The following is a 56,202-nucleotide window of genomic DNA, read 5'->3' on the forward strand; positions in this document are numbered from 1 at the left end:
CTAGAGTTCGGCACATAGATTTTGCTGTGTTTTCTGGGAGAAGCGTTTGACGGATGCGAGGATTTCGTCGGCAGATTTGACCCATCGATAGGGCTTGGGGTTTTCGTTGTGCGCGTCTATGAAGGCGGCGATATCGGCCTCCAGGTCTGCGGTGGAGCGGTGGACACCCCGTTGCAGTTGCTTGCGCGTCAGTTCCGCGAACCAGCGCTCCACCTGGTTGATCCAACTCGCCGAGGTGGGTGTGAAATGCACATGCCAATGCGGGCGCCGGGCGAGCCAGGCCTTGATTTTGGATGTCTTGTGGGTGGCGTAGTTGTCCATCACCAGATGCACATCCTGTCCTTGCGGCAAGGTTGCATCGATCCGCTTCAGGAAGTCTCGGAACTCGGTCGCCCGGTGCCGCTTGTAGCATTTGCCGATCACCGCCCCTGTGGCGATATCGAGTGCTGCAAGCAGCGAGGTCGTGCCGTGGCGGATATAGATAGCTATGGGTTCTCCGCTCGGCGACACCCGGCGCCATCGGCAACACCGGCTGTTCCCGATCCAGCGCCTGAATCTGGGATTTTTCGTCCACGCACAGCACGATGGCCCGGTTCGGCGGGGCCATGTAAAGGGCGACGATATCCTGCACCTTGTCGACGAACAGCGGATCGGTGGAAAGCTTGAAGGTCTCACTGCAATGTGGCTGCAGGCCGAAGGCGGCCCAGATCCGGCGGATCGTGGTGTGCGACAGGCCCGTCACCGCGGCCATCGAGCGGATCGACCACTGGGTGGCGTCCTTCGGCGTGGTGTTCAGCGTCCGTTCGATGATCTCGGCCACCTGGTCGTCCGATACCGTGCGGGGCCGGCCGGACGATATTCGTCGGTCAATCCCTCGATCCGGTCCCTGACGAACCGTCTGCGCCACTTGCCGACGGTATGCTCATGCACTCCGGGCCGCGCGCCGACCTCCTTGCTTTGCAGCCCTTCCGCGCAGAGCAGAACCATCCGGCACCGGGCCGACAGCGACCGCGTGGCCTGGTGACGCCGGACATGCGCCTCGAGAAAGTCGCGTTCATCGGCACTCAGAACCACCTCGCCCGCCACTCGGCCAACCATATCATCCCTCCGAAATCGGAGGGGTCAATGATATGAACTACAGTTCCAGATGACTAGGAGTTGCTTACCTTGTCGGGCTTGCTGCTTGCCCCGGCTGCAGAGCCGGGGGGGTATGTGCCGACCGAGAAAGCCGCGTACTGAAAGTACATTCAGCTGCGGATCAAATAACACCAAACAGGTACCTCCCGGCACGGCACAGACTACACCGCACCGGGAGTACAATTTAACCGGCGGTCGCCGTTTCCTTCTTGGAATCGGTATGGATCAGCAAAGGTTTGGCTGCCGAGTTTTCCACCGCCTCTTCATTGACCACGACCTCTTCCACGCTGTTCATGCCCGGCAGATCGAACATGGTATCAAGCAGGATATCTTCCATGATCGAACGCAGGCCGCGTGCCCCCGTCTTGCGCTTGATGGCGCGGCGGGCGATGGCGACAAGGGCATCATCGGTGAAGGTCAGCTTCACGCCCTCAAGCTCAAAGAGCCGCTGATACTGCTTGACCAGCGCGTTCTTGGGCTGGGTCAGGATGGTGATCAGCGCCTGTTCGTCCAGATCGCCCAGGGTAGCGATGACCGGAAGGCGACCGACAAATTCCGGGATCAGGCCGAATTTCAGCAGGTCCTCGGGCTCAAGCTGCTTGAAAAGCTCGCCCACACCCTTATCGTCATTTTCCTTGACAGAGGCGCCAAAGCCCATCGCAGTGCCTTTGTTACGCTGTGCGATGATCCGGTCCAGCCCGGCAAAAGCACCGCCGCAGATGAACAGGATGTTTGTCGTATCCACCTGCAGGAACTCTTGCTGCGGATGCTTGCGACCGCCTTGTGGAGGCACGCTGGCGACCGTACCTTCCATGATTTTCAGCAGCGCCTGCTGCACCCCCTCACCCGAAACATCGCGGGTGATCGAGGGGTTGTCAGATTTGCGGGTGATCTTGTCGACCTCGTCAATGTAGACGATGCCGCGCTGCGCCCGCTCGACGTTGTATTCGCTGGCCTGCAGAAGCTTCAGAATGATGTTTTCCACATCCTCGCCAACATAGCCTGCCTCGGTCAACGTGGTCGCATCAGCCATGGTGAATGGCACGTCCAGAATGCGGGCCAGGGTTTGCGCAAGCAGCGTCTTGCCACAGCCCGTGGGGCCAATCAGCAGGATGTTCGACTTTGCCAGCTCAATATCATTCTTTGAGCTGTGGTTCAGCCGCTTGTAATGGTTGTGCACCGCGACCGAGAGCACGCGCTTGGCATGTTCCTGGCCAATCACATAATCATCCAGAACATTACAGATCTCGCGCGGGGTCGGCACGCCGTCCCCGGATTTCAACGCCGAGCTCTTGGTTTCTTCGCGGATGATGTCCATGCAAAGTTCGACGCATTCATCACAGATGAATACGGTCGGACCGGCAATCAGCTTGCGCACCTCATGCTGGCTCTTGCCGCAGAAGCTGCAGTAGAGCGTATTCTTGCTGTCGCCACCGGTCGGATTGGCCATCAGTTGATCCTCGTATTGCACCGGAGGCCCGGCAAAAGCACCGGACGACCGCCTGTTTTGCACGTGGCCAGGCCACGCCATGCGTTGCCCATCATGTTACGAGCCACCCAAGCCCGTCACAATCCCCAAAACGCTCGTCCGACAGCTTCTCGCGGCCGGGATCACTTGCTGGGGTCGGCCTTGCCGCGCGGTTCCAGGATCTCATCAATGAGACCCCATTCCTTTGCTTCCTCGGGCGACATGAAGCGGTCACGCTCCAACGCCTCTTCGACTTCGCTCAGCTCGCGGCCCGTGTGTTTAACATAGATCTCGTTCAGGCGGCGCTTGAGTTTTTCGGTTTCACGCGCATGGATCAGGATATCAGTCGCCTGTCCCTGGAATCCTCCCGAAGGCTGGTGGACCATGACGCGGCTGTTGGGCAGCGAGAAGCGCATCCCCGGCTGGCCCGCACAGAGCAGAAGCGACCCCATCGAGGCCGCCTGCCCGACCACCAGGGTCGAAACGCGCGGCTTGATATATTGCATTGTATCATAAATCGACAGGCCCGCAGTCACCACACCTCCGGGGCTGTTGATATACATGCTGATGTCCTTGGTCGGGTTTTCCGCCTCAAGGAACAGCAACTGCGCTGAGATCAGCGTCGCCATGCCGTCATGCACCTGGCCCGAGAGAAAGATGATCCTTTCCTTCAGCAGGCGCGAGAAGATGTCATAGGCACGTTCGCCGCGGCTGGTCTGCTCTACGACCATCGGGACGAGCGTGTTCATGTAGAATTCTGCCGGATTTTGCATGTCTTTCCTTGCCTTGTGTCCCTGCCTGGCCTGCCCATCTTGCGACTCGTCGCGGGACCGTCCCGCCGTCCGGTCGTTCCTAGTCGCAAAAGGTTGACAGAGTCTTAGTAACGACAGCCCGAAAGGACAAGAGAGCGATAAAATTTGCTCCCCTCCGCCAGCGCCGGTAATCTGGCGTCCGAGCGACGGAGAAACGCATGAAACTGATCGTTGGCCTGGGCAATCCGGGCACGAAATATGCCGCGAACCGGCACAATGTGGGCTTCATGGCGGTCGATCGCATCGCCGCAGATCACGGTTTTTCGCCCTGGCGCGACCGTTTTCAGGGCCAGATCTCTGAAGGCCGGCTGGGAGGATTGCGTATCACCCTGCTCAAACCCGCGACATTTATGAATCTGTCCGGCCAGTCGGTCGGAGAGACAATGCGCTATCTGAAAATCGCCCCCGAAGACGTCATCGTGCTGCATGATGAGCTGGATCTCGCACCCGGCAAGGTACGGCTAAAGACCGGCGGAGGCCACGCCGGACATAACGGGCTGCGATCGCTTCACCAGCATATCGGCGAGGCTTATCGCCGGCTGCGCATCGGAATCGGTCACCCCGGCCACAAGGACCGCGTCGCGGGCTATGTCCTGTCGGATTTTGCCAAGGCCGAAGAGGCGGGGCTTGAGGATCTGTTGCGCGGCATTTCAGACGGGGCAGATGCACTGGCCAAGGGCGATGACGCGCGGTTCATGAACGCAGTTGCGGCAAGGGTCGCACCACCCCGGAACAGTGGCAGCAAGCCCGTGCGGGGTCCTGAACCGGGAAAGTCTGCGCGAAAGGCTGCGGATGATCCACCTGCCAATGACCCACCCAGCCTGGCAGATCGGCTGCGCGCGCTTACTGAACGGTTTCGTTGAATGGCGTGGCGTGACGCTTTTGCTGAACAGGCGCGGGCTTGCCGTTCTCTCGGCTCCCCCCTGACCGCGCAGGTTTGCGAAGCACTGGCCGAAATTCTTGCGCATGATCATGGCGCGTTAGCGGAACGGATACGGAATTGGCCGGGGGATCCCAGCTATCGTTCTGATTCCGTGCCGCTGCGGCTGTGCGGGGCGCTGCATGCGCTTGTGCTGACCGGACAGACCCAAGGTCTGGCCGGTGCCTATAAACGTTCTGACGAAAGCGTCTTGCGCAAAGAGATATCAAAGGTAATTCAACGCCATGAACAGCATATTCTAGAATGGATCGAGCATGCGCCGCAAACAAATGAGGTTGCCCGCTCGGCGGTATTGATCGCGGGTAGCTGGTTTCTGGCTGCGCTGCTGCCGGATTGCCGCTTTGATCTGCTGGAACTTGGCGCCAGTGCTGGAATCAACCTGAACTTTCCATTTTATAGTATTGAAATAAAAAATAATAATTTTCTTTATGAATATTCCGATACTGTCTGCCTCTCACCTGAGTGGCGCGGCAAACAGCCTTTGCGCGCAAAGCTGCTGATCGGATCGGCGCGTGGCGTGGATCTGCATCCGCTTGATCCCACTCGCGACGGGTTGCGGCTGCTTGCCTATATCTGGGCCGACCAGCACGAACGGCTTCAGCGCATGCGGGCAGCCCTGGCCGTGGCCAAGCGGCATCCCGTGCGCGTTGACCGCGACGATGCCGGTCACTGGCTTTCCAGGCAGTTGGCTGAACCCTGCCCCCATGGACGGCTTGTGTATCATACCGTGGCAGCGCAGTATTTCCCAACCTCGACCCGCGATCAGGTTGAGGCAGCGCTTGATATTGCTGGCGCCGATACCAGCGCCGATCGCCCATTGGCGCATCTGTCGATGGAATCTGACGGAGGCGAAGGCGCAGCCCTGACCCTGCGGTTGTGGACAGGCGGTGAGATGCGCAGATGGAGCCTTGGGCGGGCCGATTTCCATGCCCGCTGGATCGACTGGCAGCCTGAGGAGATATGACAATGGACGCGCCGATTAACATCCTGGGCACACCGCTTGAGTCCTGCTCGACCGCGCCATTGACCGGCTTTTTCCGCGATGGCTGTTGCAATACAGGTCCCGAGGATGTTGGCCGCCATACGGTCTGCGTCATCGTCACTGCCGAATTCCTTGCCCTTTCAAAATACCTTGGCAATGACCTTAGCACCCCGCGACCCGAATTCCGATTTCCCGGACTAAAGCCCGGTGACCGCTGGTGCCTGTGTGCCGCACGCTTTTTGCAGGCGGCCGAAGAGTTTGCCGCACCCAAAGTGGTGCTTGAGGCAACCCATTCTCGCACGCTGGAGATTGTGCCGCTGGCGCTATTGCAGGCTCACGCCTGGGACCCCGGGGACAGACCCGGGACCTAGCGCCCGATCCCGGCCAGGTAGTGCCGCACTGCCGCGACCACATGGCGGAAGCGGTCGCCGCCGAGATGCTTGCCACCATACCAGCGCGTCACAATCACCACATGGTCGGTCAGATCGGCGCGTTCCAGCATTTGCAGGATGATCTGGCTGGCCCCTGCCTCACCGTCATCGTCCCGTACCGCCTCGCCCGACAAAATCGCCGCCCAGGTGTTGTGGGTGGCCTTGGCAAAACGCTTGTTGCGGCGCAGCTCGGCAAGCAGTTCCCCGGCCTCATCACGGCTGCGCGCCGGACCACCCGATACCGCGTAGCGGGATCCGCGGTCCGAGATGATCTTGTCAAACACCCTTAACGTCATCTGCGGCGCCGGACGTAAAGCTCCAGCCGGTGCCGGACGATCTCATAGCCCATCTCGGCGGCGATCTCGGCCTGCAGGCGTTCGATACGCTCGTTGACGAACTCCATGACCTCGCCGGTTTCGACATCAATCATGTGGTCGTGGTGATTGCCGTCGGCAGGCTCGAACCGGGCGGGCTCACCCTCGAATTCAAGCTTCTGGATCACCCCCTGGGTCTCGAGTGCCGCAAGCGTGCGATAGACCGTCGCAAGCGACACCCCTGCCCCCGCAGCCATGGCGCGCTGATGCAGTTGGGTCGCGTCGGGGTGATCCTCGGCATCAGCCAACACCCGCAACAGTGCGGCCCGCTGGCGGGTAATGCGCACGCCGACCCGGCGCAGCGCGTCCTCAAAGGCTTGGGCGCGGCTCTCGATCTCCATGCCGCTTTCTGGCGCAGATGCGAATAAATTGCAACTGGCTTGACAGTTGAGAATCGTTCGCAGATAAGGGCATCAGCACAGGATTGAGATCATCATGAATCGCAGAAGCTTTCTGACAACGAGTCTGGCGGGGCTGGCGGCCCCGGCCATCATCCCGCACGCAGCCTGGGCGCAGAACGGCAAGCTCAAGGTGGCGACCACTTTCACCATCATTGCCGATATGGCGCGCAATGTGGCTGGTGACCGGGCCAAGGTGGTGTCAATCACCAAGCCAGGGGCCGAGATCCACAATTATGAACCGACGCCCAGCGATCTGATCGGCGTACGTGACGCCGGGCTGATCCTGCGCAATGGCATGAACCTTGAGCTGTGGTTTGAACAGTTCCTGAGAAACCTTGGCGACCTGCCCTCGGCTACCGTGACCGAGGGGATCGAGCCGATGCCGATTTCGGGCGGGCATTATGACGGCAAGCCCAACCCACATGCCTGGATGGCCCTGGATACTGCACTGACCTATATCGATAATATCGCCGCTGCACTGTCCAAGGCCGATCCCGGGGGCGAGGCGACCTACCGCGCCAATGCCGAAAACTATAAGGCTGAGATCGCCCGCACCATTGGCCCGCTGCGCGACGCCGTCCGTGCTTTGCCTGCTGAAAAGCGCTGGCTGGTCACATCTGAGGGGGCGTTCTCATATCTCGCCCGCGATTTCCACCTTAACGAACTGTTCCTGTGGCCGATCAACGCCGACGCGCAGGGCACACCCCAACAGGTGCGCCGGGTCGTGGATGCCATTCGCGAGCATGATATTCCGGTGGTATTCTCGGAAAGCACCGTCTCGGATCGTCCGGCGCGGCAGATCGCCTCTGAAACCGGGGCGCGCTATGGCGGCGTCCTTTACGTCGACAGCCTCTCTGACCCCGACGGACCGGTCCCGACCTATCTGGACTTGCTGCAGGTTACGTCAGAGACCATTCTCAAGGGGCTTTCGGATGAGTGACACCCCCGGCATCGAGGTCGCCGGCCTGACTGTGACCTATCGCAACGGGTTTACCGCTTTGCGTGATGCAAACTTTACCGTCCCGCAAGCCTCGGTCACCGCGTTGGTTGGCGTGAATGGCGCGGGAAAATCCACCCTCTTCAAGGCATTGATGGGGTTTGTTCCAGCGGCGGCCGGCAAGGTGCGCGTCCTTGGCATGGCCGTGCCGCAGGCGCTGCGCCAGAACCTGATCGCCTATGTTCCGCAAGCGGAAGAGGTTGACTGGACCTTTCCGGTTCTGGTCGAGGATGTGGTGATGATGGGCCGCTACGGCCATATGGGGTTTCTGCGTCGCGCGCGCCCCGAGGACCGCCGCGCCGTCGATGAGGCGCTGTCGCGCGTGAACATGCAGGATTTCCGCCATCGCCAGATCGGAGAGCTGTCGGGTGGGCAGAAAAAGCGTGTATTTCTGGCCCGAGCGCTGGCACAGGGCGCGCGGGTTATCCTGCTTGATGAACCCTTTACCGGCGTGGATGTAAAAACCGAATCCGCGATCATCGAGCTGTTGCAACAGATGCGGGATGAGGGCCGGGTCATGCTGGTTTCGACCCATGACCTGGGCTCGGTCCCCGAATATTGCGACCGTGTGGTGCTGGTGAAAAACACCGTTCTGGCCCATGGTCCAACGGACGAGGTTTTCACCCCCGAGAACCTGCGCCTGACCTTTGGCGGTGTGCTGCGGCACTTTGTTCTGGGGGCAAGGCATCTGCATGACGACGACGACCCGCGCGGCCTGACGGTTCTGTCCGATGATGAGCGGCCGCTGGTCTTTTACGACGACAAACAGCGCAGCACCCGCGAGGAGGCCGCGCCGAAATGATCCGCACATTACTGGTGCCCTTTGAATACAGCTATATGACCGATGCGATCTGGGTGTCGGCTCTGGTCGGTGGGGTTTGCGCCTTTCTTTCGGCCTATCTGATGCTCAAGGGCTGGTCGCTGATCGGCGACGCGCTGAGCCATTCGATCGTGCCGGGTGTTGCGGGGGCCTATATGCTGGGCCTGCCCTTTGCACTGGGGGCTTTTCTGTCCGGGGGGCTTGCCGCGCTGACCATGTTATTTCTGAATAAGCGCAGCGGCTTGCGCGAGGATGCAATCATCGGACTGATCTTTACCAGCTTCTTTGGGCTGGGCCTGTTCATGGTGTCGCTGAACCCGATGTCCGTCAGCGTACAAACCATCACCATGGGCAATATCCTTGCGATCACGCCCGAAGATACGCTGCAGCTGGCGCTGATCGGCGGCATCTCTCTGATCATTCTCGCGGCGAAATGGCGGGATCTGATGGTGGTCTTTTTCGACGAAAGCCATGCCCGGACCATTGGGCTGAACCCACAGGCGTTGAAGGTACTGTTCTTTACCCTTCTGTCGGCCTGCACGGTTGCGGCCATGCAGACGGTCGGAGCGTTTCTGGTCGTCGCGCTGGTCGTGACGCCCGGGGCTACCGCCTATCTGCTGACCGACCGTTTTCCCAGGCTGATCCTGACCTCGGTGGCAATCGGCTCTCTGACTTCGGCCATTGGTGCCTATGTGTCGTTCTTTCTGGACGGCGCGACCGGAGGGGTGATCGTCTGTCTGCAAACCCTCATCTTTCTGATCGCCTTCCTGTTTGCGCCGAAGCACGGCTATTTCGCCGCCCGCCGCCGTGCGCGAGAGGCGCTTGAGCCGACGCCGGAGGGCGCATGATGGATTGGCTGACTTTGCCCTTTACCTTTCCCTTCATGCGCGATGCGGCACTGATCGGGTTGATGATCGCCCTGCCCGCCGGTCTTTTATCCTGTTTTCTGGTGCTCAAAGGCTGGTCGCTGATGGGCGATGCGGTCAGTCATGCGGTGCTGCCGGGTGTAGTGCTGGCCTATATCGCGGGCCTGCCGCTGATCCTTGGCGCATTCGTTGCCGGGCTTGGCTGCGCCATGCTGTCGGGCTGGTTGCAGGGCAACAGCCGGGTCAAAGCCGACACGGTACTGGGCGTCGTCATGTCGGGCATGTTCGGGCTGGGGGTGGTGCTTTTCACCGCGATCCAGACCGATCTGCATCTGGATCACATCCTGTTTGGCAACATGCTGGGCGTTGGTCCCGAGGATCTGAGGCTGGCCGGGATCATCTCGGCCATGGTCGGGCTGGGGCTGATCCTGAAATGGCGCGACCTTGCGCTGCTGGCTTTTGACCCGGTGCAGGCGCGGGTTTCAGGACTGGCGCTTAACCTGCTGAACTATGGGCTGCTTGCCATGATTTCGGCCACGGTGGTTGCGATGCTCAGCTCGGTCGGGATCATTCTGGCCGTGGCGCTGTTGATCGCCCCCGGGGCGATTGCCTTTCTGGTCACGCGACGGCTTGCCGCCATGCTGGTTACCTCGGTTGGGGTCGCCGCATTCGGGGCGGTCGCCGGGGTCTGGATCAGCTTCTGGCTGAACAGCGCCCCGGCCCCGACCATCGTTCTGGTGCTGACGGTGCTTTTCGTGCTGGCCTTTGCGTGGCGCAACCTTGCCACACGCCGGGCGCAGGCGGCCGGTTAGACCGTCCGCCCGCCATCGACCTCAAGGATGACGCCGGTGATGAAATCGGCCTCATCCGAAGAGAGGTAAAGCGCGGCATTCGCGATATCGCGCGGCTGCGACAGCCGACCAAGCGGAATGGTCGACAGAAAGCGCGCCCGGTTCTCGGGCGTGTCTTCGCAGCCCATGAAAAGCTCAAGCATCCCCGTCTCGCCCATCACCGGGGCAATGGCGTTCACGCGGATACCTTCGGGCGCCAGTTCCACCGCCATGCTGCGGGTCAGCGTGTTCACCGCCCCTTTTGACGAATTGTACCAGGTCAGACCCGGACGCGGCCGGATGCCAGCGGTGGAACTGACATTGATCATCACGCCCTGCCCGCGCTTGCGCCAATGCGGCAACACCGCATGGGTCATATGAAAAATCGACAGCACATTGATGTCATAAATCTTGCGGAAAGCCGCCTCGTCCGTGTCCAGCAACGCGCCGTTCGGCGTCGTCCAGCCCGCATTGTTCACCACGATATCAAGGCTGCCGAACTCATCCAGGGTCTTGTCCACCGCTGCCTTGACCTGATCGCCCCGGCTGACGTCACAGGTAAGCGCAAGCCCGCTGATGGCCGAGGCGACCGCGCTTGCCGTCTGCGCGTTGACGTCCAGAATCGCGACCCGCGCCCCTTCTCGGGCAAATGTCTCGGCAATACCCTTGCCAAAACCCGAGCCTGCGCCCGTCACCAATGCCGTCTTGCCTGCAAGCCTCATGTCCCTTCCTCCCTCACTATGTAAAACGATGGACTACGGTTTTCAGGCGCGAGAATTCGTACAGGGCAGCAAAGCCCTTTTCGCGCCCGTGACCGGATTTGCGCACGCCGCCAAAGGGCAGTTCGATCCCGCCCCCGGCCCCGTAGCTGTTGATGAACACCTGCCCGCAGCGCATTGCCCGGGCCATGCGGGCCTGCCGGTCGCCGTCTTTTGTCCAGATACCGGCGACAAGCCCGTATTCGGTGCCATTGGCGATGGCGATGGCCTCTGCCTCGCTGTCAAAGGGGATGGCGGCCAGAACCGGGCCAAATATCTCTTCCTGCGCGATCGGGCTGGTCGGATCGACCGGGCCGAACAGCGCCGGAGCAACATAGAACCCCGCCGCCGGCGCGTCCTGTGCGATCCGCCCCCTTGCGATCAAAGGTGCGTCGGCCTCGTCAATATAACGCTCGACCCGCGCCTTTTGCCGGGCCGAGATCAGGGGGCCAAGCAGCGCCCCCTCGGCCGGGCTGGCCTCGACCGTCGCGAAGCGTTCGGCAAGCATGGTGGTCAGCCGTTCCCATATCCCGCGCTGGATCAGCACCCGCGACCCGGCGGAGCAGGTCTGGCCGCCGTTCTGGACAATCGCATTGACGATGACCGGCGCCGCTGCCACAAGATCGGCATCGTCAAAGACAATCTGCGGTGACTTTCCGCCAAGTTCCAGCGTGCAGGGAATGTGGTTGCGGGCGGCGGCGATATGGATCGCCTGTCCAACCTCGGGCGAACCGGTGAAGCTGATGAAATCGACGCCCGGATGTTCCGAAAGCGCCTGCCCCGCCACCACGCCGCGCCCGGTGACGATATTGATCGCGCCGGGCGGAAAGCCGCTCTCAGCTGCAAGTTCGCCTATGCGCAGGATCGTCAGACAGGCGTCCTCGGCAGGTTTTGTCACTGTCGCATTACCCATTGCCAGCGCCGCACCGACCGAGCGGCCAAAGATCTGCACCGGATAGTTCCAGGGAATGATATGGGCGGTCACGCCATGCGGTTCGCGCATGGACATGGCGTCGTAGCCGTTCAGGAACGGGATGACCTCTCCATGCAGCTTGTCCGCTGCGCCGCCGTAATATTCGAAATAACGCGCAAGTGCGGTCATATCGGCACGGGACTGAGCAACAGGCTTGCCGTTGTCGCGGGTCTCAAGCTGGGCAAGCGCCTCGGCCTCGTCCTCGATGCGCAGGGCCAGACGCAGCATCAGCCGTCCCCGCTCGGCGGCGGTCAATCGACCCCAGTCGCCCTCAAGGGCCGTCCGGGCAGCACGGACAGCCGCATCGACATCCTCGGGACCGGATTCGGCAATCATCGCAAAGGGCTGACCATCAATCGGCGAAATCATCGGCATTACAGCGCCCGAGGTGGCGGGCAACCACTCACCTCCGATCAGGTTTCTTGCGGGCGGCAGGACCGGGCCATGCGGCATATTTCACCTCCTGTCGGCGGGATTCGTCCGCTGTCAGCGTGACCGCCCCCAAGGCAGGACGCAAGACTGGCAAATGAGAATCGGCAGGTTAATCTGGGCGCAAAGAACAGCCCCGAGGTTTGCCATGACCAGACATCTCAGCGCCCATCCCGACGATCCCCATTACGTCAGCCGGTTAGGCTGGCTGCGTGCCTCGGTTCTGGGGGCAAACGATGGCATCGTCTCGGTCGGGGCGCTGATTACCGGCGTCGCTGCGGCCGATCCGGGGCGCGAGGCGATTCTGATCGCAGGCCTTGCCGGTCTGGTTGCGGGCGCAATGTCGATGGCGATGGGCGAATATGTCTCGGTCAGCTCGCAATCGGATACCGAGCGCGCCGATATCGCCCGCGAAGCCACCGCCCTGCGCGAAATGCCCGAAGAAGAACTGCACGAGCTGGCCGCGATCTACGAGGCGCGCGGTATGGCCCCGGGCACCGCCTTGCAGGCCGCGCGCGAGGTGAGCGCGCATGACGCGCTAGGTGCCCATGTGCGCGATGAGCTGGGGCTTAGCGAGGCCTCGAACGCCAACCCGTTGCAGGCGGCGCTGGCCTCGGCCGTGACGTTCAGCGCCGCGGCGGCGGTGCCGCTGATCGCAGCGATTCTGGCCCCCGGCGGCGCGGTTATCATCAGCGTTCTGGTCGCCGTCGTACTGGCACTGGCGGCGCTTGGTGCACTTGGCGCCTGGGCGGGGGGCGCTCCTCCCGGTCGGGCGGTGCTGCGCGTCACGCTGGGCGGGCTTTTTGCACTGGGGATCACCGCCGTGATCGGCAAGATATTCGGCGTCGCGGTCTAGCCTTCGCGCTCATGACCCGTGCTTGCAGCGATCAGCGCCCATGCATAATCGCTGGCCGCATAAACTGTCACCAGCATTCTCGGGACCTGATCCCGGATGAAGGTCATGTCCTTGTCCGGCATGACCGCCGTTGCTGCGACCATACGGCCTTCCTGGCCCACAGCGGGTTCTCCGGATCCTTCGTGCAGGTCCTGCAGTTCTCGCAGACTTTCCGGCTTTCAGAGGGGTTGCGCGTGACCGGAAAGATCATCGGCCGCTGCCTGTAATCAGGTCATCAGGGTTGCACCCACCCCCGCTGCCGCCCTATCTCGGGTCAGGCCAAGGAGAGATCATGGAAAAACGCACCCTTCCCGAGCGACCCGGCTGGCGTGACGAAGCCGAAAAGCTGGGCTTTACCTTTGCCGATATGGGCGGAGAGCCTTACTGGGACGAGACGAGCGCCTATCGCTTTACCCTGCGCGAGATCGAAGAGGATATCGAGGCCCCGGCGACCGAACTGCACGCACTGTGCCGCGAGGCGGTGGACCGCGCCGTGCAGGACGAATTCTGGCTGACCCGTCTTGATATTCCGCGCCAGCACTGGGACCTGATCGCAGCAAGCTGGGCACGCAGCGAGCCCGAGCTTTATGGCCGTATGGATCTGGCCTATGATGGAAAAGGTCCCGCAAAACTGCTGGAATATAACGCCGACACGCCGACCTCGCTTTACGAATCCGCAAGCTTTCAGTGGCTATGGTTCGAACAGCAGCAGGCGGCGGGCGTGCTGGATCCTGATGCCGACCAGTTCAACAGCATCCATGAGGCCATCGTTGCGCGCTGGACCCAGATCTGCGCCGATGGCGAGGATGTCCATTTCGCAGCCGATCCCGACAACCCCGAGGACTATGCGACAGTCGAGACGCTTGCCTGGGCTGCGCGCGAGGCGGGGCTTGGCGCCCATTTCACGCCGCTGGCACAGATCGGCGTGACAGACGAAGGGCAGTTTGCCGACGACCAGTCGTGCGTCATCGGCACGCTTTTCAAGCTTTATCCGTGGGAGGACATGCTGCGCGATGAATTTGCCACGCATCTGCAAAGCTCGGGCACACGTTTCATCGAGCCGCCGTGGAAGGCGATCCTGTCAAACAAGGGCCTCTTGCCGCTGCTGTGGCAGATGTTCCCCGGACATCCGAACCTGCTGCCCGCGTTCTTTCTGGCCGATGTGCAGGAGGCGCTGTCTGGTGGTACGCCTGCACCCGAGGTCGCCGATGCCTTTGGCGCGGCCCGTGACCTGCTGTCGCAGGGCTATGTCACCAAGCCGATCTTTTCGCGCGAGGGTGCCGGGGTAGTGCTGCATGAAAACGGGTCAGAGCTTGCCCGCACCCCGGATGACAGTTATTCGCATCATCCGATGATCGTTCAGGGGCTGGCCCGCCTGCCCGATTTCGGCGGTTTTCATCCTGTACTGGGTGCATGGATCGTTGGCGAAAGCTGCTGCGGCCTTGGCCTGCGCGAAGATCGCTCGCTCATCACCCACAACCTTTCCCGCTTCAAGCCGCATTTTATCGAGGGCTGACCCATGACCGAACGCCTTACCCGCAAACGCTCGCGCCACGTCGCGCTGGTTCTCGCCGGGACCGCGACCCTTGCCCTTGCCGCCTGTGAGGATGACCGTATGGACGCGCAAAGCTTTCCCGATCTGGAAAGCTGCATCGCCGCCAGCAAACAGGAAACCCTGTGGTTCACCGAAGAGGACTGCCGCAAGAACTTTGCGGCAGCCGAGCAAGAGTTTCTGGAAACCGCGCCACGCTACGAGTCCAAAGAGCTGTGCGAACAGCAGCACGGCGCCGGAAATTGCGGCAATGATCCTGTGGCGCAAAGCTCGGGCGGTGGCTTCTCGTTCATGCCGCTGCTGGTCGGTTACATGATGGGTTCGATGATGTCGCGCGGTGGCGGGATCTTTTCCCAGCCCATGGTCAAGACCGCCGACGGGCGCTTTTCGACACCCAAGGGCGACCAGAGTTTCGCCAGCAACCGTGGTGCAGGCAAGGTCCCCTCTTCGACCTTTCAACGCGCGCCCTCGACCATCGGTAAACCGCCGATGACCGCAGCACAGGTCAGCCAGCGGGGCGGCTTTGGCGCCTCGGCAACTGCCCGCTCGGGTCCGCGCAGCAGTTTTGGCGGCTGATCGGAACAGATAAGTTAACGCTAACATACACCCTTGCGATCCGACGCGGAAAAGCGCAACCTGCGCGCAGATTTCCGCAAGAACGAGGCCCGTCATGACCCCCGCAGAACAGTCCCGGAAAACCCGCGCGCTTTGTGAACTCGCTCCGGTGATCCCGGTTCTGGTGGTGGGCGATGCCTCGCGCGCCGAAGGGTTGGCAACCGCGCTGGTCACGGGTGGGCTGCCGGTACTTGAGGTGACGCTGCGCACCCCGGCCGCACTGGACGTGATCCGTGCCATGGCCAAGGTTCCGGGGGGCCATGTCGGCGCAGGGACCGTCCTGACCCCTGATGACGCCAAACGTGCCAAGGATGCAGGCGCAAGCTTTGCCGTTTCGCCCGGCCTGACCGAAACGCTTGCACGGGCCTGCGAGGACATCGGCCTGCCGCTTTTGCCGGGCGCCGTCACCGCCTCTGAGGTGATGCGGGCGATGGAGCTTGGCTATTCGATGCTGAAATTCTTTCCCGCCGAGGCTGCTGGCGGGGCCAAATCGCTGAAATCCTTGGCTGGTCCTCTGCCGCAGGTCAGCTTCTGCCCGACCGGCGGGGTCACGATGCAGAATGCGCCGGACTATCTGGATCTGCCGAATGTTGTTTGCGTTGGTGGCAGCTGGATTGCGCCCGACGCCGATGTCGCGGCAGGCAACTGGGGTGCAATCGAAACGCGTGCCCAAGACGCAGCCGCGTTAAAATGACCGCTACGCCCGACCTTGCCCATCCCGATGTGATGCGCCGAGCCTGGCGCAATGTAGCGGTTTTGCTGCTTGCGCAGGCACTGCTTGGCGCACAGATGTCGATGATTTTCATCGTCGGGGGGCTGGCGGGCCAGATGCTGAGCCCCAACCCCTGTATCGCCACCCTGCCACTGTCGATGATGGTCCTGGGGTCGGCCCTGTCGGCACGGCCCTTGTCCGGTTTCATGCGGCGGCACGGGCGACGGGCCGGGTTCCTGCTGGCCTGCGGCGCGGCGGCCTTGGGCGCAGCGATTGCAGCCTATGCGCTGGCTACCGGGTATTTCTGGCTTTTCACCGCCAGCGCGCTGCTGACCGGGGTTTATATGGCGGCACAGGGTTTTTTCCGTTTTGCCGCCACAGATTGCGCCCCGCCCGAGTTTCAGTCCAAGGCCATCTCATGGGTGCTGGCCGGCGGGCTTGCCGCAGCCTTCACCGGTCCGGCGCTGGTACGGATGACCGCCGATCTGACGGCCATTCCCTTTCTTGCCACTTACGGAGCAATCATCGGGCTGAACCTGCTGGGGCCGGTGCTGTTCGCTTTTCTTGATATTCCAACCACTCCGCGAGCTGTCGGAAGACATGCCGAAGGCCGCTCGGTCGCCGAGCTGATCCGCGTGCCTCAGATCGCCGTGGCGATGATCTGCGGCATGGTCTCTTATGCGCTGATGAATCTGGTGATGACTTCGGCCCCCTTGGCTGTGGTCGGCTGTGGCTTTGCCACCACCGATGCGGCGAATATCGTTTCAGGCCATGTGCTTGCGATGTTCGCGCCGTCATTTTTCACCGGCAATCTGATCGCGCGTTTCGGCGCCACCCGCATCGTCATGGTCGGCCTTGCGATTCTGGCCGGAGCTGGCGCAGTGGCCCTGTCGGGGGTCGAGTTGCCACATTTCTATCTGGCGATGATCCTTTTGGGGCTTGGCTGGAACTTTGGCTATATTGGCGCAACCGCCATGCTGACCCGCGCCCATCGGCCCGAAGAACGTGAGCGGGTGCAGGGGCTGAACGACGCCGTAGTGTTCTTTGGCGTGTTCCTGGCCTCTTTGTCTTCGGGCGGGTTGATGAACTGCATGGGCGGCTCGGCCCAAGCCGGATGGAGCGCGGTAAACCTTGCCATGCTGCCGTTTCTGGTACTGGCCGGTGGCGCACTTTTGTGGCTGATGCTGAGGCCGCGAGATCTGGCGCGGTAAAAGGGGGCTCTGCCCCCGCGCCTGCGGCGCTCCCCCGGGATATTTGGGCACGAAAGAAGCCGGGCGCGCGCCTAGAAAAGGGTCTTTTGATCCTTTGGCGCGGGCGGCCTGCGGCTGGTTTTGGAGGGCGGCGTGTCAGGTCGGGCCGTCATGCGACCATCCTGAAACTGGACCTCAAAGCGCGCGGTCTGCGTAGCCTCGGTCGCGGTGGTGATGAGGCCGTTCGGGCCCCGTATCACTGCAAAGCCGCGCCGCAGAGTCTCCTGATAGCCAAGCGTCTGGCGCAGCCTGTCCAGCCGGTCCAGCGCGTCACGGCGTTGCGAAATAGCGCGGACACGGACTGCGGTGAGGCGAGTGGTGAGCTGGTCGAGCGCAGCACGGTCACGGGCCAGTTGGCGGGTGCTGTCAGCAAGACCGCGCGCGCGGCCGCGTTCGAGTCGCTGCGCAAGGTCGATCAGGCGTTCGGATCTGTGCTGGCGCAGGCGCTGCAGGCCCTGCGGCAGGCGTGCAGACTGAGTTTGCAGTGCCTCGCGGCGATTGCGCATCATCGTCCGCAACATCGACAGGGACAGCGGCAGGGCGTTCAACTGGTCGCGGCGGGAGCGTACGAAACCGCGCAGGCCCGGCTCTAGCCGTTCGGCAAAAAGGTCGAAGCGTTGGCGCGCCGGATCAGTCAGGGCCTGTGGCCGGCCAAGCGCGCGGCCAAGATCGGAAAGCCGCTGACGCAGGCTTTGGCTACGGGCCTGGGCGGCGCGCATCATCCGCACCTGCAACTCGGTCAGCCGCGCGGCGAGTTCGGCCCGAACCGGCACCGCCATTTCGGCGGCAGCGGTCGGGGTGGGCGCCCGGCGGTCGGCGGCAAAGTCGATCAGGGTCGTATCGGTTTCATGCCCGACAGCCGAAATCAGCGGGATCTGACTGTCTGCCGCGGCCCGGACCACAACCTCTTCGTTAAAGCCCCAAAGGTCCTCAAGGCTGCCGCCACCGCGCGCAACGATAATAAGATCGGGGCGCGGGACAGGCCCGTCCTTAGGCAGCGCGTTAAAGCCGTGGATCGCTGCCGAAACTTGCGGCGCGCAGGCCTCTCCCTGTACTGCGACCGGCCAGATCAGCACCCGGGTTGGGAAACGGTCGCGCAGCCGATGCAGGATGTCGCGGATCACCGCCCCGGATGGCGAGGTCACGACGCCAATTACCCCTGGCAGTGCAGGCAGCGGACGTTTGCGCGCGTCGTCGAAAAGCCCCTCGGCAGCCAGTGCCTTGCGACGCTTTTCCAGCATCATCATCAGCGCACCAAGGCCGGCTGGTTCGATTTCCTCAACGATCAGCTGATATTTCGACTGACCGGGAAAAGTGGTGAGACGGCCGGTGGCGATAACCTCAAGCCCTTCTTCGGGCCGGGTCGAAAGGCGTGCAACCTGCCCTTTCCAGCTCACGGCGGCAAGCACCGACCGATCATCCTTGAGATCGAAATAAAGATGACCCGAGGAAGGGCGCGAGACGCGGCCGATCTCTCCACGAACGCGGACGCGGCCGAATTCGCCCTCGAGCACACGTTTGACCGCACCCGAAATCTCGGACACGGTGAACTCATGGGCGTTACTGGGGGCGGTGTCTTCAAAAAGCTCCATGTCCCGGTTGTGGCGCGGGCTGGTCGCAGGATCAAGGGGATTGATCCGGCGCGGGCCAGTTCCTAGAAGGCGCGGGACCAATGGCAAGGGGGCCTTTTGCGCATGAATATCCTGATCCTCGGCAGCGGCGGGCGCGAACATGCGCTGGCATGGGCGATCCGCCAGAACCCAAAATGCGACCGCCTGTTCGTAGCGCCGGGCAATGCCGGGATGGAGCCTCTGGTTCGACTGGCGGAGCTCGACATTCTCTCTGGTCCCGCTGTGATCGGTTTTTGTGAGGAAAATGCCATCGATCTGGTGGTGGTCGGCCCCGAGGCGCCGTTGGCAGCCGGGGTAGCTGATGATCTGCGCGGGGCGGGCATTCTGGTCTTTGGCCCGTCGCGGGCCGCCGCGATGCTTGAGGCATCAAAAAGCTTTACTAAAGAGGTTTGCGACGCCTGCGGCGCACCGACCGCCGCATGGGCACGGTTCGACGCCGCCGAGCCCGCCCGCGCCTATATCCATGAAAAGGGCGCGCCCATTGTCATCAAGGCCGACGGGCTGGCGGCTGGTAAGGGCGTGACCGTTGCCATGACCGAAGCCGAGGCCATCGCCGCCGTGGATGATGCCTTTGGCGGTGCCTTTGGCGAGGCCGGGGCCGAGGTGGTGATCGAAGAGTTCATGGAGGGCGAGGAAGCCAGCTTTTTTATCCTTTGCGACGGCACCGACTGCCTGCCGATCGGCACTGCTCAGGACCACAAACGTGTTGGCGAGGGCGATACCGGCCCGAATACCGGCGGCATGGGGGCATATTCCCCCGCCCCTGTCCTGACCCCCGCCATTCAGGAACAGGTCATGGACGAAATCGTGCGCCCGACCGTGGCCGAGATGGCGCGGCGCGGCACTCCGTTCCAGGGGGTGCTTTACGCCGGGCTGATGATCCAGAACGGGCGGGCGCGGCTGGTCGAATATAACGTCCGCTTTGGCGACCCGGAATGTCAGGTACTGATGTTGCGGTTGGGCGCGCAGGCGTTGGACCTGATCCTTGCCTGCGCCGAAGGGCGCCTTTCTGACATGACCGTGAACTGGGCTGACGATCATGCCCTGACCGTGGTTCTGGCGGCGAACGGCTATCCCGGCACCTATGAAAAGGGCAGCGCGATCCGGGGCCTTGATACCCTGCCACAGGACAGTTTCCGCATGGTATTCCACGCCGGAACTGCCCGGAAAGATGGCCAGATCGTAGCGAGTGGAGGCCGGGTTCTGGCCGCGACAGGACGCGGCGCAACACTGGCCGAGGCGCATGAGCGTGCCTATGAGCTGGCCCGCGCGATTGACTGGCCCGAGGGGTTTTATCGCCGCGATATCGGTTGGCGCGCACTGTAAAGATCAATCGGCCACCCTGCACCCCGCCCGGTCATGTCCGGGCGGGGTGTCCCCGCCGTCACGCCGAGGACAGGGAAAAGGCGGTAAAAAGCGCCGCCACGACAATTTTGATCTTTTCAACCCGGCGAGACGGGTCTTATATTCCGCGCCATGACTCGGACAAAGCAGATCATTGCCACGGCCCCCGACGCGCGAAACGGCGCGCGCTTTGCCGTGAACCTCCGCGGTCTCCTTCTTCTTACGCTGCGCTGAGCGGGTCTCCGGGCCGCCGCTCAGTCAGGTTCGTGCCCGGACCCTGTGAGCATGAAGAAGGATTCCCGAAATGACCGATCCGAACCGCGTATTGATCTTTGACACCACCCTGCGCGATGGCGAACAGTCGCCCGGCGCGACGATGAGCCATACCGAAAAACTGGACATCGCCGAGATGCTGGACGAGATGGGCGTCGATATCATCGAGGCCGGTTTCCCGATCGCCTCGGAGGGCGATTTCACCGCCGTATCCGAAATCGCCAAACGTTCGCGCAACTCTGCGATCTGCGGTCTGGCCCGCGCGCAGTTCCCCGACATCGACCGCTGCTGGGAGGCGGTGAAACATGCCAGACGGCCGCGCATTCATACCTTTATCGGTACCTCTCCCCTGCATCGCGCCATACCCAATCTGGACATGGACCAGATGGCCGAGCGTATCCAGCAGACGGTGACCCATGCCCGCAATCTTTGCGACGACGTGCAATGGTCGCCCATGGACGCAACCCGGACCGAGCATGACTATCTGTGCCGGGTGGTCGAGATCGCGATCAGATGCGGTGCCCGCACCATCAACATCCCCGACACCGTTGGCTATACCGCGCCGCAGGAATCGGCCAAGCTGATCCGTATGCTGATCGAGCGGGTGCCGGGCGCGGATGAGGTGATCTTCTCGACCCACTGCCACAACGACCTGGGCATGGCGACGGCGAACTCGCTGGCCGCGGTCGAGGGAGGCGCGCGTCAGATCGAATGCACGATCAACGGTTTGGGCGAACGTGCCGGCAACACGGCCCTGGAAGAAGTTGTGATGGCGCTGAAGGTGCGCCATGACATCATGCCCTTCACGACCGGCATCGACACCACCAAGATCATGGCGCTGTCGCGGCGGGTGTCGCAGGCCTCGGGCTTTGTCGTCCAGCCGAACAAGGCGGTGGTCGGCAAGAACGCCTTCCTGCATGAATCCGGCATCCATCAGGACGGCGTGCTGAAAAACGTCGAAACGTTTGAGATCATGAAACCCACCGATATCGGTCTGAATGAGGCCAATATCGCCATGGGCAAGCACTCGGGTCGCGCTGCCCTGCGCGCCAAGCTGCGCGAGCTGGGCTATGAGTTGGGTGACAACCAGCTGAAGGACGTCTTTGTCCGCTTCAAGGCATTGGCCGACCGCAAGAAAGAGGTCTATGACGACGACCTGGTTGCGTTGGTGCAGGACGCAGCAACGAATACCGAGGACGATTACCTGCAGGTCAAGCATCTGCGCGTCGTCTGCGGCTCGGACGGGCAGTCGGCCGATCTGGTCATGCTGGTCGGTGGCGAGGAAAAGACCGTTCATTCCTCGGGCGACGGGCCGGTCGATGCTTGCTTCAAGGCCGTCAAATCAATCTGGCCGCATAATGCGCATCTGCAACTCTATCAGGTCCATGCCGTGACCGAGGGCACGGACGCTCAGGCCACCGTGACCGTGCGGATGGAGGAAGAGGGGCGCATCGCCACCGGGCAAGCCTCGGACACCGACACGATCCTTGCCAGCGTCAAGGCCTATGTCGGTGCGCTGAACCGCCTGAAAGCCCGCCGCGACATGATCGGTCAGGGCGGAGACGCAAAACAGGTCAGCATGTATTCGCACTGACCTGTTGCTGGAAATACGAAAAGAGGGGCGGCTTTCAGGCCGCCCCTTTGCGTTCCACAAAACTCAGATCGACACCTTGCAGAAACGGAAAATCATCGGCCAGTGCTTGCTGGAACTCTTCGGGGTCAAGCGGGGTAAACCATTTCGGGAAATGGGCGACAATAGTCGCAACCGAGTCACCTTCGTCCCAGCGCGTCTGCACATATCCCAGCCCGTCGACATCGGTCAGCGCAAGGAAATGCCGCGGCAGCTGGAAATGGTTAAAGGCATAAATGCACCGTCCCGGCCCCCGCATCCGCACCGCAGCCCCTGCCCCCAGGAATGACTGGTGGGTGCGCCAGAAACTGACCGGATTGCCTTCGTAGCTGCCATAGGCAAGTCCCTTGGGATAGCTCAGGGCGAAGGCAGGGACATCGTCAAATCTGCGGGCATGATGCCGGATACGCGCGACATGGTGGCGGCTGAAGGCATCGTCGTCATCGACCCGAAACTGGATAACCGGGCGTCCCGCCGCATCCGCTGCCGCAATCAGCGGCTCGCGCAGGGCATTGAGCGTATCCCGCTCATCCGAGATGATCAGCCGGATCTGCGGCACCCCGGCACAAAGATCACGCAGCCGGTCCAACGCATACTGCGGCAGCTCGGGAGAGGTCAGAATCCAAAAGCTGAAATCCGTGTCAGTCTGAGCCTTGATCGACGGCAGGCAGAGCCGTTCGAAAGCGATAAAGCGCCGCTCAAGCCTTTCGGGGGCGTAAAGTCGGGAAAAACGGCGCTCAAGCAGTCCGGGTTCCTTTCCCTTTTTCCCGGCAGTCTCGGCCCAGTCACAGCGGCCAAGAAAGGAAAAGCGGCAGATCCCCACGATATCGTCCCGCAAAATCCTGCCCCTTTTCTGTCGGTCGTATCCGCGCGGAGCCTAACAACCTGCACGGTCGGGTCAAGCCGCACCGAGCGGATTGCGGATTGCCGCCCAACGCCTCATATGCAACGCAATTTTCGGGTTCCCCCGCGCGGGGTCAGGGCCTATATCTCCGACACCTTCGCCGGGGCGACTCGGCGGGGCAATCGGGCAATGACCGTCTGTATGGGACGGCAAGAACGGCCGTCATGGCAGGGACGGCAGAAGGGGTAAGCTGACATGGCCTTTGGCGGCTTGTTTTCCACCGATATCGCGATTGACCTCGGGACCGCAAACACCCTTGTCTATGTGAAGGGCAAGGGGATCATTCTGAACGAACCCTCGGTCGTCGCCTATCACGTCAAGGACGGCAAAAAGCAGGTCCTGGCAGTGGGCGAGGATGCCAAGCTGATGCTCGGCCGTACGCCCGGCAGCATCGAGGCCATCCGCCCGATGCGTGAAGGTGTCATCGCCGATTTCGACAGCGCCGAAGAAATGATCAAGCATTTCATCAAGAAGGTCTTCCGGCGCACGACCTTTTCCAAGCCCAAGATCATCGTCTGTGTGCCCCATGGCGCCACCCCGGTTGAAAAGCGCGCTATCCGCCAGTCGGTCCTTTCTGCTGGCGCCCGGCGCGCCGGGCTGATTGCCGAGCCAATCGCGGCAGCCATCGGCGCAGGGATGCCGATCACCGAGCCGACTGGCAGCATGGTCGTGGATATCGGCGGCGGAACAACCGAGGTTGCAGTGCTGTCCCTTGGCGACGTCGTCTATGCCCGCTCGGTCCGCATCGGCGGCGACCGCATGGATGATGCGCTGATCAACTACCTGCGCCGCAATCACAACCTGCTGATCGGTGAATCGACCGCTGAACGGGTCAAGACCCAGATCGGCACCGCACGCATGCCCGATGACGGACGCGGTGCCACGATCATGGTGCGCGGCCGCGACCTGCTCAACGGTATCCCAAAGGAAATGGAAATCACCCAGGCCATGGTCGCCGAGGCGCTGGCCGAGCCGGTGCAGCAGATCTGCGAGGCGGTGATGATCGCACTCGAAGCGACACCGCCCGATCTGGCCGCCGATATCGTCGACCGGGGCGTGATGCTGACCGGTGGCGGCGCCATGCTGGGCGAACTGGATCTGGCGCTGCGCGAGCAGACCGGGCTGATGATCAGCCTTGCAGACCAGCCGATGAGCTGCGTGGCTCTGGGAACCGGCAAGGCGCTGGAATACGAAAAGCAACTGCGCCACGTCATCGATTACGATAGCTGATCAGGATCAGGCCCATGGCGCGCAAGGGCCCAGATTACGCGGCTCCGGTCCGCCGCATCCTGGTTTCGCTGCTGGTGCTTGTGCTGCTGGGGCTGTTTCTGTTCTGGCAGATCGACAGCCCGCGCGCCGAGCGGATGCGCGCGGCCTTTATCGACCGCTTTGTCCCCAGCTTTGACTGGGTCATAGCCCCGGTGACCAAGCTGTCGCGCATGGTCGCGGGTTTCCAGTCCTATGCCCGGCTTTACGAGCAGAACCAGGAATTGCGCCGCGAGCTGCAAAAAATGGCCGCCTGGAAAGAGGCGGCCGTCCAGCTTGAACAGGAAAACGCCAAGCTGCTGGCCCAAAACAACGTGCGCATTGACCCTGCCCTGACCTCGGTTTCGGGGGTGGTTCTGACCGACAGCGGCACGGCCTTTCGGCAATCGGTGCTGCTGAATGTCGGTCAGCGCGACGGGATCGTCGATGGCTGGGCAACCATGGACGGGCTGGGGCTGGTCGGGCGCATCTCGGGCGTTGGTCAGACCACCAGCCGGGTCATTCTGCTGACCGATCCATCAAGCCGTATCCCGGTGACGATCCAGCCTTCGGGTCAGCATGCGTTGATGGTCGGGGACAATACCACCCTGCCCGCGCTTGATTTCATCGAAAGCCCCGAAAACCTGCGCCCCGGCGACCGGGTGGTCAGCTCGGGCGACGGGGGAGTGTTCCCGCCAGGCCTGCCGGTCGGTCAGGTGGCGCTGGCAAATGACGGGCGGCTGCGGGTGCGTCTGGCTGCCGACTATGGCCGGCTGGAATTCCTGCGCGTCTTGCGCAGCCATCCGGCCGAGCAGATCGCCGATTCAGGGTTGCTGATCCCCCCGCCTCCGGCTGATTTCATCGGGCCGCGGATGCCCTCGGTCGCCGATATGCCGCCTGACACGGAACCCGGCGCAGCGGCCGAAACCGGGGCCGGAGATGACTGAGCACGCCCGCCGCCTGCGGATATTCGGTCAGGTGCTGTTCATCCTGCTGTTTCTTGCCATTCTGTTCTGGCGGCTTTTACCGCTGTCACCGGGCAGTATTGGCTGGCCCGGCCCCGATCTTGCGCTTTGCCTGACGGTTTTCTGGGTACTGCGTCGTCCCGAACAGGTGCCGGTCCTGACCATCGCCGCCCTTTTTCTGATCGAGGACATCCTGCTGATGCGCCCCCTTGGTCTGAATGCGGCGCTGGTCGTGATCGCAACCGAGGCCGCACGAAAGCGCGAGCAGCGTTGGCGAGAGCTGCCGTTCATGATTGAATGGCTGCGTGTGAGCATGCTTCTGGCGCTGATGATGTTATCTTATCGTATCCTGCTGGCGGTATTTTTCTTGCCCCTGCCCCCATTGGGGCAGGTGATCTTGCAGTATATCGCCACGGTCGGTTCTTATCCCATTATCGCGGGGCTGGTTGGCTATACGTTTGGTCTGTCGCGCACCCGCGCCGAACGCGATCAGAGGCTTCGCTGAGCCATGCGCAAATCAGAACGCGAAGTCGTCGAAAGCAGCCGTCTGATCACCCGCAGGGTGTTGATGCTTGGGGTAATCCAGGCAGGGATCGTCTCGGCGCTGGGGCTTAAGCTGCGCTCGATGCAGATCGAACATGCCGATGAATATCGCATGCTCTCAGACGGCAACTCGATCAAGATCCGCCTGTTGCCGCCGGCGCGCGGACTGATCCTTGACCGCAACGGCACCATCATCGCCGGGAATGAGCAAAACTATCGCGTCACCCTGACACGTGAAGAGGCGGGCGACATCTCGGCCGTTATTGCCCGGCTGCGGCGCATCATTCCGATGTCGGACCGCCAGGCGGCAGATATCCTTGAAGAAATCCGCAAACGCAGTGCCGTGACCCCGGTCCTTGTCGCTGACCGGCTAAGCTGGGACGAGTTTTCCTCGATCGCGCTGAACGCGCCTGCGCTGCCAGGGGTCACGCCCGAATCCGGCCTGTCGCGCAGCTATCCGCGCGCCGGGGATTTCGCACATGTGCTGGGCTATGTCGGCCCGGTTTCGGACTATGACCTTTCAAAGATCGAAAACCCTGATCCAGTCCTGCGCCTGCCCGAGTTTCAGCTTGGCAAGGTCGGGCTTGAAGCCAAGATGGAAGAGGCTCTGCGCGGCAAGGCCGGTGCCCGCCGGGTCGAGGTGAACAGCGCCGGGCGCGAAATGCGCGAACTGTCCCGGCAAGAGGGACAGCAGGGCGCGACAGTCCAGACCACCCTGGACGCCGAACTGCAGAACTTTACCAGCCAAAGGCTTGGCAGCGAAAGTGCCGCCGCTGTGGTGCTGGATGTCACGAACGGCGATATCGTCGCGATCTGTTCATCGCCGACCTTTGACCCGAACAAATTCGTGCGCGGCATCTCGGCCCCCGATTACCGGGCATTGATGGAGCATGACCACCGCCCGCTGGCCGACAAAACCGTGCAGGGTGTCTATCCGCCCGGCTCGACCTTCAAGATGGTGACGATGCTCGCCGGACTAGAGGCAGGGGTGATCACCCCCGGTACGCGCTTTTATTGCCCGGGCTATGTTCAGGTCGCCGGGCGACGTTTCCACTGCTGGAGCCGGGGCGGCCATGGTATGATCGACGCCGTTCACAGCCTCGAACATTCCTGCGACGTTTACTATTACGAACTGGCACAGCGCGTAGGCATCGACCGTATCGCCGCGATGGCACGCAAGCTTGGGATCGGGGTCCGTCACGATCTGCCCATGTCCGCCATCGCAGAGGGCATCGCCCCCGACCGGGCATGGAAACGGGCGCGCTATGATCAGGAATGGCAGATCGGCGACTCGCTTAACGCCTCGATCGGTCAGGGTTATGTGCTGGCCTCTCCGCTGCAGCTTGCGGTGATGACGGCGCGGGTTGCGACAGGCCGGGCTGTCGCGCCGCGCCTTGTCCGCGCCATTGATGGTCAGGCCGAGGCGGTGCCGGACTGGCCGGAACTCGACATCAACCCGCTGCATCTGCGCACGGCCCGCGCAGGTATGGATGCGGTGATGAACAGCAGCCGCGGTACCGCAAGGCGCGCCCGTATTCTTGCTGCGGAGTGGCGGATGGCGGGCAAGACCGGCACCAGCCAGGTACGTAACATCACCGCCGCCGAGCGCGCGCGGGGCGTGATCTCGAACGACCAGTTGCCGTGGAACCGACGCGACCACGCCCTGTTCGTCTGCTTCGCCCCTTACGAGATGCCGCGCTATGCCGTTTCCGTCGTGGTCGAACACGGCGGCGGCGGTTCAGCTGTGGCCGCCCCCATCGCCCGCGACATTCTGCTGTTCGCACTTGCTGGGGGGCTGCCCCCCCTGACCGCCTATCCCGAGGCCGAACGCGCCAAGGTCCAGGAGATCTGGTCGCGTATGAGCCTGACCCCCTCGGCCCGCAAGGGCGAGGGCCGTGCGAGGGCCTGAGCCATGGGCTATCTGAATTATCACGTTGTTCAGGTACCGACCGGCTGGCGCAAGATCCTGCATCTGAACTGGCCGCTGGTCTTTCTGATCACCGCCGTCAGCTGTATCGGCTTTCTGATGCTCTATTCCGTCTCGGGCGGCGATATCGACCGCTGGGCCGGCCCACAGATGGAGCGTTTTGCCATCGGCATGGTCGCGATGTTCGCGCTGTCCTTTGTGCCGATCTGGTTCTGGCGCTCGATCTCGGTCGTTTCTTACGTGATCTGTGTGCTGCTGCTGATCCTCGTCGAGCTGATGGGGCATGTCGGTATGGGGGCACAACGCTGGCTGGTGCTGGGTCCCATCCGCATCCAGCCCTCTGAGCTGACCAAGGTTGCCTTTGTGCTGACGCTTGCCGCCTATTACGACTGGCTGCCAGTTGAAAAGGTCTCGCGCCCGCTTTGGGTGCTGATCCCGGTGATCCTTATCCTGCTGCCGACCGGGCTGGTGTTGATGCAGCCCGACCTTGGCACCTCGATCATGCTGATCGCGGGCGGCGGTATTGTCATGTTCGCGGCCGGCGTCAGCCTGTGGTATTTCGGGGCAGTCATCGCCATCGTCGTGGCGGGTGTCACCGCCGTGATGGAAAGCCGCGGCACCGACTGGCAGTTGCTGCATGAATATCAGTTCAAGCGTATCGACACCTTTCTTGATCCCGGGTCAGACCCCCTTGGGGCGGGCTATAACATCGCCCAGGCGCAGATCGCGCTTGGGTCTGGCGGGTGGTCTGGGCGGGGCTTTATGCAGGGCACTCAGTCTCGGCTGAACTTTCTGCCCGAAAAGCACACGGACTTTATCTTTACCTCACTGGCCGAAGAGTTCGGCTTTGTCGGTGCCTTCAGCCTGCTGATGCTATATGTGCTGATCCTTGGCTTTTGCATGTATTCGGCGCTGACCAACCGCGACCGCTTTGCCAGCCTGTTGACCATCGGCATCGCCGGAACGTTCTTTTTGTATTTCTCGATCAACATGGCGACGGTGATGGGGATGCTGCCCGCCAAAGGCTCGCCGCTGCCGCTGGTCAGCTATGGCGGCACCTCGCTGATGATCCTGCTCATGGCCTTTGGGATCGTGCAATCGGCCCATGTCCACCGTCCCCGGAGCTGAGAAGATGAAGGTTTTCTTTGCTGCGCCTGCACATTATTGGCAGCTTTGGGCGCTACATCTTCGCGCCTCATGCCCCGAGATGGAGCTTGCGCGCGAGGGCGACCCCGCCGGTTTTGATGCGCTGATCTATGCCCCCGGTTACCCCGAAGGCGGCCAGGCGCTGGATTTTCGCCCCTTTACCCGCGCCCGGCTGGTGCAAAGTCTTTGGGCGGGCGTCGAGCGGATCGTTGCAAATTCGACCCTGACGCAGCCCCTGTGCCGGATGGTGGATCCGGGGCTGGCCGAAGGCATGGCGGATTATTGCACCGGCTGGGCGTTGCGGGCGCATCTGGGCATGGACCACTACGCACAGGACGGTGTCTGGCGTCATGACCAGACCCCGCCCCTTGCCCGTGATCGCAACGTTGTGGTGCTGGGGATGGGAGAGCTGGGCCGCGCGGTCGCAACCGCACTGGCGGGGTTGGGCTTTCGGGTGACCGGCTGGTCGCAATCTGGCCGTCCGCATCCCGGGATCGAGGTTCTGGCCGGTCCCGCCCTGCCCAAGGTGCTGGCCCGGGCGGAAATCCTTGTCAGCCTGTTGCCCGACACGACCGGGACCCGCGATCTTTTGAATGCCGCGCGACTCGCGCTATTGCCCCGAGGCGCGACGATTATCAACGCCGGGCGCGGCACCCTGATTGATGAGGCCGCGTTGATCTCTGCCTTGGATCAGGGGCAGGTCGGCCATGCGGTTCTGGATGTCTTTCGTACCGAACCTTTGCCGCCCGAACATCCCTTTTGGGCACATCCTGGAATCACGGTCACACCACATGTCGCGGCCGAGACGCGTCCCGCGACCGCCTCGCCGGTGGTGGCCGAAAACCTGCGGCGCGCCATGCGGGGCGCGCCGCTTTTGCATGTCGTGGATCGGGCGCGTGGCTACTAAGATACCCGCCCGTGCGGGTTTGTCCGCCCCGATGCGCCATGCTATCTGGCACAAATGCCCGGACTCCTGTCGTTTTGCGCAGCTTGCGCAGGTAAGAGAGCGGGCAGATAACGAGAACGGATGAAAGCGGCCTCGTGCCGATGGAGCGATTTGCATGACGATCACCCCTGTTCTGCTGGCCGGAGGCTCGGGCACCCGGCTCTGGCCCGTCTCACGCAAAAGTTTTCCCAAGCAGTTCGCACCGCTGGTGGGCGAAGAAAGCCTGTTTCAGGCCTCGGCGCGCCGCCTGTCGGGGCCGCGCTACGCTGCCCCTCTGGTGATGACCAACGCCGATTTCCGTTTCATCGTCGCTGAACAGCTGGATCAGATCGGAGTCACTCCGGCGGCTATCCTGATCGAACCCGCGGGCAAGAACACCGCCCCCGCGATCCTTGCCGCCGCGCTGGCCGCAGTCGAAAACGACCCTGATGCAATCCTGCTGGTCGCGCCCTCGGACCATGTCGTCCCCGATGCCGAGGCCTTTGGCCGCGCCGTCGATCTGGGCCTGCCCGCTGCCCGCACAGGGCGCATCGTGACCTTTGGCATCGCGCCGGCCCGTCCCGAGACCGGCTACGGCTATATGGAGGCCGAGGGTGAGGGCGAAGGCCCGCTGCTTTTGCGCCGCTTTGTAGAAAAACCCGATGCCGAGAATGCGGCGCGGATGATCGCTCAGGGCAATTATCTGTGGAACGCCGGCATCTTTCTGTTTGCCGCGCAAACCATGATCGAGGCGTTCCGCGCACATGCTCCCGAATATCTGGAACCCGTACAGGCGGCGCTGAACGAGGCACAGACTGACCTTGGCTTTCTGCGTCTGGCACCCGAGCCCTGGGACAGGCTGCCGGATCTTTCGGTCGACTATGCCGTGTTGGAAAAGGCCGACAACCTTTCGGTGGTACGCTATTCGGGCCATTGGTCCGACCTTGGCGGCTGGGATGCCGTCTGGCACGAAACCCAACGCGATGACCCCGCCGAGCGCGGCGCGGTGACCGACGCCCATTCGACCGCCATCGACTGTGACAACGTTCTTTTGCGGGCGCAGGACGAAGGGATGGAGGTCGTGGGTATCGGCCTTAAGGACGTGATGGTCGTGGCCACCCGAGACGCGGTTCTGGTCGCCGGGATGGACCGCGCGCAAGAGGTGCGTCGCGCCGTTTCGGCGCTAAAGGACAAGGGCGCGCGTCAGGCCGAACAGTTCCAGCGCGACCATCGCCCGTGGGGCTGGTTCGAGACGCTGGCGCTGGCAGACCGCTTTCAGGTCAAGCGCATCGTCGTGAACCCCGGCGCATCCCTGTCGCTGCAATCGCATTTCCACCGGTCCGAACACTGGATCGTCGTTTCGGGCACGGCACGGGTCACGGTCGATGACACCGTTACCCTGCTGACTGAAAACCAGTCGATCTACGTGCCCCTTGGCGCCGTGCACCGGCTCGAAAACCCCGGCAAGGTGCCAATGGTGCTGATCGAGGTTCAGACCGGCGCCTATCTGGGTGAAGATGATATCGTCCGCTACGAGGATATCTATTCACGCGACTGATCCCGGCTCGCGGTATCGTGTGTATCCCGGCGGCTTGCGGCACCGGTGCCAGCCGTCTAACCATGGCCAGCGATGAGGTGGATGATGAAATCGCTGATCCCGGCCGTGCTGATACAGGCCCTTGCCGCATTTGGGGCCGGGGCTGATGAGCTGACGGTGCAGTTGCGCGGCACGTCCCCCAGCACCTCTGCTGGCTTTCTGCTGGCCGAGGCACGGGGGTATTACGCCGATGAGGGGCTGACCGTCCGGCTGCTGCCAGCCGATGACGCGCCGCCCTTTGAAAGTATCGCCCGGGGCTATGCCGATCTGGCGGTGGAATGGATGCCTGTCGCGCTGGTTGCCCGCGAAAACGGCCTGCCGCTGGTTAATGTCGGCCAGATCTTTGCCCGCCCGGCCCTGCGCCTGACCTGCCTTGCCGAGACAGGCGTGACCAGCGCAGCTGATCTGGGCGGCAAAACCATCGGCAGCTGGTTTCACGGCACGGAATATGCATTGCAGGCGTGGCTGAACCGGCTGAACCTGATCCCCGATGACAGCCTGTCGGGGGTAAGCCTGCTTTCTCAGTGGCCTGGGAATGAGATGCTGAGCCACAAGCAGGCCGCCTGTATCAGCACGCTTAGTGACGATCCGGTGCCGGGCGACGGGCTGGCCGAGCTTGACCCGCAGGCGCAAGGCGCAGCAGTGCTTGAGGACGGGCTTTACGTCCTTTCATCCGCACTTACCAACGAAGATGCCGAGGAACGGCTGGCCGCCTTCCTGCGTGCCAGTATGAAGGGCTGGCGCGAGGCAACCTCTGCGCCCGATGAAAGCGCCCGCCTGCTGCTTGGCCCTGATCCCGACCCTGACGCGCTTAGGCGTCACGCGGAAATGCTGCGCCGGATGGGTGCGCGCCTGTCCGCAGACGGAGCTTTGGACGAGGCAGAGTATCGTCGCACGGTTGCTGCGCTGCGTGCGGGTGGTGCGCGGGCCGTGCTGCGTCACGATCCGCAAGATGCATATACGACCCGGATCAGTGCCCGCGCCAACCGGCCCGAACCTGCGCCACCTGCCCCCACCCCAGCCGCCAGCGGCGCAGCCGAGGCCGCCCCGCAACAGCAGTGAACCACGGGCGCGGCGGTCCTAGACCGCCACACCCAATGCGCGTTTTACATTTGCGGTCCAGCCAAGCAGACGCTTGTCCCCCTCGATGATCGCAGGACGTTTCATGAGTGAAGGCTTGGCAGAAAGCATCTGCAGCGGGGTGCCGGCACGCTCGGCCTCGGACATGCCGCGCCAGGTCAGGCTGGCACGGTTCACCAGTTTTTCACCAAACTCGGCAATCATCTTTTTCCATTCGTCATCGGACAGCGGCGCTTTCGAGACATCGCGGAAATCAACCTGCCAACCGGCGGCCTCCAGCTCGGCCTGTGCCTTTTGGCAGGTCGAGCAATGGGCAAGCCCATACATGCTGAGTTGTCCTGCCATCAGACCCGCCCTCCGATCCGCGTATCGGCCAGGAAAAGGACATGTTTCATCAATCTGCTCCTTCTGTTCGGATATTCGCGGGCGTGGGCGTCAATGCCCGCCGTCATGCAGCCGGGCGCGGATACGCCGCATGGCAATCCAGACAAGCAGGATCACGACCGGCGTCAGCCCCGCGCTCAGCAGCGCCTTGTCCACATGCAGCGCCTTGGCGACGGGGGTCAGAACATAGCCCATCAGGCCAACAGCATAATAGCTGATGGCCACAACTGACAGCCCCTCGACCGTATGTTGCAGCCGCAATTGCAGATCGGCGCGGCGATCCATGCGCTGCATCAGCTCCTGGTTCTGGGCCCCGCGCCAGACATCAACACGGGTGCGCAGCAATTCGGCGGCTCGTTCGCTGCGGTCCAGCATCGCCGCCAGCCGGTTTTCAGCTGACTTGGCCGTCCGCATGGCGGGCAGATAGCGACGGGCCATGAACTCGCTCAGCATCTGACCACCTAAAAAGCGTGTCTCGCGCAGCGAGGCAACGCGGTCCATGACGATCGCCTCGTAGGCCGCGTTGGCTCCGAAACGGAACGCATGCTGGGTCGCCGCGCTTTCCAGCCGGGACGAGACCGACAACAGGTCGTGCAACACCGTTTCGGCGGGGCGGCTATCATCGCTCATCCCCTGCACGATCGCGTTAAGCTGAGGGTCCAGCGCGTTAAGCTGTTCGGTCAGGTCACGCGCCCGGCCAAGGCCCAGCATCGACATGGCACGGTAGGTCTCAAGCTCAAGTAGGCGCTGGACGATACGACCGATGCGACCCGATTGCGTGCCCGGTTTGACAAAGACCGCAAAGCGCATCCACCCTGCCGGATCAATGCGGAAATCACCAGCAACGACCGCCGCCTCTTCCAGCACCCAGACCGAGGCCAGGCTGTCGGCTGCGAACCATTCCGAAAGGCGTGGCAGCACATCGGCCGGATTCTCGGGCAGAAAGTCGACCTGAATCATCACCGCAGCGATACGCTTACCCGGCGCGTGGTGCTGCCAGTCGCGTGGAAAAATCTCACCCGCCGAAGGGTCAAAGGGCCGGGGTGGCAGGCCCGGCGCAAAGGCGGCATAGGTCACGAATTCGGTATGGCTTTCCCAGCGCAGCTGATGCCGGCCCAGCTGCGCGGCATAATGGCCAGCACTGGTATCAGGGCGCGGCGCGCCGTGGCGGGCGCAAAGCTCGGCCAGATGCGCGACATCGTGCGACCGGTCGCGGTTGGCCGCATCCTGCGGCTCTTTGATCGCCAGATAGACCGCTGTGCAGGGCGCCTTAAGCCGCGGCGAGGGCCGGGCGTGCAGTTCATTGACCAGGGCGTAACGCTGGGGGTGTTCGTCTTCGTCATCCATCAGCGCATGATTAGCCGGCCTTCTGCGTCCCGCAACAGGAAAGCGAGCGGTTTCACCGCTTTGGCAGAACAGCCGTGCCATGGCTGCACCCATCAGGATTTCGTGAAGGCTGCGCGCATTGCCGCAAGCCCGCGCGCAAGGCAAAATGGCACAAACTCGGGATCAAGGGACAGGAACGCATGGCTCGCTGGTTAGGACGTATCGTCGCGCTTGTGCTCTTGCTGGGGATTGCCGCCTGTGCGCCCAGCAAGTTCAAGACATATTCGGGACCTCCGGTCACGCAAATCGTGGTCAACAAGGGCGCGCGGCAGATGCAGCTTTTAAGCGGCAACACGGTGCTCAAATCTTACCGGATCGGTCTTGGCAATGAGCCGATTGGCCATAAGCAGTATGAGGGCGACGGCAAAACCCCCGAGGGGCTGTACTATATCGACCGCCGTAACCCCGACAGCCGCTATTACCTCTCGGTCGGGATCTCGTATCCGAATACAGAAGACGCCGCCCGCGCCGCGGCGCTGGGGCGCAGCGCAGGCAGCGACATCTTTATCCACGGTCAGGGCCCCGAAGGACGCGTCCTTTCCAAGCAGCGCCTTGACTGGACCGCAGGCTGCATCGCCGTCACCGACGACGAGATCGAGGACATCTATGCCATGGTCCGCGACGGCACTCCGATCCTGATCACGCCCTAAGTGCTGATCGTTCCGCCGGTGGTCGAAGCGGGCCGCTGCCATACGCGCAGGGCGCGTATGGCAGACCTGTGCAAAAGGGTATATATTCTTTGGCTGCGCAAGGGATTAACAGGAGGCGTAAATTGTTGATCCCAACGTGCCCGGTCCAATGTACCTGCCCCCTCTCATCCACGATGCACTGATCGATTCGGCCGAGACAGAGGGTTATGTTCCGGGCGCAATCGAGACCGTCATGCGCTTTGATCTGCATTCGCGCTGGTGCGCCGGGGTGATAGCCGAGTGTTGCGTCACGCGCTCCCGCGCTATCGCCACGCGCTGCGTGCTGTTACTGCCGCGCAGGGGACGCCGCATCCGCAAGCTGGCGCTGCATCCCGTCCTGCCCGCCGATGTGGTGAAATCCATGCTGGGCGCCCATTGACGCCATAGGGTAGCGGACAAATGGAAAAGGGCGGGTCAATGACCCGCCCTTTCCAATTGGATATGACCTCTTTCTGCGCTCACTCGACGAGTGGCAGAAGCTGGTCGATGGATTTTTTGGCATCGCCATAGAACATGCGGGTGTTCTCTTTATAGAACAGAGGGTTCTCGATGCCCGAATAGCCGGTACCCTGACCGCGCTTGCTGACAAAGACCTGCTTGGCCTTCCAGACCTCCAGAACCGGCATACCGGCGATGGGGCTGTTGGGATCCTCTTGTGCCGCAGGGTTCACGATGTCGTTCGAGCCGATCACGATCACCACGTCGGTCGAGGGGAAGTCCTCGTTGATCTCGTCCATCTCAAGCACGATGTCATAGGGGACCTTGGCCTCGGCCAGCAGCACGTTCATATGTCCCGGCAAACGCCCCGCAACCGGGTGGATGGCAAAGCGTACGTTCTTGCCCCTGGCGCGCAGCTTGCGGGTCAGCTCACTGACCGATTGCTGGGCCTGAGCAACTGCCATGCCGTAGCCCGGAACAATGATGATCTCATCAGCATCGTTCAGAGCTGCTGCGACACCGTCAGCATCAATGGCGACCTGCTCGCCCTCGATCTCCATCGCCGGCCCCGTTTCGCCGCCAAAGCCGCCCAGGATCACGCTGACAAAGTTGCGGTTCATCGCCTTGCACATGATGTAGCTCAGGATCGCACCCGACGAGCCGACCAGAGCACCGACCACGATCAAAAGGTCATTGCCCAGCGTAAAGCCGATCGCCGCCGCCGCCCAGCCCGAGTAGCTGTTCAGCATCGAAACCACCACCGGCATATCCGCCCCGCCGATGCCCATGATCAGATGGTAGCCGATGAAAAGCGCAAAGATCGTGATCAGCAGCAGCCACAGAACCGGTGCGCCGGCGGTGCAGTAAAGGATTACCGCCAGCAGCGACAAAAGCGCCGCACCCGCATTCAGCGCATGACCGCCCGGCAGTTTTTTCGGCTTGCCGTCGATCTTGCCCGCCAGCTTGCCAAAGGCAACGACCGAGCCGGTAAAGGTCACCGCGCCGATAAAGACGCCAAGCGCGACCTCGACCTTGAGCATGGCGATCTCGGCTGGGGTCTTATGGGCCAGCACCGCGGCAAAGCCATGAAACTGCGCCGCCGCATCAGCAGCACGGGCACGCAGGACGCGGCCCAGCTCGAACTGGGCGTTAAAGCCGATCAGCACTGCGGCAAGACCGACGAGGCTGTGCATGGCGGCGACAAGCTGCGGCATCTCGGTCATCTGCACGCGCTTGGCGACAACCCAACCACCAGCACCGCCGATGGCCAGCATGACAAGCGTCAGCCCCCAGTTGCCATAGCCCGGCCCCACCAGCGTGGCGACCACCGCCAGCGCCATGGCGGCAATGCCGTACCAGACCGCGCGCTTGGCGCTTTCCTGGCCCGAAAGCCCGCCCAGGGACAAGATGAACAGGACAGCCGCGACCACATAGGCAGCGGTGGTGAATCCGTATTCCATACGCCCCTCTCCCTTACGACTTCTGGAACATGGCAAGCATCCGGCGCGTAACCAGGAAGCCGCCAAAGATATTGACCCCGGCCATCAGCACCGAAAGCGCAGCAAGCAGCACCACCAGCCAACCACCCGAGCCGATCTGCAACAGCGCACCGACGATGATGATCGAAGAAATGGCGTTGGTGATCGCCATCAACGGCGTGTGCAGCGAATGGCTGACGTTCCAGATCACCTGGAAGCCGACAAAGACCGACAGCACGAAAACGATGAAGTGCGAAAGGAAGCTTGCCGGGGCAAAAACACCGACCAGCAGCATCAGTACCGCGCCGACAACCAGCATGGTCACCTGCGAGCGGGTCTGCGCGCGGAAGTCCGCCAGCTCTTTTTCGCGTTTCTCTTCGGGCGTCAGTTCCCTGGCCTTTTCGCGCGGCTTGGCCGCTGCGATCGCCTGCACCTTGGGGGGCGGCGGAGGCCAGGTCACGTCCCCGTCAAAGGTGACGGTGGCGCCCCGGATCACGTCATCCTCCATGTTCTGGACGATGATACCATCCTTGCCCGGCGTCAGGTCCGTCAGCATGTGACGGATGTTGTTGCCGTAAAGCTCGGACGCCTGCGCGCCCATGCGCGACGGGAAATCGGTATAGCCGATGATGATGACGCCGTTTTCGGTGACGACACGCTCATCGGGTACGGTCAGGTCGCAGTTGCCGCCACGTTCGGCAGCAAGGTCGATGATGACCGAGCCGTTCTTCATCGCGGCGACCATGTCCCCGGTCCACAGCTTGGGTGCGTCGCGGCCCGGGATCAGCGCCGTGGTGATGACGATGTCCATATCGGGCGCAAGTTCGCGGAACTTCTCAAGCTGTTTCTCGCGGAACTCGGGCGAGGAAGGCGCGGCATAACCACCGGTCACAGCACCGTCCTGGGTCTGGTCCTGAAAGTCCAGATAGACGAATTCCGCGCCCATGGATTCGATCTGTTCGGCCACTTCGGGACGGACGTCGAACGCATAGACCTGCGCGCCAAGGCTGACTGCCGCGCCAATGGCGGCAAGACCCGCGACACCGGCACCGACGACCAGAACCTTGGCCGGAGGAACCTTGCCCGCTGCCGTCACCTGACCGGTGAAGAAGCGGCCAAAGTTGTTCGCCGCCTCGATCACCGCGCGGTAGCCGGCGATATTGGCCATCGAGGACAGCGCATCCATCTTTTGCGCGCGCGAGATGCGCGGCACCATATCCATGGCGATGGCTGTGACGCCCTGTTCGCGCGCCAGTTCCAAAAGATCCGGGTTCTGTGCGGGCCAGAAATGCGAGATCAGCGTCTGACTGCGCCGCATTTGCCGCAGCTCGCCCTCGCTCGGGGTGCGGACCTTGACCACCACATCGACCGCGCCGATCAGCGCCGCCGCATTGGGCTGGACGGTGACGCCCGCCGCCTCATAGGCCGCATCGGAAAAGCCCGCGCGTACGCCAGCCCCCGATTCGACATGGACCTCATGGCCCAGCTTCTGCAGATGGACCGCAGAAGAAGGCGTGACAGAAACCCGCGCCTCCCCCTCGTAACTCTCCTTCAAAGCGCCGATCTTCACCAGGCGATCTCCCCTGTTAGCGACTTTCAGCGTCCCCCATAGCAGAGCGCAATAATCTTTCACAAGGGCGTGACGTTCGGTGCTTTCCCGAAATATTACGCCGCGTCACAGTCGCAATCCCAACTATTACGCCGCCCGGCCACGGCAATTTCACTACATGGGGCCACCAATCGGGCCCGGAAATACCCGCGCATAAGGTATGAAAAAAGCCACCCTGGCACCCTGCCTGGCCCAAAACCAATGCAGAAATGCCAGAGCGGCGGCCAGATTGTCAGGCGCGATCAGGCTGCGCGGCTTTTCTGTTCGGCCTTGGCCTGCAAGCGCCGGGCGTGCAGAACCGGCTCGGTATAGCCCGAGGGCTGAACCCGACCGAGGAAGACCAGATCGCAGGCCGCCTGAAAGGCCACCCCGTCATAGCCCGGCGCCATTGGCACATAGGCCGGGTCACCTTCGTTCTGACGGTCCACCACAACGGCCATCTTGCGGAAAGTGTCCATGACCTGGCTGTCGCTGACCAGCCCGTGATGCAGCCAGTTCGCCAGCGACTGGGCCGAAATCCGCAGCGTGGCGCGGTCCTCCATCAGGCCGACATCGTTGATATCCGGAACCTTCGAGCAGCCGACGCCCTGATCGATCCAGCGCACGACATAGCCGAGGATACCCTGACAGTTGTTCTCCAGCTCGCGGGTGATCTCGGCCTCGCTGTAGTTGCGGCCACCGGCCAGCGGGATGGTCAGCAGATCCTCCAGCCGGGCGGGACGGCGCGCCGCAGCGATCTGTGCCTGACGGGCAAAAACGTCGACCTTGTGATAATGGGTCGCGTGCAGAGTCGCGGCGGTCGGGCTGGGCACCCATGCGGTGTTCGCGCCAGCCATCGGATGGGCGATCTTTTGTTCCAGCATGTCGGCCATCCGGTCGGGGATCGCCCACATGCCTTTGCCGATCTGCGCTTTGCCCGAAAGGCCGCAGGCCAGACCGATGTCGACGTTGCGATCCTCATAGGCCGAGATCCAGGGTTGCGATTTCATCTCACCCTTGGCCAGCATTGCGCCCGCCTCGATCGAGGTGTGAATCTCATCCCCGGTACGATCAAGGAAACCCGTGTTGATGAAGGCCACGCGGTGCCTGGCAGCACGGATGCATTCCTTGAGATTGGCCGAGGTGCGACGCTCTTCGTCCATGATGCCCAGCTTGACGGTATGGCGCGGCAGGCCAAGCGTGTCCTCGACGAAATCAAAAATCTCGCAGGCAAAGGCGACCTCTTCGGGGCCGTGCATCTTGGGTTTGACCACATAGATCGACTGGGTGACCGAGTTCCTGACCCCTTCCTTGCGGTCAAGATCGCGTTTCGCGCAAAGCGCGGTTACCATCGCGTCAAGCAGGCCCTCGTAGACCTCATTTCCTTCACGGTCGAGCACGGCGGGCGTGGTCATCAGATGGCCAACGTTACGCACCAGCATCAGCGCCCTGCCCTTATGCGTCACGCGTGAGCCGTCGGGCGCCGTAAAGCTGACATCCGGGTTCAGGCGGCGGATGAAGGTCTTACCGCCTTTTTCAACCTCTTCGGTCAGGGTGCCGTCCATGAGGCCAAGCCAGTTGGAATAGGCCAGCGCCTTGTCCTCACCATCGACGCAGGCGACCGAATCTTCGCAATCCATAATCGCCGACAGCGCCGATTCAATCACGATATCCGAGATACCAGCCCGGTCCTGCCTGCCAACCGGAGTCGAGGGATCGATCACGATACGGATAAACAGGCCGTTGTTTTTCAGGAAAACATCCGAAGGCTGCGCCGCATCGCCGTTGTGGCCTGCAAATTTCGCACTATCGCGCAGTGCCGGAACCAGCGCGCCGTCCCTGACCGAAAGCGCGTCGATATCGTTCCACGAACCCGAGGCAAGCGGCGCTGCCTCATCAAGGAAATTGCGCCCCCAGGCGATCACACGGCCACCACGTTCGGCGTCATAGCCTTTGCCCCGGGGCAGATCGCCAAGCGCGTCGGTGCCGTAAAGCGCATCATAAAGGCTGCCCCAGCGGGCATTAGCAGCGTTCAGCGCATAGCGCGCATTGGTGATCGGCACCACGAGCTGCGGCCCGGCGACATTGGCAAATTCCGGGTCGGTGACGGATGTCTCAATCTGGAAATCCTCTCCTTCGGGAACCAGATAGCCGATCTCGGTCAGGAAATCGCGATAGGCTCCGGCATCGACCGGTTTGCCACGATTAGAGGCATGCCAGCTGTCGATTTGCGATTGCAGCGCATCACGCTTTTCCAAAAGTGCGCGGTTACGCGGACCAAATTCATGGAGCAGGGTCGAAAGCCCTTCCCAGAACCGGCGCGGCTCAACCCCGCTGCCGGGCAGCGCACGCTCGTTGATGAAGGCAGCAAGCGTCTCGTCTACCCGCAATCCTGCTTTTTCCACGCGACCCATGGCACTTCCCCTTACTACTATCATGTCCGGCTGGTTTGGTGCACCGTGGTATGCGAAACGCCCCGCTTATTCAACCGGGGCGACTTTTAATAAATCGAAAACTCTGTGTTTCGCAAAAATTGAAAATCCGCCGCCCGGGAGTCCGGACGGCGGAGCATATCTGTCAACCTGCGATCAGTTCGCGGGCGGAGTGGTGGTTTCCGTACCAGCAGCCGGCGGCGTGGTCGGGGCCGGTTCCTCGACGCTGATCGCGTCATCAAGGGCCTGACCGGCGTCCTGCATCGCCTCGCTTGCGGCGTCGGCGGCGCTTTCAGCAGCGTCCTGCGCGGCAGCCGCAGCGTCGCTGGCGGCATTAGTGGCATCCTCGACCGCCTCATTCACAGCGGAGCCGACCGCATCAGCGGCATTGCCGGCAGCAGCGGCTGCGTCATTGGCTGCATCAGCCGCAGCGTCAGCAGCGTTGCCGGCGGCTTCTGCCGCATCGTTAGCCGCATCGGCGGCGGCATCCGTGACCGGCTCGGTGGCGGCGGGTTCAGTGGCGGCGGGCTCGGTCGCGGCCGGCTCTTCCATCGTCGTGGCCGGTTCGGTCGTGGTGCCAGTCGCAGCCGGTTCGGTGGTGCTGCTGTCAGCCGGTTCCGTGGTCGTGACGGCCGGATCCTCGCCGGTGGTGGCGGGCTGGTCACGGTTCATGAAATACTGCAGCGCAAAATAGGCGATCGCCAGCGCCAGCAGGATGCCGATGATCAGCGGCAGCGGCGAGGCCCGGCGCTCTACCGGCTCGACATAGGTTTCGGGCGCTGCGGCCGGACTTTGCGGGTCAATGCCTTCGGTCCGCTTCGGGTCGTTAGGATCGTAATTGGCCATTGCGGGCTCCTCGCTCTTCTGGTTTTTCATCTGGCTGGGCGATAGGGGGCGCGGCCCCGGCTTGCGACCCGGCTGTCCTGCGACTAACACTTGTGTTCCGCGCAAGTTCCCTGCCTTGCCAATTTTTTTCACCTGCCCATCAAGGTGTTCTCATGACCGTCACGCAATATCTTGCCGACTGGCGCCCCTATCCCTTCGAGATTGCCGAGACCCGGCTGGAGTTCGATCTGGCCCCAAAGGGTACCCGTGTCCGATCCCAGATCGACTTTCGCCGCAAGGGCCCGGGTGATCTGGTGCTGGACGGCGCGGGGCTGAGGACGCAATCGCTGGCGATTGACGGCAAGCCGCTGGACCTGTCCCTGATCAGCAAGGATGACGAGCGTCTGGTTGTCCCGGCCTCTGCCCTGCCCGACAGCTTTACCTTTGCAGCCGAGGTCGAGATTGACCCCGAGATGAACACCGCTCTTGAGGGGCTTTATCTTTCCGGGGGCATGTTCTGCACGCAATGCGAGGCCGAAGGTTTCCGCCACATCACCTGGTATCCCGACCGACCCGATGTGATGGCGCCCTTTCGCGTCACCATCCGCTCGGACAAGCCGGTGCTGCTGTCGAATGGCAACCCGGTCTCGCGCGGGCAAGGCGAGGCGGTCTGGCACGACCCGTGGCCTAAGCCTGCCTATCTGTTTGCGCTGGTCGCGGGTGATCTGGTCGCCATTCCCGACAGTTTCACCACCATGTCGGGTCGTAAGGTCGAACTGAATGTCTGGGTGCGGCCGGGCGATCAGGACCGTGCGGGCTATGCCATGGAATCGCTTATCCGGTCGATGAAATGGGACGAAGAGACTTACGGTCGCGAATATGATCTGGACGTGTTCAACCTTGTCGCAGTCGATGACTTCAACATGGGCGCAATGGAGAACAAGGGGCTGAACATCTTTAACTCCAAGCTCGTCCTTGCCAGTGCGGAAACCGCGACTGATGGCGATTACGAGCGTATCGAGGGCGTGATCGGCCATGAATATTTCCACAACTGGACCGGCAATCGCATCACCTGCCGCGACTGGTTCCAGCTGTGCCTGAAAGAGGGTCTGACGGTCTTTCGCGATCAGCAGTTCACCAGCGATATGCGCTCGGCGGCGGTCAAACGCATTCATGACGTGCAGACCCTGCGGGCACGCCAGTTCCGCGAGGATGCGGGGCCGCTGGCCCATCCGCCGCGCCCGGACAATTATCAGGAAATCAACAACTTCTACACCGCCACCGTCTATGAAAAGGGCGCCGAGGTCATCGGTATGCTCAAGCGGCTGGTGGGCGAGGACGGCTATCGCAAGGCGCTGGACCTTTATTTCATCCGCCACGACGGTCAGGCCTGCACGATCGAGGACTGGATCAAGGTCTTTGAAGATGCGACCGGCCGCGACCTTACCCAGTTCAAACGCTGGTATACCGACGCAGGCACGCCGCGCCTGACCCTGTCCGAGGACTGGCAGGACGGCCGCCTGACCCTGCATTTCCGGCAAGAAACCGCGCCGACCCCCGGCCAGCCACAAAAGCCGCCACGTGTCATCCCCATCGCGCTTGGCCTTATCGGCCCGAATGGCGATGAGGTGCTGCCGACCACGGTGCTGGAAATGACCGAGGCCAGTCAGAGCTTTACCTTCGACGGGCTCGGGGCGCGGCCGGTGGTCTCGCTTTTGCGCGGTTTTTCCGCCCCGGTGACTGTGGCCCGAGAGATCACCGCAGATGAGCAGGCGCTCTTGCTAGCCCATGACACCGACCCTTATGCGCGCTGGCAGGCGGGACATGATCTGGCGCTGGACGCCCTGATCTTTCGCGCCACTTCCGGGACCGGCGGGGCCGAGTTCGGACAGGCAATCGGCGGCCTTCTGACCGATGCTGCGGCCGACCCCGCCTTTGCCGCCCTGTGCCTGTCGCTGCCGGGCGAGGAAGAGATCGCGACCACCATTGCCGCCCGCGGCGGGGTACCAGATCCCGACGCAATCCGCACCGCACGCGAGGCTCTGGCCCAAGACATCGCCACCGCCCATGAGGCAGAGCTGGCGCGGCTTTATGATGCGATGGAGACCCCGGGCCCCTATCGCCCCGATGCCGAGGGCGCGGGGCGGCGCAGCCTGCGACTGGCCTGCCTTGGCCTTTTGACGCGCATTGACGGCGCGGCGCGGGCGCAAGTACTATTCAACAGTGCCTCAAACATGACCGAGCGGCAGGGCGCGCTGGAGTGCCTGATCGCTGCGGGCAAAGATACCGAGGCTCTGGCCGCCTTTGCGCAAGAGTTTGGTTCCAACCGGCTGGTCATGGACAAATGGTTCATGGTCCAGCCCCTGCGTGCCGCCCCCGATCAGGCGGTTGCGCGGGCACGCGATCTGGCAGAACGGGCAGATTTCGACTGGAAAAACCCCAACCGCTTCCGCGCGCTGATCAGCGGATTTTGCGCGAACCATGCGGCTTTCCACGCCGCCGATGGTTCGGGCTATGCCTTCACCGTAGACTGGCTGATGCGGCTTGATCCGGTGAACCCCCAGACGACTGCGCGCATGTGCTCGGCCTTCGAGACCTGGACGCGCTATGACGCTGACCGTCAGGCCCATGCCAAGGCGGCGCTTGGTCGTCTTGCCGCCATGAAAGGGCTGTCGCGCAATACATCCGAGATGGTTACGCGCATCCTTGCCGGTGGCGCCTGAGCATGCGCAAACCACTCTTGCGGGGATCCCGGAGGCACGGCAATACTGCCTTTATGGATGCCCGCGAGGACATGAAACTGCGTCTTGATCCGCTGATAGCCGAGCGGGCGCCATGGCTTTTTTCGGGTCGCCGGCACCATGCGCTGGCCCGGCAGGTACTGATGTGGCTGCTGCGCTATCCGCGCACGCTGGATCTGGCGGCCGAATACCGCGACCTGCCCACCGACGAGATCATGCGCCGCCTCGCCAGCCTGATCCTGCGCGATCTGCGGGTCGAGGGGCTTGAGCATATCCCGGCCACGGGACCGGCGCTGATCGTCTCGAACCACCCCACGGGGATTGCTGACGGCATCGTGCTGAATGCGGTGATTTCGGCGGTCAGGGACGATCTGTTCGTCTACGCCAACCACGACATCCTGCGCATCCTGCCGCAATTTGACAGCCTGATCGCACCAGTCGAATGGCGGGTCGAAAAACGCTCACATGCCAAGACCCGCATGACCATGGATTACACCCGCACCGCACTTGAGCGGGGACGGATCGGGCTGATTTTTCCCTCGGGGAGGCTGGCCAAGCGTCAGGGCCTCAGCCTGCATGAGCGCCCGTGGATGGCCAGCGCAGCTATGATCGCGCGCAAGTTCGACGCCCCTATCATCCCGCTGAAGATACGGGCACGGAACTCGGCTCTCTTTTATCTGCTGGACGCGATCCATCCGACCCTGCGCGACGTGACGCTGTTCAACGAGGTGCTGAACAAGGCAAGCCAGCCCTTCCGCGTCACGATCGGTGAATCTATCCCCGCCTCGGCCCTGCCCACCCGCAGCGAGGACGGGATAGCCATGCTGCGCGAGACAGTGCTGAACCTGCCGCAGCCGGGGCCGAATGCAGTCCGCATGTCCCATATCCGCGGCCTTTCACAGCGCCGCCGCGCCGTGGCCCGTCCCCGGGCAATCGAATAAGGAAAAACGCCAGCCCGAGCGGACTGGCGTTTCACATCTTTTGTCAAAGCCAGGGATTAGATCACCATATCGTCGCGGTGGATCAGCGCCGCGCGGCCAGGATAGCCAAGGATGCCTTCAATCTCGTCACTGCGGTGCCCGGCGATGGCGCGCGCCTCGGTCGAGGCATAGCGCACCAGCCCGACTGCCAGCCGCGCCCCGCGACCGTCCAGAACGACCACCGGATCGCCGCGCCCAAAGCGCCCCGAGACAGCAGTCACCCCGGCAGGCAGCAGCGATTTTCCCTGCCCCAGCGCCCGCGCCGCGCCGTCATCAACGGTGATCTCGCCTTTGGGCTTCATCGCCGCAATCCAGCGTTTGCGGGCAGCCTGTGGGTCGGTATCGGGCAGGAACCATGTCGTCCGGGTCCCGTTCGCCACCGCCGACAGCGGCTTGAGTACCGAGCCTTCGGCAATCGCCATGGCACAACCCCCGGCAACGGCGGTACGCGCCGCCATCAGCTTGGTCTTCATGCCGCCTTTGCTGACGCCGGAAATCGGGTCTCCGGCCATTGCCTCGATCTCGGGCGTGATCTGGCTGATCACCGGCAGGTGGTGCGCGTCCGGGTCAGTCTTGGGATTGGCGGTATAAAGCCCGTCCACATCCGAAAGCAGCAACAGCTGATCAGCACCGCAGGTGACTGCGATCTGCGCCGCCAGCCGGTCGTTATCGCCAAAGCGGATTTCGTCGGTGGCAACCGTGTCGTTCTCGTTCACGATTGGCACCACGCCCAGCCCCAGCAGCGTCTGCATCGTGGCCCGGCTGTTAAGATATCGCCGCCGGTCGGTCGTGTCGTCCAGCGTCACCAGCAGCTGCGCGGTTTTGACCCCATGCGGCGCCAACGCCTCTTCATAGGCGCGGGCCAGTTTGATCTGACCGACCGCGGCGGCGGCCTGCGACTGTTCGACCCGCAGCGGCCCGGCAGGCAGGCCAAGCACCTGCCGTCCCAGTGCGATTGCGCCAGAGGAAACCAGCACCACATCGGTCCCCCGCGCCCGCGCCTCGGCCACGTCATCGCAAAGCGCGCGCAGCCAAGACTGACGCAGACCATCTGCGTCCACCAGAAGCGCCGAGCCTATCTTGATCACCAGCCGCTGCGCGCGGACAAGTTGCGGCGTCATGGCTGCCACGGCTTGTCTTCCTCATCCCCGGCGGGTTTGCGCGACGGCGCTATCCCGGACCAAAGCGCCCGCAAGACATCGGTCACGCCTTCGCGTGAAACGCCGGACATCAGCATCACCGGCCCGCCGATCTCAGCTTCCAGTGCCGCCTTGCGCTCGGCGAGGCTGTCGGGATCCAGCGCATCAATCTTGTTCAGCGCGGTCACCCGGGGCTTTTCAGCCAGCGCAGGAGAATAGGCGGCAAGCTCGGTCAGGATGATACGAGCATCCTGCGCGACATCCTCGGCCGTGCCATCGACAAGATGCAAAAGCACGCGCGAACGTTCGACATGACCAAGGAACTGGTCACCAAGCCCCCTGCCCTCGGATGCACCTTCGATCAGGCCCGGGATATCGGCCATGACGAATTCATGCCCGTCAACGCCGACCACACCAAGGTTTGGGTGCAGCGTCGTAAACGGATAATCCGCGATCTTGGGCCGCGCGTTCGACACAGCGGCAAGGAAAGTCGATTTCCCCGCATTGGGCAGTCCCAGCAGCCCGGCATCGGCAATAAGCTTAAGCCGCAGCCACAGCGTCCGCTCGATCCCCGGCTGGCCGGGATTGGCGTGGCGAGGCGCGCGGTTGGTCGAGCTTTTGAAATGCAGGTTGCCAAAGCCGCCATTGCCACCCTTGGCAAGCAGCACACGCTGGCCGGGCGCGGTCAGGTCGGCGATCACCGTCTCCTGATCCTCCTCCAGGATCTCGGTCCCGACCGGCACGCGCAGCACAATATCATCGCCCGAGGCCCCTGTGCGCTGCGCACCCATGCCATGACCGCCCGACTTGGCAAAGAAATGCTGCTGAAAGCGAAAGTCGATCAGGGTGTTCAGCCCCTCGACCGCCTCGGCCCAGACATCGCCACCATTGCCGCCGTCGCCACCATCTGGCCCGCCGTATTCGATGAATTTCTCACGGCGAAAGGAAACGCAGCCCGCGCCTCCGCCGCCCGAGCGGACATAGACCTTGGCGAGATCGAGGAATTTCACGGGCGTCATCCTTGCGGAAAATATCAGGCAGAGGGTGGGATACGCGCTTGACGCAACTGGTTCAAGGGCAGCGTGACTTTTGCTTCGCGCCAAGGCTAGATGGGCGCGACCAATGATTGGAGTCCCCATGCCGATCCTGACCTATGCCACGCTTATCGCCGCCATTGCACTTGAGGTCGTGGGCACCACCTGCCTGCAACACAGCCAGCAGTTCACCCGCCCCCTGCCGACGATATTGATGGGGATCTGCTATGCGGGCTCATTCTATTTTCTGTCGCTGGTCCTGCGCGCCATGCCACTGGGCATCGCCTATGCGATCTGGAGCGGGCTCGGCATCGTCCTTGTCTCAATGATTGGTCTGGTCATCTTTGGGCAGAAACTGGATCTGCCGGCGGTGATCGGGCTGTCCATGATCGTTGCCGGTGTCGTCATCGTGAACCTGTTCTCGGCCAGCGTGACACATTGAATCTGTTCCGCCCTTAACTTTTTGGCAATCGGATATAGATAATGTGGGGCAAGGAGGGCCGCGATGATCCACTTTGACAACAGCTATGCCCGACTGCCCGAGGGGTTCTTTACCCGCACCCGGCCAACCCCGGTGCGCGATCCCAGGCTGATCGCGCTGAACCGGCCGCTCGCAGAGCGTCTTGGGCTTGACGCCGAGTGGCTGGCAAGCCCCGCAGGCATCGCCATACTTGCCGGAAACGACCTGCCCAAAGGGGCCGAGCCGATTGCCCAGGCCTATGCCGGCCATCAGTTCGGCGGTTTCGTGCCCCAGCTTGGTGACGGGCGCGCAGTCCTTCTGGGCGAGGTTGTGGCCCCCGATGGCGCGCGCTTTGACATCCAGCTCAAGGGGGCGGGGCCGACGCCCTTTTCGCGGCGCGGTGACGGGCGGGCGTGGCTAGGCCCTGTCCTGCGGGAATATCTGGTCAGCGAATTCATGGCCGCCGTCGGTATCCCGACAACGCGGGCGCTTGCCGCCGTCACAACGGGTGAGACAGTAATCCGCGAAACCCTGCTACCCGGCGCAGTGCTGACCCGCATCGCCTCTAGCCATATCCGCGTCGGCACATTTGAATTCTACGCTGCACGCGGGGATCGTGAGCGGTTGGAGCTGCTGACCAAACATGTCATCGCCCGCCATTATCCGCAGGCCGCAAACGCCGGCGACTTGCTTGAGCTTGTGGTTCGACGGCAGGCGGCCACCATCGCCGGCTGGATGGCGCTTGGCTTTATCCATGGGGTGATGAACACCGACAATATGTCGGTTTCAGGCGAGACGATCGATTATGGTCCCTGTGCCTTTATGGATGGCTATCATCCGAACAAGGTCTTTAGCTCGATCGACGCCTATGGACGCTATGCCTGGAGCGAGCAGCCAAAGATTGCGGTCTGGAACCTTGCCCAACTGGCCAGTTGCCTTGTGCCATTGATGGGCAACGATGATGCTTCCATCGCCGAGGCGACACGCATCGTCCACAGTTTTCCGGAAATATATCAGGCCGAATGGCTTGCGCGCTTTGCGGCCAAGCTTGGCATTTCGACCCCGCGAGCCGGGGATCGGGTGCTGATCGAGGGGCTTTTGACCCTGATGGCCGCTGATGAGGCCGACTTCACCCGGGTCTTTGCAGGCCTGTCGGATGGCAGCGCACGGGCGGAGTTTGCAGACCCAACGTCTTTTGACGCATGGGCCAAGGATTGGCACGCGCGCATACGTAATCTGGCCGACGCCCCCCAGATCATGGGCCGGGCCAACCCGCGCCGCATTCCGCGCAACCACCGCATCGAAGAGGTGATTGCCTCCGCACGCGAAGGCGATTACGCGCCCTTCCACGCGCTTGAGGCAGCACTTTGCGCACCATATGAGGATCGGCCGGACTGGGGTGATTACGCCCAGGCCCCGCGCCCCGAAGAGATCGTTCACCGCACCTTCTGCGGCACCTGACCAGCAGCGAAAGGCCCATGCCCAGAAGTTCTGACCACATAAGACTCGCCAGCTATAACCTGCACAAATGCCGCGGCATGACCGGCCCGCATGCCCCCGAACGTAATCTGCGCGTTATCGAAGAGCTGCAGGCCGACGTCATCGCCCTGCAAGAGGTGGATTTCCGTTTTGGCGCCCGCCCCGAGGCCCTGCCCCGGGCACTGATCGAAAAAACGACGGGGATGGTGCCGGCCCCTTTTATCGGCACGGGTGAGAATTCACTGGGCTGGCACGGACAGACCATCCTGTTGCGCCCCGAGTTGCGCGACAAGGCCGAGATCCGCCGCCTGCCCCTGCCCGGGATCGAGCCACGAGGCGCGCTGGTGCTGCGCCTGCCGGGGCTGACGGTGGTCGCGGTTCATCTGGGGCTGATCCGCTCATCCCGGCGGGCGCAGCTGTCACGCATCATCGCTCAGGCCCGTCGCATCGGCCATGACCGCATGGTTCTGACCGGAGATTTTAACGAATGGCACGATTCGCGCGGGCTTGAGGCGCTTGAGGCGCTGCGCATCGTCACCCCGGGTCCCAGCTGGCCTGCACCCTTTCCGCGTCTGCGCTATGATCGCTTTGCCGTCTCGCGCAGTATCGAGGTGCTTGACTGCGGCGTTCTTGACAATGAGACCGCGCGGCAGGCCTCGGACCACCTGCCGGTCTGGGCCGATCTGGCCATCAATGTCCACGAAGAGGTGCCGCGCGGCTATCATCCGGCCCGGATCACCTCTCGCATTCCGGGCGAGGATGGTGTCGCAGGCGCAGAATGATGCTTTCCCGCCCGATCCCTGTGGGCTAAACAACGCCCAAACTCGTCAGGAAGAGGGACGCAGACATGACGGCCATCATCGACATTTTCGCGCGCGAGATTCTGGACAGCCGGGGTAACCCGACAGTCGAGGTCGATGTCACGCTGGAAGACGGCACCATGGGCCGGGCAGCGGTGCCCTCGGGCGCCTCGACCGGTGCTCATGAAGCGGTTGAAAAACGCGACGGCGACAAGTCCCGCTATATGGGCAAAGGCGTGCTCGAGGCCGTGGCCGCCGTCAATGGCGAGATCGCCGAGAACCTGACCGGCGAGGATGCAACCGAACAGGTTGCCATCGACCGCATGATGATTGAACTCGACGGCACCCCGAACAAGGGGCGGCTTGGCGCGAATGCGATCCTTGGCGTATCGCTGGCGGTAGCCAAGGCCGCGGCCGAAGCAAGCGCCCAGCCGCTTTACCGCTATGTCGGCGGCACCAATGCCCGCATCCTGCCCGTCCCGATGATGAATATCATTAATGGCGGCGAACATGCCGACAACCCGATCGACATTCAGGAATTCATGATCATGCCGGTCGCGGCAGAGAACATCCGCGACGCTGTCCGCATGGGCTCGGAAGTTTTCCACACGCTGAAAAAGGAACTGTCGGCTGCCGGCCTCGCCACCGGCGTCGGCGATGAAGGTGGGTTCGCCCCGAACCTCAGCAGCACCCGTGATGCGCTGGATTTCATCCTGAAAGCCATCGAAAAGGCCGGCTACAAGCCCGGCGATGACATCATGCTGGCGCTGGACTGTGCCTCGACCGAATATTTCAAAGGCGGCAAGTACGAGATGACCGGTGAGGGTAAGTCCCTGACCCCGGCCGAAAACGTCGCCTACCTGGAAGCTCTGTGCAACGATTACCCGATCCTGTCGATCGAGGACGGCTGCGCCGAGGACGACTGGGAAGGCTGGAAGCTTCTGACCGATACGCTGGGCAAGCGCGTGCAGCTGGTCGGCGACGACCTGTTCGTGACCAACCCGGCCCGTCTGGCCGAAGGCATTGCCAAGGGCTGCGGCAACTCACTTCTGGTCAAGGTGAACCAGATCGGCACCCTGACCGAGACTCTGGACGCGGTGCGCATGGCCGACCGCGCGCGCTATACTTCGGTGATGTCGCACCGCTCGGGCGAGACCGAGGATGCAACCATTGCCGATCTTGCCGTGGCGACGAATTGCGGCCAGATCAAGACCGGCTCGCTGGCCCGTTCGGACCGGCTGGCGAAATATAACCAACTGATCCGTATTGAGGAAATGCTGGGTGCTGCGGCAGAATACGCTGGCAAGTCCATCCTGCGCAGCTAAGACTGTGACCCACCGTGGAATGCAAAGGGGCGGCTGTCACGGCCGCCCTTTTCATATCCACCAGCGATGGGTCAGAGAAAACGCGCCAAGCGTAAACCGGCGACGGAACTCAGACGGCACGGCACTGGCCAAAGCCTCAATCCCCTTCGGCGCCGCGTCAAGAACTGCACGCAGACCAGCGCCGGGGAACAGGACCGGGGCAAGGATGCGCGGCAACTGGCGGCGTTGCGCCTTGGCCTCGGCCAGTTTCTTTCGGGCCCTGGCAGCAATCTGCGCCAGCACCTGCGGCGACGGGTCCCAAAGCCCAAGTCCCAACCCCTGCAGAGCAGGCAGCGCAGCAAGCCAATGGGCAAGGCCCACGCCCTCGGCCTGCGCGGCGATGATACGCCCCTCTGCCGTCGCGGCAGGATCAGCGATGGTGCCATTCAGGGCCTCGGCAGCAAACAAGGCCAATGCCACCGTCGTATCACGAACATAAGCAGCGACTGCCTCGGGACCCTCAAGCGGCTCGCGCGCAGCATCACGGCGACGTGCCCCGGCGAGAGCGGCAAAAGCAGCGGCGCGCGGCCCCCAAGCCTCGGCCAAAGGGGTAAGCAGCTCATGCGATTGCGGCTTGCCTGCACCGATATCCTCAAGCCGCTCGATCCACCATTGCAGGCGCATTTCGGCGATCAGCGGTTCATTCGAGGCGAGCGGCGCCCGCGCAAGCTCAAGGTTCAGCGCATAAAGCGTCATCAGCCCAGGCCGCGCTTTGGCTGGGGCCATCAGGCAAATGCCAAAGCGGTCGGGGTCGTGATCGCGCAGCGCGGCGGCACAGTCCTGCAAGCTCATGCCGGCGCGACCCCGTCACGGATCAGTTTCCAGCGGATGGCATCAACCAGCGCCTCAAAGCTGGCATCGACGATATTCGGCGAGACACCGACAGTCGACCAGCGGTTGCCATGGGCATCGGCACTGTCGATGATGACACGCGTTGTCGCCTCGACCCCCTCTCCGGTGATACGGACGCGGAAATCGACCAGATGCATGTCGTCGATGGCCGACTGATAGGGGCCAAGATCCTTGGCCAGCGCGCGCCATAGCGCGTTCACCGGGCCGCGGTCATGCCCCTCGGCATCGACGCTTTCACTGACCGAAAGCATGCGCGCACCGCCGATCTGGACAACAACCACCGCCTCGGACACCGATATGCGCTTGCCAAGGGCGTTGCGCCGCCGCTCGACCGTGACGCGGTAACGCTCAACGGTAAAGTAATGCTGCATCCGCCCCAGTTCCGACAGGGCCAGCAGCTCAAAACTCGCCTGCGCGCCGTCATAGGCATAGCCGGCGTCTTCACGCATCTTGACCATATCCAGGATGCGGGCCAGGGCCGGATCGTCACGGCCAACCTCGATACCGGCATCAGCAAGACGGGCGCGCAGGTTCGATTGCCCAGCCTGGTTCGACATGGGGATGATCCGCTCGTTCCCGACGGTCGCGGGATCGACATGCTCATAAGTCGCTGGGTTTTTCAGGATGGCGCTGGCATGCAGCCCGGCCTTATGGGCAAATGCCGAGGTGCCGACATAGGGCGCGGGCCGCGCAGGCGGGCGGTTCAGGATTTCGTCCAGACGGCGTGAAAGACGGGTCAGCCCGGCCAGCCCCTCGACCGAGACACCCGTTTCCAGCACCGAACGATAGGGTTCTTTCAGCAGAAGCGTCGGAATGATGCTGGTCAGGCTTGCATTGCCACAACGCTCGCCCAGACCGTTCAGCGTTCCCTGCACCTGCCGCGCACCGGCGTCGATGGCGGCCAGCGTGCAGGCAACGGCATTTCCGGTATCATCGTGGCAATGGATGCCAAGCCGTTCACCGGGAATCCCGGCGGCGATAACGGCGCGCGTCACCTGCCCGACCCGGTCAGGCAAAGTGCCGCCATTCGTGTCGCAAAGCACGATCCAGCGCGCCCCGGCCTCAAGCGCCGCCCGCAGGCAGGCCAGGGTATAGTCCGGGTCATCCGCGTAGCCATCAAAGAAATGTTCGGCGTCAAACAGCGCCTCGCGGCCAGCCGCCACAACATGCGCAACCGAGGCGCGGATATTGTCGAGGTTATCTTCAAGCGAGATTCCCAGCGCCTCGCGGACGTGAAAGGGGTGGGTCTTGCCGACAAGACAGACCGCCCGCGTGCCCGCATTCATCACCGCCGCCAGCACATCATCATTCTCGGCCGAGCGTCCGGCACGCTTGGTCATGCCAAAGGCGGTCATGGTCGCGCGGGTCGCAGGAGCCTGGGCAAAGAAGTCGCTGTCAGTCGGATTGGCGCCCGGCCAGCCGCCCTCGATGTAGTCGACGCCCAGCCGGTCCAGCATCTGCGCGATCTCGGCCTTTTCTGCCGCCGAGAATTGCACGCCCTGGGTCTGCTGCCCGTCGCGAAGCGTGGTGTCATAGATGTAAAGGCGCTGGCGCGTCATCGGGGCAACCCCTTTGGCTGGCTGATCGGTCATTGCGGCAGTTTTGCTGCGTCAAAATCCGGGCCGGGCAAAAGCTCGACCCCCAAGGGACCCATGCGGACCTCGACCCCCGCAGCAATCAGGCTTTGCTTGAGCGCATCGACCGCCGAGAAGTCCTTGCTGGCCTTGGCCTCGGCCCGCAGCGCGGTCATACGCTCGGCAAGGTCCGAAAGGTCAGGGCCAGAGGTAATCCAATCGCCCAGTTCATCGGTCAAAAGACCCAGCATCCGCGCCCCTGCCAGCAAGCCCGGGCCGTCGCCCCGCCCTGCAAGCTCGTGCAAGGCCGCAATTGCCCCCGCGGTATTAAGGTCATCAGCAAGCGCAGCGATGACAGCGGGGGCCGGGCTGGGCGCGGGGTCGATCCCCGCGCCCAGCCCGCGCCAGCGACGCAGAACTGCCTCGGCCTCGCGGGCCTTTTCGGCAGTCCAGTCCATCGGTTTGCGATAATGGGTCGACAGCAGGACAAAGCGGATCACCTCACCCGGGATGCCCTGATCCAGCAGATCGCGGACAGTAAAGAAGTTGCCCAAGCTCTTGGACATTTTCCTGCCTTCGACCTGCAACATCTCATTATGCAGCCAGACACGGGCAAAATCGCCATGCGGATGGGCGCAGCAGCTTTGCGCGATCTCATTCTCATGATGGGGGAATTGCAGGTCGATCCCACCGGCATGGATGTCAAAGCTTTCCCCCAAAAGCTCATAGGACATGGCCGAGCATTCGATATGCCAGCCCGGCCGCCCACGTCCCCAGGGGCTGTCCCAGCCCGGCAGATCATCGTCCGACGGCTTCCACAGGACGAAATCCATCGGATCTTCTTTAAAGGGCGCGACCTCGACCCGTGCCCCGGCGATCATATCATCAACCGAGCGCCCCGAGAGCTGGCCGTAATCAGCAAAGCTGCGCACCCGGAACAGCACATGCCCGTCCCGCGCATAAGCATGACCGCCCTTGATCAGCGTCTCGATCATCAGGACCATCTCGCCGATGTAATCCGTCGCGCGCGGTTCATGATCCGGGCGCAGTGCGCCAAGCGCGTCCATATCGGCGTGATACCAGCCGATTGTCTCATGCGTGCGCTCGCGGATCAGCTCTTCCAAAGTACCGGGCGCGCCAGCCTCTTTGCGAGCCAGAGCGGTCGCGTTGATCTTGTCATCAACATCGGTGAAGTTGCGCACATAGGTCACGTGATCCGTGCCATAAGCGTGGCGCAAAAGCCGCACCAGAACGTCGATCACCACCACCGGCCGGGCATTACCCAGATGCGCGCGGTCATAGACTGTCGGGCCGCACAGATACAGGCGCACATTCTGCGCATCTATAGGCCGAAAAAGCTCTTTTCGGCGTGTTCTGGTGTTCGTCAGCCTGATTTCGACCATGACTTCCCCTTTGCGGGCGTCGTCAGGTCACCATGAACCGCCCGCCTGAAATTTCAGCCGGTAATGGTGCAACGGATAGTGGCGGTTCCTGCCTTCATGCGCCCGCCTTAAACCATTGCCTTGCCTCTGCCAAGAGAGGCTGCAAAACTCATTTCATGAGCCGAGATCTGGTCAATGAAATCTGTGCCGCACAGCCCGGGGCCGAATGGTCCGACCCTTGGGGTGGCGGCCATGACTGCTGGAAGGTGGCGGGCAAGATCTTTGCCCTGACCGGTGCGGTCGGCACCCATGTTTCGGTCAAGACCGACAGTATCGAGGTTGCCGAATTCCTGATCGAGACCGGGGTCGCTGACCGGGCGCCCTATATGCACCGCAGCTGGGTGGCGATGCCGCTTGATTCGGCCCCAGATGAGCTGGCGCATCGCATCCGCCACTCGTACCGGTTGGTGCGGGGTGCACTGACCAAAAAGGTACAGGCAAGCCTGCCCCCGTTGTAATCCCCGGAAATGAAAATGGCCGGCCCGAAGGGACCGGCCAGAGGCGGAGGGCGAGCGACTGCCCCCCTTTCCTGTCATTCCAGCAAGATCAGGCCGGAACCTGCGACGCGAGTTGCTGCAGCAGGCCGTCCATTTGCTTGCAGAGCGCCTCTTCGGTGGTGTTCTGTTCCTTGGCGGCGTCCGACAGCGAACGCTCGACACCCATGG

Annotated in this window: 53 protein-coding genes and 2 pseudogenes (1 of these 55 only partly in view); 31 read left to right on the forward strand and 24 right to left on the reverse strand. The window is 62.7% G+C overall.

The features are described 5' to 3' along the window. From M511_RS19425 to M511_RS08235, 5 genes and pseudogenes are all read right to left on the reverse strand, one after another. Entirely contained in the window at nt 1-510 is a 510-nt protein-coding gene (locus M511_RS19425) for an IS630 family transposase (protein ID WP_254901048.1), read from the reverse strand. A gap of 253 nt (nt 511-763) precedes the next feature. Beyond that, a pseudogene (locus tag M511_RS19580) lies at nt 764-907 on the reverse strand (IS630 family transposase); the annotation flags it as partial. Beyond that, a pseudogene (locus M511_RS19435) lies at nt 847-1,098 on the reverse strand (helix-turn-helix domain-containing protein); the annotation flags it as partial. The pseudogenes M511_RS19580 and M511_RS19435, both read right to left, overlap by 61 nt. Nucleotides 1,099-1,321: 223 nt before the next feature. After that, a complete protein-coding gene (gene clpX / locus M511_RS08230) occupies nt 1,322-2,587 on the reverse strand; it encodes an ATP-dependent Clp protease ATP-binding subunit ClpX (protein WP_085501904.1) in 1,266 nt (421 codons plus the stop codon). A gap of 161 nt (nt 2,588-2,748) precedes the next feature. After that, nucleotides 2,749-3,378: an ATP-dependent Clp protease proteolytic subunit gene (locus tag M511_RS08235; protein ID WP_085501905.1), complete on the reverse strand. Its 630-nt coding sequence runs from the start codon at nt 3,376-3,378 to the stop codon at nt 2,749-2,751. Nucleotides 3,379-3,575: 197 nt separating this feature from the next. Between M511_RS08235 and pth the strand changes: the two genes are divergently transcribed. The 3 genes from pth to M511_RS08250 are packed head-to-tail and all read left to right on the forward strand — an operon-like array spanning nt 3,576 to nt 5,710. Beyond that, nucleotides 3,576-4,280, forward strand: a complete 705-nt coding sequence (gene pth, locus M511_RS08240) for an aminoacyl-tRNA hydrolase (protein ID WP_085501906.1) — start codon at nt 3,576-3,578, stop codon at nt 4,278-4,280. Further along, nucleotides 4,281-5,321 carry a DUF2332 domain-containing protein gene (locus M511_RS08245; protein ID WP_085501907.1) on the forward strand — a complete coding sequence of 347 codons (1,041 nt, stop codon included), beginning with the start codon at nt 4,281-4,283 and terminating at the stop codon, nt 5,319-5,321. A gap of 2 nt (nt 5,322-5,323) precedes the next feature. After that, nucleotides 5,324-5,710: a DUF2237 family protein gene (locus M511_RS08250; RefSeq protein ID WP_085501908.1), complete on the forward strand. Its 387-nt coding sequence runs from the start codon at nt 5,324-5,326 to the stop codon at nt 5,708-5,710. Here M511_RS08250 and M511_RS08255 read toward each other — a convergent pair. Beyond that, nucleotides 5,707-6,066, reverse strand: coding sequence for a YigZ family protein (locus tag M511_RS08255; RefSeq protein WP_010394913.1), 360 nt, complete (start codon nt 6,064-6,066; stop codon nt 5,707-5,709). The genes M511_RS08250 and M511_RS08255 overlap by 4 nt on opposite strands. Next, on the reverse strand, nt 6,063-6,485 hold the full coding sequence (locus tag M511_RS08260) for a Fur family transcriptional regulator (RefSeq protein WP_010394910.1): 423 nt from the start codon (nt 6,483-6,485) through the stop codon (nt 6,063-6,065). Before M511_RS08260 ends, M511_RS08255 begins: the two co-directional genes overlap by 4 nt. Before the next feature lie 94 nt (nt 6,486-6,579). Between M511_RS08260 and M511_RS08265 the strand changes: the two genes are divergently transcribed. The 4 genes from M511_RS08265 to M511_RS08280 are packed head-to-tail and all read left to right on the forward strand — an operon-like array spanning nt 6,580 to nt 10,040. Then, a complete protein-coding gene (locus M511_RS08265; RefSeq protein ID WP_010394907.1) occupies nt 6,580-7,485 on the forward strand; it encodes a metal ABC transporter substrate-binding protein in 906 nt (301 codons plus the stop codon). Beyond that, nucleotides 7,478-8,344 carry a manganese/iron ABC transporter ATP-binding protein gene (locus M511_RS08270; protein WP_010394905.1) on the forward strand — a complete coding sequence of 289 codons (867 nt, stop codon included), beginning with the start codon at nt 7,478-7,480 and terminating at the stop codon, nt 8,342-8,344. Before M511_RS08265 ends, M511_RS08270 begins: the two co-directional genes overlap by 8 nt. Further along, nucleotides 8,341-9,210 (forward strand): metal ABC transporter permease, encoded by an 870-nt coding sequence (locus M511_RS08275; RefSeq protein ID WP_085501909.1) that lies wholly within the window; start codon nt 8,341-8,343, stop codon nt 9,208-9,210. The genes M511_RS08270 and M511_RS08275 overlap by 4 nt, the downstream gene beginning before the upstream one ends. Continuing rightward, nucleotides 9,207-10,040 carry a metal ABC transporter permease gene (locus tag M511_RS08280; RefSeq protein ID WP_085501910.1) on the forward strand — a complete coding sequence of 278 codons (834 nt, stop codon included), beginning with the start codon at nt 9,207-9,209 and terminating at the stop codon, nt 10,038-10,040. The genes M511_RS08275 and M511_RS08280 overlap by 4 nt, the downstream gene beginning before the upstream one ends. Here M511_RS08280 and M511_RS08285 read toward each other — a convergent pair. Then, complete coding sequence (locus M511_RS08285; RefSeq protein ID WP_085501911.1) at nt 10,037-10,780, reverse strand: SDR family oxidoreductase; 744 nt, start codon at nt 10,778-10,780, stop codon at nt 10,037-10,039. The two genes, M511_RS08280 and M511_RS08285, sit on opposite strands and share 4 nt — an antisense overlap. Nucleotides 10,781-10,796: 16 nt before the next feature. Beyond that, nucleotides 10,797-12,242: an aldehyde dehydrogenase family protein gene (locus tag M511_RS08290; RefSeq protein ID WP_085501912.1), complete on the reverse strand. Its 1,446-nt coding sequence runs from the start codon at nt 12,240-12,242 to the stop codon at nt 10,797-10,799. 124 nt (nt 12,243-12,366) lie between these two features. On the opposite strand from M511_RS08290, the gene M511_RS08295 reads away from it, so the two are divergent. After that, nucleotides 12,367-13,074 (forward strand): VIT1/CCC1 transporter family protein, encoded by a 708-nt coding sequence (locus tag M511_RS08295; protein WP_010394893.1) that lies wholly within the window; start codon nt 12,367-12,369, stop codon nt 13,072-13,074. Here the strand turns inward: M511_RS08295 and M511_RS08300 are convergent. Next, entirely contained in the window at nt 13,071-13,217 is a 147-nt protein-coding gene (locus M511_RS08300) for a hypothetical protein (protein WP_176224528.1), read from the reverse strand. The two genes, M511_RS08295 and M511_RS08300, sit on opposite strands and share 4 nt — an antisense overlap. A gap of 188 nt (nt 13,218-13,405) precedes the next feature. Between M511_RS08300 and M511_RS08305 the strand changes: the two genes are divergently transcribed. From M511_RS08305 to M511_RS08320, 4 genes are all read left to right on the forward strand, one after another. Beyond that, nucleotides 13,406-14,629 carry a glutathionylspermidine synthase family protein gene (locus tag M511_RS08305; RefSeq protein WP_085501913.1) on the forward strand — a complete coding sequence of 408 codons (1,224 nt, stop codon included), beginning with the start codon at nt 13,406-13,408 and terminating at the stop codon, nt 14,627-14,629. 3 nt (nt 14,630-14,632) lie between these two features. Next, nucleotides 14,633-15,241: a DUF1190 domain-containing protein gene (locus M511_RS08310; RefSeq protein ID WP_085501914.1), complete on the forward strand. Its 609-nt coding sequence runs from the start codon at nt 14,633-14,635 to the stop codon at nt 15,239-15,241. A gap of 94 nt (nt 15,242-15,335) precedes the next feature. Further along, nucleotides 15,336-15,974 carry a bifunctional 4-hydroxy-2-oxoglutarate aldolase/2-dehydro-3-deoxy-phosphogluconate aldolase gene (gene eda / locus M511_RS08315; protein ID WP_085501915.1) on the forward strand — a complete coding sequence of 213 codons (639 nt, stop codon included), beginning with the start codon at nt 15,336-15,338 and terminating at the stop codon, nt 15,972-15,974. After that, nucleotides 15,971-17,203 (forward strand): MFS transporter, encoded by a 1,233-nt coding sequence (locus M511_RS08320; RefSeq protein ID WP_085501916.1) that lies wholly within the window; start codon nt 15,971-15,973, stop codon nt 17,201-17,203. The genes eda and M511_RS08320 overlap by 4 nt, the downstream gene beginning before the upstream one ends. 71 nt (nt 17,204-17,274) lie before the next feature. Here M511_RS08320 and xseA read toward each other — a convergent pair whose 3' ends face one another. Then, nucleotides 17,275-18,834 carry an exodeoxyribonuclease VII large subunit gene (gene xseA, locus M511_RS08325; RefSeq protein WP_010394879.1) on the reverse strand — a complete coding sequence of 520 codons (1,560 nt, stop codon included), beginning with the start codon at nt 18,832-18,834 and terminating at the stop codon, nt 17,275-17,277. A 102-nt stretch (nt 18,835-18,936) separates the two neighbouring features. Here xseA and purD point away from each other — a divergent pair, with 102 nt between their 5' ends. Then, nucleotides 18,937-20,199, forward strand: a complete 1,263-nt coding sequence (gene purD / locus M511_RS08330; protein WP_010394877.1) for a phosphoribosylamine--glycine ligase — start codon at nt 18,937-18,939, stop codon at nt 20,197-20,199. A gap of 322 nt (nt 20,200-20,521) precedes the next feature. Then, the gene (locus tag M511_RS08335) at nt 20,522-22,084 is read left to right on the forward strand and encodes a 2-isopropylmalate synthase (RefSeq protein WP_010394876.1); all 1,563 of its coding nucleotides are present in this window, start codon (nt 20,522-20,524) and stop codon (nt 22,082-22,084) included. A 34-nt stretch (nt 22,085-22,118) separates the two neighbouring features. On the opposite strand, the gene M511_RS08340 is transcribed toward M511_RS08335, so the two are convergent. After that, a complete protein-coding gene (locus tag M511_RS08340; RefSeq protein ID WP_085501917.1) occupies nt 22,119-22,958 on the reverse strand; it encodes a glycosyltransferase in 840 nt (279 codons plus the stop codon). 261 nt (nt 22,959-23,219) lie between these two features. Here M511_RS08340 and M511_RS08345 point away from each other — a divergent pair, with 261 nt between their 5' ends. From M511_RS08345 to M511_RS08380, 8 genes are all read left to right on the forward strand, one after another. Then, nucleotides 23,220-24,254, forward strand: coding sequence for a rod shape-determining protein (locus M511_RS08345; RefSeq protein WP_010394872.1), 1,035 nt, complete (start codon nt 23,220-23,222; stop codon nt 24,252-24,254). A 14-nt stretch (nt 24,255-24,268) separates the two neighbouring features. Beyond that, nucleotides 24,269-25,216 (forward strand): rod shape-determining protein MreC, encoded by a 948-nt coding sequence (gene mreC / locus M511_RS08350; RefSeq protein WP_085501918.1) that lies wholly within the window; start codon nt 24,269-24,271, stop codon nt 25,214-25,216. Continuing rightward, nucleotides 25,209-25,739 carry a rod shape-determining protein MreD gene (locus M511_RS08355; protein WP_010394868.1) on the forward strand — a complete coding sequence of 177 codons (531 nt, stop codon included), beginning with the start codon at nt 25,209-25,211 and terminating at the stop codon, nt 25,737-25,739. Before mreC ends, M511_RS08355 begins: the two co-directional genes overlap by 8 nt. 3 nt (nt 25,740-25,742) lie before the next feature. Further along, a complete protein-coding gene (mrdA, locus tag M511_RS08360; RefSeq protein WP_085501919.1) occupies nt 25,743-27,686 on the forward strand; it encodes a penicillin-binding protein 2 in 1,944 nt (647 codons plus the stop codon). 3 nt (nt 27,687-27,689) lie between these two features. Then, nucleotides 27,690-28,832, forward strand: coding sequence for a rod shape-determining protein RodA (gene rodA, locus M511_RS08365; protein ID WP_010394864.1), 1,143 nt, complete (start codon nt 27,690-27,692; stop codon nt 28,830-28,832). 4 nt (nt 28,833-28,836) lie between these two features. Then, nucleotides 28,837-29,757: a 2-hydroxyacid dehydrogenase gene (locus M511_RS08370; RefSeq protein WP_085501920.1), complete on the forward strand. Its 921-nt coding sequence runs from the start codon at nt 28,837-28,839 to the stop codon at nt 29,755-29,757. 154 nt (nt 29,758-29,911) lie between these two features. Then, a complete protein-coding gene (locus M511_RS08375; protein WP_085501921.1) occupies nt 29,912-31,333 on the forward strand; it encodes a mannose-1-phosphate guanylyltransferase/mannose-6-phosphate isomerase in 1,422 nt (473 codons plus the stop codon). A gap of 84 nt (nt 31,334-31,417) precedes the next feature. Further along, nucleotides 31,418-32,434 (forward strand): ABC transporter substrate-binding protein, encoded by a 1,017-nt coding sequence (locus tag M511_RS08380; RefSeq protein WP_085501922.1) that lies wholly within the window; start codon nt 31,418-31,420, stop codon nt 32,432-32,434. An 18-nt stretch (nt 32,435-32,452) separates the two neighbouring features. Here the strand turns inward: M511_RS08380 and M511_RS08385 are convergent, their stop codons facing one another. Both M511_RS08385 and M511_RS08390 read right to left on the reverse strand, forming a co-directional pair. Beyond that, on the reverse strand, nt 32,453-32,797 hold the full coding sequence (locus M511_RS08385) for an arsenate reductase family protein (protein ID WP_240547575.1): 345 nt from the start codon (nt 32,795-32,797) through the stop codon (nt 32,453-32,455). 90 nt (nt 32,798-32,887) lie between these two features. Then, nucleotides 32,888-34,183 carry a DUF3422 family protein gene (locus M511_RS08390; RefSeq protein ID WP_029371764.1) on the reverse strand — a complete coding sequence of 432 codons (1,296 nt, stop codon included), beginning with the start codon at nt 34,181-34,183 and terminating at the stop codon, nt 32,888-32,890. Nucleotides 34,184-34,362: 179 nt separating this feature from the next. On the opposite strand from M511_RS08390, the gene M511_RS08395 reads away from it, so the two are divergent. Both M511_RS08395 and M511_RS08400 read left to right on the forward strand, forming a co-directional pair. Continuing rightward, nucleotides 34,363-34,872 (forward strand): L,D-transpeptidase family protein, encoded by a 510-nt coding sequence (locus M511_RS08395; protein ID WP_010394850.1) that lies wholly within the window; start codon nt 34,363-34,365, stop codon nt 34,870-34,872. Between the two features lie 148 nt (nt 34,873-35,020). Continuing rightward, a complete protein-coding gene (locus tag M511_RS08400) occupies nt 35,021-35,290 on the forward strand; it encodes a hypothetical protein (RefSeq protein WP_085501924.1) in 270 nt (89 codons plus the stop codon). A gap of 79 nt (nt 35,291-35,369) precedes the next feature. On the opposite strand, the gene M511_RS08405 is transcribed toward M511_RS08400, so the two are convergent. The 4 genes from M511_RS08405 to M511_RS08420 all read right to left on the reverse strand — a co-directional run bounded on the left by M511_RS08405 (nt 35,370) and on the right by M511_RS08420 (nt 41,693). After that, on the reverse strand, nt 35,370-36,809 hold the full coding sequence (locus M511_RS08405; RefSeq protein ID WP_085501925.1) for an NAD(P)(+) transhydrogenase (Re/Si-specific) subunit beta: 1,440 nt from the start codon (nt 36,807-36,809) through the stop codon (nt 35,370-35,372). Nucleotides 36,810-36,822: 13 nt separating this feature from the next. Then, a complete protein-coding gene (locus tag M511_RS08410; RefSeq protein ID WP_085501926.1) occupies nt 36,823-38,397 on the reverse strand; it encodes a Re/Si-specific NAD(P)(+) transhydrogenase subunit alpha in 1,575 nt (524 codons plus the stop codon). 281 nt (nt 38,398-38,678) lie between these two features. Continuing rightward, the gene (locus M511_RS08415; RefSeq protein WP_085501927.1) at nt 38,679-40,829 is read right to left on the reverse strand and encodes a malate synthase G; all 2,151 of its coding nucleotides are present in this window, start codon (nt 40,827-40,829) and stop codon (nt 38,679-38,681) included. A 174-nt stretch (nt 40,830-41,003) separates the two neighbouring features. Then, nucleotides 41,004-41,693 (reverse strand): hypothetical protein, encoded by a 690-nt coding sequence (locus M511_RS08420; RefSeq protein WP_010394839.1) that lies wholly within the window; start codon nt 41,691-41,693, stop codon nt 41,004-41,006. Between the two features lie 152 nt (nt 41,694-41,845). Between M511_RS08420 and pepN the strand changes: the two genes are divergently transcribed. Both pepN and M511_RS08430 read left to right on the forward strand, forming a co-directional pair. Continuing rightward, complete coding sequence (gene pepN, locus M511_RS08425; RefSeq protein ID WP_085501928.1) at nt 41,846-44,395, forward strand: aminopeptidase N; 2,550 nt, start codon at nt 41,846-41,848, stop codon at nt 44,393-44,395. A 53-nt stretch (nt 44,396-44,448) separates the two neighbouring features. Then, nucleotides 44,449-45,354 (forward strand): 1-acyl-sn-glycerol-3-phosphate acyltransferase, encoded by a 906-nt coding sequence (locus M511_RS08430; protein WP_085501929.1) that lies wholly within the window; start codon nt 44,449-44,451, stop codon nt 45,352-45,354. A 56-nt stretch (nt 45,355-45,410) separates the two neighbouring features. Here the strand turns inward: M511_RS08430 and proB are convergent, their stop codons facing one another. Further along, nucleotides 45,411-46,514 (reverse strand): glutamate 5-kinase, encoded by a 1,104-nt coding sequence (gene proB / locus M511_RS08435; RefSeq protein ID WP_176224529.1) that lies wholly within the window; start codon nt 46,512-46,514, stop codon nt 45,411-45,413. Next, the gene (obgE, locus tag M511_RS08440; RefSeq protein ID WP_010394829.1) at nt 46,511-47,542 is read right to left on the reverse strand and encodes a GTPase ObgE; all 1,032 of its coding nucleotides are present in this window, start codon (nt 47,540-47,542) and stop codon (nt 46,511-46,513) included. Before obgE ends, proB begins: the two co-directional genes overlap by 4 nt. A 127-nt stretch (nt 47,543-47,669) precedes the next feature. Here obgE and M511_RS08445 point away from each other — a divergent pair, with 127 nt between their 5' ends. The 4 genes from M511_RS08445 (at nt 47,670) to eno (ending at nt 51,630) form a co-directional block, all read left to right on the forward strand. After that, entirely contained in the window at nt 47,670-48,008 is a 339-nt protein-coding gene (locus M511_RS08445) for a DMT family transporter (RefSeq protein ID WP_010394827.1), read from the forward strand. Between the two features lie 63 nt (nt 48,009-48,071). Then, nucleotides 48,072-49,487, forward strand: coding sequence for a protein adenylyltransferase SelO (locus M511_RS08450; RefSeq protein WP_085501931.1), 1,416 nt, complete (start codon nt 48,072-48,074; stop codon nt 49,485-49,487). A 17-nt stretch (nt 49,488-49,504) separates the two neighbouring features. Next, complete coding sequence (locus tag M511_RS08455; RefSeq protein WP_029371755.1) at nt 49,505-50,287, forward strand: endonuclease/exonuclease/phosphatase family protein; 783 nt, start codon at nt 49,505-49,507, stop codon at nt 50,285-50,287. A 65-nt stretch (nt 50,288-50,352) separates the two neighbouring features. Next, the gene (eno, locus tag M511_RS08460; RefSeq protein ID WP_010394821.1) at nt 50,353-51,630 is read left to right on the forward strand and encodes a phosphopyruvate hydratase; all 1,278 of its coding nucleotides are present in this window, start codon (nt 50,353-50,355) and stop codon (nt 51,628-51,630) included. Nucleotides 51,631-51,681: 51 nt separating this feature from the next. Here eno and M511_RS08465 read toward each other — a convergent pair whose 3' ends face one another. Genes M511_RS08465 through cysS form a run of 3 tightly spaced genes read right to left on the reverse strand, consistent with a single transcriptional unit; the run spans nt 51,682 to nt 55,498 of the window. Further along, nucleotides 51,682-52,461, reverse strand: coding sequence for a squalene/phytoene synthase family protein (locus M511_RS08465; protein WP_010394818.1), 780 nt, complete (start codon nt 52,459-52,461; stop codon nt 51,682-51,684). Next, entirely contained in the window at nt 52,458-54,080 is a 1,623-nt protein-coding gene (gene cimA, locus M511_RS08470; protein WP_085501979.1) for a citramalate synthase, read from the reverse strand. The genes M511_RS08465 and cimA overlap by 4 nt, the downstream gene beginning before the upstream one ends. Before the next feature lie 29 nt (nt 54,081-54,109). Continuing rightward, complete coding sequence (cysS, locus tag M511_RS08475; protein WP_085501932.1) at nt 54,110-55,498, reverse strand: cysteine--tRNA ligase; 1,389 nt, start codon at nt 55,496-55,498, stop codon at nt 54,110-54,112. 155 nt (nt 55,499-55,653) lie between these two features. Here cysS and M511_RS08480 point away from each other — a divergent pair, with 155 nt between their 5' ends. Then, nucleotides 55,654-55,995: an MmcQ/YjbR family DNA-binding protein gene (locus M511_RS08480; RefSeq protein ID WP_010394813.1), complete on the forward strand. Its 342-nt coding sequence runs from the start codon at nt 55,654-55,656 to the stop codon at nt 55,993-55,995. 88 nt (nt 55,996-56,083) lie between these two features. Here the strand turns inward: M511_RS08480 and M511_RS08485 are convergent, their stop codons facing one another. Further along, on the reverse strand, nt 56,084-56,202 hold the final stretch of the coding sequence (locus tag M511_RS08485; RefSeq protein ID WP_010394812.1) for a pore-forming ESAT-6 family protein. Its footprint extends 301 nt past the window's final position; 119 of the gene's 420 nt are visible here — the last part of the coding sequence; its start codon lies off the right edge, out of view — the gene reads right to left on this strand; its stop codon occupies nt 56,084-56,086.

It is taken from the genome of Paracoccus sp. J56 (genome assembly GCF_019633685.1).
GTDB lineage: Bacteria > Pseudomonadota > Alphaproteobacteria > Rhodobacterales > Rhodobacteraceae > Paracoccus > Paracoccus kondratievae.

Coding starts and splice junctions, on each gene's coding strand:
- clpX (WP_085501904.1), bottom strand. CDS start 2,587: ATGGCCAATCCGACCGGTGGCGACAGCAAGAATACGCTCTACTGCAGC.
- M511_RS08235 (WP_085501905.1), bottom strand. CDS start 3,378: ATGCAAAATCCGGCAGAATTCTACATGAACACGCTCGTCCCGATGGTC.
- pth (WP_085501906.1), top strand. CDS start 3,576: ATGAAACTGATCGTTGGCCTGGGCAATCCGGGCACGAAATATGCCGCG.
- M511_RS08245 (WP_085501907.1), top strand. CDS start 4,281: ATGGCGTGGCGTGACGCTTTTGCTGAACAGGCGCGGGCTTGCCGTTCT.
- M511_RS08250 (WP_085501908.1), top strand. CDS start 5,324: ATGGACGCGCCGATTAACATCCTGGGCACACCGCTTGAGTCCTGCTCG.
- M511_RS08255 (WP_010394913.1), bottom strand. CDS start 6,066: ATGACGTTAAGGGTGTTTGACAAGATCATCTCGGACCGCGGATCCCGC.
- M511_RS08260 (WP_010394910.1), bottom strand. CDS start 6,485: ATGGAGATCGAGAGCCGCGCCCAAGCCTTTGAGGACGCGCTGCGCCGG.
- M511_RS08265 (WP_010394907.1), top strand. CDS start 6,580: ATGAATCGCAGAAGCTTTCTGACAACGAGTCTGGCGGGGCTGGCGGCC.
- M511_RS08270 (WP_010394905.1), top strand. CDS start 7,478: ATGAGTGACACCCCCGGCATCGAGGTCGCCGGCCTGACTGTGACCTAT.
- M511_RS08275 (WP_085501909.1), top strand. CDS start 8,341: ATGATCCGCACATTACTGGTGCCCTTTGAATACAGCTATATGACCGAT.
- M511_RS08280 (WP_085501910.1), top strand. CDS start 9,207: ATGATGGATTGGCTGACTTTGCCCTTTACCTTTCCCTTCATGCGCGAT.
- M511_RS08285 (WP_085501911.1), bottom strand. CDS start 10,780: ATGAGGCTTGCAGGCAAGACGGCATTGGTGACGGGCGCAGGCTCGGGT.
- M511_RS08290 (WP_085501912.1), bottom strand. CDS start 12,242: ATGCCGCATGGCCCGGTCCTGCCGCCCGCAAGAAACCTGATCGGAGGT.
- M511_RS08295 (WP_010394893.1), top strand. CDS start 12,367: ATGACCAGACATCTCAGCGCCCATCCCGACGATCCCCATTACGTCAGC.
- M511_RS08300 (WP_176224528.1), bottom strand. CDS start 13,217: ATGGTCGCAGCAACGGCGGTCATGCCGGACAAGGACATGACCTTCATC.
- M511_RS08305 (WP_085501913.1), top strand. CDS start 13,406: ATGGAAAAACGCACCCTTCCCGAGCGACCCGGCTGGCGTGACGAAGCC.
- M511_RS08310 (WP_085501914.1), top strand. CDS start 14,633: ATGACCGAACGCCTTACCCGCAAACGCTCGCGCCACGTCGCGCTGGTT.
- eda (WP_085501915.1), top strand. CDS start 15,336: ATGACCCCCGCAGAACAGTCCCGGAAAACCCGCGCGCTTTGTGAACTC.
- M511_RS08320 (WP_085501916.1), top strand. CDS start 15,971: ATGACCGCTACGCCCGACCTTGCCCATCCCGATGTGATGCGCCGAGCC.
- xseA (WP_010394879.1), bottom strand. CDS start 18,834: ATGGAGCTTTTTGAAGACACCGCCCCCAGTAACGCCCATGAGTTCACC.
- purD (WP_010394877.1), top strand. CDS start 18,937: ATGAATATCCTGATCCTCGGCAGCGGCGGGCGCGAACATGCGCTGGCA.
- M511_RS08335 (WP_010394876.1), top strand. CDS start 20,522: ATGACCGATCCGAACCGCGTATTGATCTTTGACACCACCCTGCGCGAT.
- M511_RS08345 (WP_010394872.1), top strand. CDS start 23,220: ATGGCCTTTGGCGGCTTGTTTTCCACCGATATCGCGATTGACCTCGGG.
- mreC (WP_085501918.1), top strand. CDS start 24,269: ATGGCGCGCAAGGGCCCAGATTACGCGGCTCCGGTCCGCCGCATCCTG.
- M511_RS08355 (WP_010394868.1), top strand. CDS start 25,209: ATGACTGAGCACGCCCGCCGCCTGCGGATATTCGGTCAGGTGCTGTTC.
- mrdA (WP_085501919.1), top strand. CDS start 25,743: ATGCGCAAATCAGAACGCGAAGTCGTCGAAAGCAGCCGTCTGATCACC.
- rodA (WP_010394864.1), top strand. CDS start 27,690: ATGGGCTATCTGAATTATCACGTTGTTCAGGTACCGACCGGCTGGCGC.
- M511_RS08370 (WP_085501920.1), top strand. CDS start 28,837: ATGAAGGTTTTCTTTGCTGCGCCTGCACATTATTGGCAGCTTTGGGCG.
- M511_RS08375 (WP_085501921.1), top strand. CDS start 29,912: ATGACGATCACCCCTGTTCTGCTGGCCGGAGGCTCGGGCACCCGGCTC.
- M511_RS08380 (WP_085501922.1), top strand. CDS start 31,418: ATGAAATCGCTGATCCCGGCCGTGCTGATACAGGCCCTTGCCGCATTT.
- M511_RS08385 (WP_240547575.1), bottom strand. CDS start 32,797: ATGGCAGGACAACTCAGCATGTATGGGCTTGCCCATTGCTCGACCTGC.
- M511_RS08390 (WP_029371764.1), bottom strand. CDS start 34,183: ATGGATGACGAAGACGAACACCCCCAGCGTTACGCCCTGGTCAATGAA.
- M511_RS08395 (WP_010394850.1), top strand. CDS start 34,363: ATGGCTCGCTGGTTAGGACGTATCGTCGCGCTTGTGCTCTTGCTGGGG.
- M511_RS08400 (WP_085501924.1), top strand. CDS start 35,021: ATGTACCTGCCCCCTCTCATCCACGATGCACTGATCGATTCGGCCGAG.
- M511_RS08405 (WP_085501925.1), bottom strand. CDS start 36,809: ATGGAATACGGATTCACCACCGCTGCCTATGTGGTCGCGGCTGTCCTG.
- M511_RS08415 (WP_085501927.1), bottom strand. CDS start 40,829: ATGGGTCGCGTGGAAAAAGCAGGATTGCGGGTAGACGAGACGCTTGCT.
- M511_RS08420 (WP_010394839.1), bottom strand. CDS start 41,693: ATGGCCAATTACGATCCTAACGACCCGAAGCGGACCGAAGGCATTGAC.
- pepN (WP_085501928.1), top strand. CDS start 41,846: ATGACCGTCACGCAATATCTTGCCGACTGGCGCCCCTATCCCTTCGAG.
- M511_RS08430 (WP_085501929.1), top strand. CDS start 44,449: ATGGATGCCCGCGAGGACATGAAACTGCGTCTTGATCCGCTGATAGCC.
- proB (WP_176224529.1), bottom strand. CDS start 46,514: ATGACGCCGCAACTTGTCCGCGCGCAGCGGCTGGTGATCAAGATAGGC.
- M511_RS08445 (WP_010394827.1), top strand. CDS start 47,670: ATGCCGATCCTGACCTATGCCACGCTTATCGCCGCCATTGCACTTGAG.
- M511_RS08450 (WP_085501931.1), top strand. CDS start 48,072: ATGATCCACTTTGACAACAGCTATGCCCGACTGCCCGAGGGGTTCTTT.
- M511_RS08455 (WP_029371755.1), top strand. CDS start 49,505: ATGCCCAGAAGTTCTGACCACATAAGACTCGCCAGCTATAACCTGCAC.
- eno (WP_010394821.1), top strand. CDS start 50,353: ATGACGGCCATCATCGACATTTTCGCGCGCGAGATTCTGGACAGCCGG.
- M511_RS08465 (WP_010394818.1), bottom strand. CDS start 52,461: ATGAGCTTGCAGGACTGTGCCGCCGCGCTGCGCGATCACGACCCCGAC.
- cimA (WP_085501979.1), bottom strand. CDS start 54,080: ATGACGCGCCAGCGCCTTTACATCTATGACACCACGCTTCGCGACGGG.
- cysS (WP_085501932.1), bottom strand. CDS start 55,498: ATGGTCGAAATCAGGCTGACGAACACCAGAACACGCCGAAAAGAGCTT.
- M511_RS08480 (WP_010394813.1), top strand. CDS start 55,654: ATGAGCCGAGATCTGGTCAATGAAATCTGTGCCGCACAGCCCGGGGCC.